This window comes from Nonomuraea sp. JJY05, assembly GCF_043496855.1.
GTDB lineage: Bacteria > Actinomycetota > Actinomycetes > Streptosporangiales > Streptosporangiaceae > Nonomuraea.
On record NZ_JBIEIS010000068.1, the window covers coordinates 1 to 56,565 of the forward strand.

Annotated in this window: 54 protein-coding genes and 5 pseudogenes (1 of these 59 only partly in view); 25 read left to right on the forward strand and 34 right to left on the reverse strand. The window is 68.5% G+C overall.

From position 1 onward, the window contains the following. Positions 1-1,281: 1,281 nt before the first annotated feature. The 4 genes and pseudogenes from ACFKCF_RS56540 to ACFKCF_RS56555 form a co-directional block, all read left to right on the forward strand. Positions 1,282-1,764 (forward strand): annotated as a pseudogene (locus ACFKCF_RS56540) (cellulose binding domain-containing protein); the annotation flags it as partial. Between the two features lie 14 nt (positions 1,765-1,778). Beyond that, a complete protein-coding gene (locus ACFKCF_RS56545; protein WP_394505218.1) occupies positions 1,779-1,907 on the forward strand; it encodes a hypothetical protein in 129 nt (42 codons plus the stop codon). Positions 1,908-1,936: 29 nt separating this feature from the next. Continuing rightward, complete coding sequence (locus tag ACFKCF_RS56550) at positions 1,937-3,679, forward strand: carbohydrate-binding protein (protein ID WP_394505128.1); 1,743 nt, start codon at positions 1,937-1,939, stop codon at positions 3,677-3,679. 23 nt (positions 3,680-3,702) lie between these two features. After that, positions 3,703-5,985 carry a family 43 glycosylhydrolase gene (locus ACFKCF_RS56555; RefSeq protein WP_394505130.1) on the forward strand — a complete coding sequence of 761 codons (2,283 nt, stop codon included), beginning with the start codon at positions 3,703-3,705 and terminating at the stop codon, positions 5,983-5,985. A 671-nt stretch (positions 5,986-6,656) separates the two neighbouring features. Here the strand turns inward: ACFKCF_RS56555 and ACFKCF_RS56560 are convergent. Together ACFKCF_RS56560 and ACFKCF_RS56565 are read right to left on the reverse strand one after the other, a co-directional pair. Then, positions 6,657-6,962, reverse strand: a complete 306-nt coding sequence (locus ACFKCF_RS56560) for a hypothetical protein (protein ID WP_394505132.1) — start codon at positions 6,960-6,962, stop codon at positions 6,657-6,659. Positions 6,963-7,090: 128 nt separating this feature from the next. Then, positions 7,091-7,279, reverse strand: coding sequence for a hypothetical protein (locus ACFKCF_RS56565; protein WP_394505134.1), 189 nt, complete (start codon positions 7,277-7,279; stop codon positions 7,091-7,093). Between the two features lie 158 nt (positions 7,280-7,437). Between ACFKCF_RS56565 and ACFKCF_RS56570 the strand changes: the two genes are divergently transcribed. The 8 genes and pseudogenes from ACFKCF_RS56570 to pafA all read left to right on the forward strand — a co-directional run bounded on the left by ACFKCF_RS56570 (position 7,438) and on the right by pafA (position 18,472). Continuing rightward, on the forward strand, positions 7,438-8,751 hold the full coding sequence (locus tag ACFKCF_RS56570) for an RICIN domain-containing protein (protein WP_394505135.1): 1,314 nt from the start codon (positions 7,438-7,440) through the stop codon (positions 8,749-8,751). Positions 8,752-9,438: 687 nt separating this feature from the next. Continuing rightward, positions 9,439-9,627 (forward strand): annotated as a pseudogene (locus tag ACFKCF_RS56575) (transposase); the annotation flags it as partial. 792 nt (positions 9,628-10,419) lie between these two features. Then, positions 10,420-10,914 (forward strand): SRPBCC domain-containing protein, encoded by a 495-nt coding sequence (locus ACFKCF_RS56580; protein ID WP_394505137.1) that lies wholly within the window; start codon positions 10,420-10,422, stop codon positions 10,912-10,914. Between the two features lie 30 nt (positions 10,915-10,944). Next, positions 10,945-11,307, forward strand: coding sequence for a hypothetical protein (locus ACFKCF_RS56585; protein ID WP_394505138.1), 363 nt, complete (start codon positions 10,945-10,947; stop codon positions 11,305-11,307). A gap of 218 nt (positions 11,308-11,525) precedes the next feature. Continuing rightward, positions 11,526-12,344, forward strand: a complete 819-nt coding sequence (locus ACFKCF_RS56590) for a GNAT family N-acetyltransferase (RefSeq protein WP_394505139.1) — start codon at positions 11,526-11,528, stop codon at positions 12,342-12,344. 1,205 nt (positions 12,345-13,549) lie between these two features. Beyond that, the gene (locus ACFKCF_RS56595; RefSeq protein WP_394505141.1) at positions 13,550-14,998 is read left to right on the forward strand and encodes a glycoside hydrolase family 43 protein; all 1,449 of its coding nucleotides are present in this window, start codon (positions 13,550-13,552) and stop codon (positions 14,996-14,998) included. Positions 14,999-15,236: 238 nt separating this feature from the next. Continuing rightward, entirely contained in the window at positions 15,237-16,670 is a 1,434-nt protein-coding gene (locus tag ACFKCF_RS56600; RefSeq protein ID WP_394505142.1) for an RICIN domain-containing protein, read from the forward strand. Positions 16,671-17,113: 443 nt separating this feature from the next. Then, positions 17,114-18,472 (forward strand): Pup--protein ligase, encoded by a 1,359-nt coding sequence (pafA, locus tag ACFKCF_RS56605; RefSeq protein WP_394505144.1) that lies wholly within the window; start codon positions 17,114-17,116, stop codon positions 18,470-18,472. 87 nt (positions 18,473-18,559) lie between these two features. Here the strand turns inward: pafA and ACFKCF_RS56610 are convergent, their stop codons facing one another. From ACFKCF_RS56610 to ACFKCF_RS56640, 7 genes are all read right to left on the reverse strand, one after another. Beyond that, complete coding sequence (locus ACFKCF_RS56610) at positions 18,560-18,907, reverse strand: hypothetical protein (RefSeq protein ID WP_394505146.1); 348 nt, start codon at positions 18,905-18,907, stop codon at positions 18,560-18,562. 261 nt (positions 18,908-19,168) lie between these two features. Then, positions 19,169-19,684: a hypothetical protein gene (locus ACFKCF_RS56615; RefSeq protein WP_394505147.1), complete on the reverse strand. Its 516-nt coding sequence runs from the start codon at positions 19,682-19,684 to the stop codon at positions 19,169-19,171. Next, the gene (locus ACFKCF_RS56620) at positions 19,674-20,102 is read right to left on the reverse strand and encodes a MarR family winged helix-turn-helix transcriptional regulator (protein WP_394505148.1); all 429 of its coding nucleotides are present in this window, start codon (positions 20,100-20,102) and stop codon (positions 19,674-19,676) included. The genes ACFKCF_RS56615 and ACFKCF_RS56620 overlap by 11 nt, the downstream gene beginning before the upstream one ends. A gap of 327 nt (positions 20,103-20,429) precedes the next feature. Continuing rightward, positions 20,430-20,828 (reverse strand): VOC family protein, encoded by a 399-nt coding sequence (locus ACFKCF_RS56625; RefSeq protein WP_394505150.1) that lies wholly within the window; start codon positions 20,826-20,828, stop codon positions 20,430-20,432. Beyond that, positions 20,825-21,628 (reverse strand): metalloregulator ArsR/SmtB family transcription factor, encoded by an 804-nt coding sequence (locus tag ACFKCF_RS56630; protein WP_394505152.1) that lies wholly within the window; start codon positions 21,626-21,628, stop codon positions 20,825-20,827. The genes ACFKCF_RS56625 and ACFKCF_RS56630 overlap by 4 nt, the downstream gene beginning before the upstream one ends. A 118-nt stretch (positions 21,629-21,746) precedes the next feature. Next, on the reverse strand, positions 21,747-21,962 hold the full coding sequence (locus ACFKCF_RS56635; RefSeq protein WP_394505154.1) for a DUF3703 domain-containing protein: 216 nt from the start codon (positions 21,960-21,962) through the stop codon (positions 21,747-21,749). A 237-nt stretch (positions 21,963-22,199) separates the two neighbouring features. Then, on the reverse strand, positions 22,200-23,381 hold the full coding sequence (locus ACFKCF_RS56640) for a cytochrome P450 (protein ID WP_394505156.1): 1,182 nt from the start codon (positions 23,379-23,381) through the stop codon (positions 22,200-22,202). 87 nt (positions 23,382-23,468) lie between these two features. On the opposite strand from ACFKCF_RS56640, the gene ACFKCF_RS56645 reads away from it, so the two are divergent. Further along, positions 23,469-24,074, forward strand: coding sequence for a TetR/AcrR family transcriptional regulator (locus ACFKCF_RS56645; protein ID WP_394505157.1), 606 nt, complete (start codon positions 23,469-23,471; stop codon positions 24,072-24,074). 228 nt (positions 24,075-24,302) lie between these two features. Here the strand turns inward: ACFKCF_RS56645 and ACFKCF_RS56650 are convergent, their stop codons facing one another. The 3 genes from ACFKCF_RS56650 to ACFKCF_RS56660 form a co-directional block, all read right to left on the reverse strand. Further along, the gene (locus tag ACFKCF_RS56650; RefSeq protein ID WP_394505159.1) at positions 24,303-24,719 is read right to left on the reverse strand and encodes a DUF6223 family protein; all 417 of its coding nucleotides are present in this window, start codon (positions 24,717-24,719) and stop codon (positions 24,303-24,305) included. A 167-nt stretch (positions 24,720-24,886) separates the two neighbouring features. Then, positions 24,887-25,546 carry a sulfotransferase family protein gene (locus tag ACFKCF_RS56655; protein ID WP_394505161.1) on the reverse strand — a complete coding sequence of 220 codons (660 nt, stop codon included), beginning with the start codon at positions 25,544-25,546 and terminating at the stop codon, positions 24,887-24,889. A 249-nt stretch (positions 25,547-25,795) separates the two neighbouring features. Continuing rightward, positions 25,796-26,197, reverse strand: a complete 402-nt coding sequence (locus ACFKCF_RS56660) for a DUF6223 family protein (RefSeq protein ID WP_394505162.1) — start codon at positions 26,195-26,197, stop codon at positions 25,796-25,798. Positions 26,198-26,470: 273 nt separating this feature from the next. Here ACFKCF_RS56660 and ACFKCF_RS56665 point away from each other — a divergent pair, with 273 nt between their 5' ends. From ACFKCF_RS56665 to ACFKCF_RS56675, 3 genes are all read left to right on the forward strand, one after another. Further along, entirely contained in the window at positions 26,471-27,724 is a 1,254-nt protein-coding gene (locus ACFKCF_RS56665) for a sensor histidine kinase (protein WP_394505164.1), read from the forward strand. Further along, positions 27,721-28,404 (forward strand): response regulator, encoded by a 684-nt coding sequence (locus ACFKCF_RS56670; RefSeq protein WP_394505165.1) that lies wholly within the window; start codon positions 27,721-27,723, stop codon positions 28,402-28,404. Before ACFKCF_RS56665 ends, ACFKCF_RS56670 begins: the two co-directional genes overlap by 4 nt. A gap of 261 nt (positions 28,405-28,665) precedes the next feature. Beyond that, positions 28,666-29,274 (forward strand): 2-phosphosulfolactate phosphatase, encoded by a 609-nt coding sequence (locus ACFKCF_RS56675; protein ID WP_394505214.1) that lies wholly within the window; start codon positions 28,666-28,668, stop codon positions 29,272-29,274. 116 nt (positions 29,275-29,390) lie between these two features. Here ACFKCF_RS56675 and ccsB read toward each other — a convergent pair whose 3' ends face one another. Both ccsB and ACFKCF_RS56685 read right to left on the reverse strand, forming a co-directional pair. Next, positions 29,391-30,080, reverse strand: a complete 690-nt coding sequence (gene ccsB, locus ACFKCF_RS56680; RefSeq protein ID WP_394505167.1) for a c-type cytochrome biogenesis protein CcsB — start codon at positions 30,078-30,080, stop codon at positions 29,391-29,393. Between the two features lie 43 nt (positions 30,081-30,123). Continuing rightward, the gene (locus ACFKCF_RS56685) at positions 30,124-30,282 is read right to left on the reverse strand and encodes a hypothetical protein (protein ID WP_394505169.1); all 159 of its coding nucleotides are present in this window, start codon (positions 30,280-30,282) and stop codon (positions 30,124-30,126) included. A 203-nt stretch (positions 30,283-30,485) separates the two neighbouring features. Here ACFKCF_RS56685 and ACFKCF_RS56690 point away from each other — a divergent pair. The 4 genes and pseudogenes from ACFKCF_RS56690 to ACFKCF_RS56705 form a co-directional block, all read left to right on the forward strand. Further along, positions 30,486-30,842 (forward strand): annotated as a pseudogene (locus ACFKCF_RS56690) (MFS transporter); the annotation flags it as partial. Between the two features lie 122 nt (positions 30,843-30,964). After that, on the forward strand, positions 30,965-31,714 hold the full coding sequence (locus tag ACFKCF_RS56695; protein WP_394505170.1) for an MFS transporter: 750 nt from the start codon (positions 30,965-30,967) through the stop codon (positions 31,712-31,714). Continuing rightward, complete coding sequence (locus ACFKCF_RS56700; protein ID WP_394505172.1) at positions 31,698-32,075, forward strand: BlaI/MecI/CopY family transcriptional regulator; 378 nt, start codon at positions 31,698-31,700, stop codon at positions 32,073-32,075. The genes ACFKCF_RS56695 and ACFKCF_RS56700 overlap by 17 nt, the downstream gene beginning before the upstream one ends. Then, a complete protein-coding gene (locus tag ACFKCF_RS56705) occupies positions 32,072-32,983 on the forward strand; it encodes a M56 family metallopeptidase (protein ID WP_394505174.1) in 912 nt (303 codons plus the stop codon). The genes ACFKCF_RS56700 and ACFKCF_RS56705 overlap by 4 nt, the downstream gene beginning before the upstream one ends. 8 nt (positions 32,984-32,991) lie before the next feature. Here ACFKCF_RS56705 and ACFKCF_RS56710 read toward each other — a convergent pair whose 3' ends face one another. Next, complete coding sequence (locus ACFKCF_RS56710) at positions 32,992-33,639, reverse strand: class I SAM-dependent methyltransferase (RefSeq protein ID WP_394505176.1); 648 nt, start codon at positions 33,637-33,639, stop codon at positions 32,992-32,994. Positions 33,640-33,755: 116 nt separating this feature from the next. On the opposite strand from ACFKCF_RS56710, the gene ACFKCF_RS56715 reads away from it, so the two are divergent. Next, positions 33,756-34,313, forward strand: a complete 558-nt coding sequence (locus ACFKCF_RS56715) for a TetR/AcrR family transcriptional regulator (RefSeq protein ID WP_394505178.1) — start codon at positions 33,756-33,758, stop codon at positions 34,311-34,313. Here ACFKCF_RS56715 and ACFKCF_RS56720 read toward each other — a convergent pair. From ACFKCF_RS56720 to ACFKCF_RS56755, 8 genes and pseudogenes are all read right to left on the reverse strand, one after another. Further along, positions 34,245-34,658, reverse strand: a complete 414-nt coding sequence (locus tag ACFKCF_RS56720; protein WP_394505220.1) for a hypothetical protein — start codon at positions 34,656-34,658, stop codon at positions 34,245-34,247. The genes ACFKCF_RS56715 and ACFKCF_RS56720 overlap by 69 nt on opposite strands. After that, positions 34,647-34,806, reverse strand: a pseudogene (locus tag ACFKCF_RS56725) (ISL3 family transposase); the annotation flags it as partial. The gene ACFKCF_RS56720 and the pseudogene ACFKCF_RS56725, both read right to left, overlap by 12 nt. Positions 34,807-34,894: 88 nt before the next feature. Beyond that, a complete protein-coding gene (locus tag ACFKCF_RS56730) occupies positions 34,895-37,069 on the reverse strand; it encodes a beta-glucosidase family protein (protein ID WP_394505180.1) in 2,175 nt (724 codons plus the stop codon). Then, on the reverse strand, positions 37,070-39,529 hold the full coding sequence (locus ACFKCF_RS56735; RefSeq protein WP_394505182.1) for a glycoside hydrolase family 78 protein: 2,460 nt from the start codon (positions 39,527-39,529) through the stop codon (positions 37,070-37,072). A gap of 18 nt (positions 39,530-39,547) precedes the next feature. Then, entirely contained in the window at positions 39,548-40,831 is a 1,284-nt protein-coding gene (locus ACFKCF_RS56740) for an MFS transporter (protein WP_394505183.1), read from the reverse strand. Positions 40,832-40,929: 98 nt separating this feature from the next. Beyond that, positions 40,930-41,697, reverse strand: a pseudogene (locus tag ACFKCF_RS56745) (SDR family NAD(P)-dependent oxidoreductase). Positions 41,698-41,833: 136 nt separating this feature from the next. Then, positions 41,834-42,829 carry a LacI family DNA-binding transcriptional regulator gene (locus ACFKCF_RS56750; RefSeq protein ID WP_394505185.1) on the reverse strand — a complete coding sequence of 332 codons (996 nt, stop codon included), beginning with the start codon at positions 42,827-42,829 and terminating at the stop codon, positions 41,834-41,836. 170 nt (positions 42,830-42,999) lie between these two features. After that, positions 43,000-43,947 carry a hypothetical protein gene (locus ACFKCF_RS56755; protein WP_394505187.1) on the reverse strand — a complete coding sequence of 316 codons (948 nt, stop codon included), beginning with the start codon at positions 43,945-43,947 and terminating at the stop codon, positions 43,000-43,002. Between the two features lie 85 nt (positions 43,948-44,032). Between ACFKCF_RS56755 and ACFKCF_RS56760 the strand changes: the two genes are divergently transcribed. Further along, a complete protein-coding gene (locus ACFKCF_RS56760; protein ID WP_394505189.1) occupies positions 44,033-44,611 on the forward strand; it encodes a TetR/AcrR family transcriptional regulator in 579 nt (192 codons plus the stop codon). A gap of 18 nt (positions 44,612-44,629) precedes the next feature. Here the strand turns inward: ACFKCF_RS56760 and ACFKCF_RS56765 are convergent, their stop codons facing one another. Next, a complete protein-coding gene (locus tag ACFKCF_RS56765) occupies positions 44,630-45,214 on the reverse strand; it encodes a DUF2218 domain-containing protein (RefSeq protein ID WP_394505191.1) in 585 nt (194 codons plus the stop codon). Positions 45,215-45,247: 33 nt separating this feature from the next. Further along, on the reverse strand, positions 45,248-45,847 hold the full coding sequence (locus tag ACFKCF_RS56770) for a class I SAM-dependent methyltransferase (protein WP_394505192.1): 600 nt from the start codon (positions 45,845-45,847) through the stop codon (positions 45,248-45,250). 112 nt (positions 45,848-45,959) lie between these two features. Here ACFKCF_RS56770 and ACFKCF_RS56775 point away from each other — a divergent pair, with 112 nt between their 5' ends. The 3 genes from ACFKCF_RS56775 to ACFKCF_RS56785 all read left to right on the forward strand — a co-directional run bounded on the left by ACFKCF_RS56775 (position 45,960) and on the right by ACFKCF_RS56785 (position 48,062). Further along, positions 45,960-46,433: an alpha/beta fold hydrolase gene (locus tag ACFKCF_RS56775; RefSeq protein ID WP_394505216.1), complete on the forward strand. Its 474-nt coding sequence runs from the start codon at positions 45,960-45,962 to the stop codon at positions 46,431-46,433. Between the two features lie 86 nt (positions 46,434-46,519). Continuing rightward, positions 46,520-47,851, forward strand: coding sequence for an alpha/beta hydrolase family protein (locus ACFKCF_RS56780; RefSeq protein ID WP_394505194.1), 1,332 nt, complete (start codon positions 46,520-46,522; stop codon positions 47,849-47,851). 88 nt (positions 47,852-47,939) lie between these two features. Next, positions 47,940-48,062 (forward strand): hypothetical protein, encoded by a 123-nt coding sequence (locus tag ACFKCF_RS56785; protein WP_394505196.1) that lies wholly within the window; start codon positions 47,940-47,942, stop codon positions 48,060-48,062. A gap of 310 nt (positions 48,063-48,372) precedes the next feature. On the opposite strand, the gene ACFKCF_RS56790 is transcribed toward ACFKCF_RS56785, so the two are convergent. The 9 genes from ACFKCF_RS56790 to ACFKCF_RS56830 all read right to left on the reverse strand — a co-directional run. Further along, the gene (locus ACFKCF_RS56790; RefSeq protein WP_394505197.1) at positions 48,373-48,990 is read right to left on the reverse strand and encodes a 2OG-Fe(II) oxygenase; all 618 of its coding nucleotides are present in this window, start codon (positions 48,988-48,990) and stop codon (positions 48,373-48,375) included. 63 nt (positions 48,991-49,053) lie between these two features. Next, positions 49,054-50,091 carry a ribosome small subunit-dependent GTPase A gene (gene rsgA, locus ACFKCF_RS56795; RefSeq protein WP_394505199.1) on the reverse strand — a complete coding sequence of 346 codons (1,038 nt, stop codon included), beginning with the start codon at positions 50,089-50,091 and terminating at the stop codon, positions 49,054-49,056. After that, the gene (locus tag ACFKCF_RS56800) at positions 50,084-51,382 is read right to left on the reverse strand and encodes an MFS transporter (RefSeq protein ID WP_394505201.1); all 1,299 of its coding nucleotides are present in this window, start codon (positions 51,380-51,382) and stop codon (positions 50,084-50,086) included. The genes rsgA and ACFKCF_RS56800 overlap by 8 nt, the downstream gene beginning before the upstream one ends. Then, complete coding sequence (locus tag ACFKCF_RS56805; RefSeq protein ID WP_394505202.1) at positions 51,379-52,590, reverse strand: arginase family protein; 1,212 nt, start codon at positions 52,588-52,590, stop codon at positions 51,379-51,381. Before ACFKCF_RS56805 ends, ACFKCF_RS56800 begins: the two co-directional genes overlap by 4 nt. A 6-nt stretch (positions 52,591-52,596) precedes the next feature. Continuing rightward, on the reverse strand, positions 52,597-53,697 hold the full coding sequence (locus tag ACFKCF_RS56810) for a JmjC domain-containing protein (RefSeq protein ID WP_394505204.1): 1,101 nt from the start codon (positions 53,695-53,697) through the stop codon (positions 52,597-52,599). After that, a complete protein-coding gene (locus ACFKCF_RS56815) occupies positions 53,694-54,896 on the reverse strand; it encodes a hypothetical protein (RefSeq protein ID WP_394505205.1) in 1,203 nt (400 codons plus the stop codon). The genes ACFKCF_RS56810 and ACFKCF_RS56815 overlap by 4 nt, the downstream gene beginning before the upstream one ends. Before the next feature lie 218 nt (positions 54,897-55,114). Then, positions 55,115-55,294: a hypothetical protein gene (locus ACFKCF_RS56820; protein ID WP_394505207.1), complete on the reverse strand. Its 180-nt coding sequence runs from the start codon at positions 55,292-55,294 to the stop codon at positions 55,115-55,117. A 131-nt stretch (positions 55,295-55,425) separates the two neighbouring features. Then, complete coding sequence (locus tag ACFKCF_RS56825) at positions 55,426-55,608, reverse strand: hypothetical protein (protein WP_394505209.1); 183 nt, start codon at positions 55,606-55,608, stop codon at positions 55,426-55,428. A 112-nt stretch (positions 55,609-55,720) separates the two neighbouring features. Then, positions 55,721-56,565 carry the 3' portion of an ABC transporter permease gene (locus tag ACFKCF_RS56830; protein WP_394505210.1) on the reverse strand. The gene runs 19 nt beyond the window's last position, so the window shows 845 of its 864 coding nt (coding positions 20-864); the start codon falls outside the window, past its right edge; it ends in the stop codon at positions 55,721-55,723.

Genomic DNA, 56,565 nt, shown 5'->3' on the forward strand with positions numbered 1-56,565 from the left:
GCGCACCAGCTCCACCATCTGCCGGCGAAACTCCGGCGGATAGTTGTTCGGCACAGCAGACTCCTTCTTCCGGGAACCAGGGTTCCCCAGAGATCAGGTGTCCACCAAACCGGGCCAACTCCAGAGCCGTCTGGGTGGCGCCACACAGGGTTGCGCCAACGATGCCCCTGGCGCGTCATCCGCTCCACTTCGCCTTCGTCGATCTCGATGCCGAGCCCGGGACGCGTCGCGACGCAGCAGCGCTTCAGGATTTGACGGGTCCTGGTGGGGCGCATGGCCGACTCTGTGAAGATTCGGCACCCGTCCCGCTGCCGCATGCGCCGGGGAACGGCGCGACGAGCATGCTGCCGTCGATCAGGCCGGGAAGACCTTGACCATGGCGGCCCCCTGCTGCCATGCGTGCAGGATCTCGAGAGGGGTGAACGCCCCTGGCGGTACGGGGACGCCGAGCCGACGCCCCTCCTCGATCACCTCGGGCAGTATCCGGCCTGGAACGCTGAGCCCCCGCACGGCTGCGGCCTGTCCGTGGAATCGATCAGTACTATGACTCCCTGCGGGAAGTACTACTAGTTGCGCGCTAGAGGCAGGACTACGTGTAGGTCTACGTGAAAGTTTCAGGTGCGACCCGCTCGCCGACCCGGAAGGTCCATTGATGTTCGGGGTCGGGCGGGGGGCCGGACATTGAGGCCTTGACGGTCCGATGTTCACTCTCTTACTCTCGCAGTCGTTATATCGATTTAACACTCCGACACCCCCAGGAGCTTCTCGATGAATCCCGCCTGATTAGCTCTCTCGATCGCGGCTGCCCAGTGTCCGCCCTTCCGGCCGCCCCTGCGCCTGCCTGGGCCGTGGATTGGCCGGGAACACGTCGATCATGGTCAGGTCGCCACGACAATCGCCGAAAGTCTCTCTGGGCTGGGATTTCGCTGGACCGGAGAGACGTACCGAAACCGACTTCCGTATCTATCGCGAAGCCCGCCCGATCGTCGCGGTAACCGACAGCCCGAACTGCCTCGCCGCCGCCGGTCCGCCCGGCTGCAGATTCCCCGCCACTCCGAAGAGCATGTGGGAGCGCTCCCACGCGTATCTGGGATGAATCGTTTCATCTCGAACCCTTCCTACGGCCGCTACGCATTGGTGGTCCCAAAGGGACCCTCCAACGCCACAGGGCCTGTTCTTCCTGCCTTCCCCCGTGGAGGCAGCCGCCGGCCCCCGCGCAGGATCCACGCCGGGAGTGGATGAGCCCTCGCAACATCCCCCGAACGAGGAGTCAAGATGTTGATGCGAAGACGTACCTTCCTGCGGTTGAGCGCCGCCGGGGGAGTGTCCCCGTTCGGCGCCTGGCAGGCGAACGCAGCCCAGATCGGTACGCGAGCCTCGCCGACCACGCCGTTCGCCTGCTGTTCATGCACGGCGACCAGCACGACACCACCAGCATCACCTCCGCCCGCCGGGCCTAAGCCGAGCTGCCCGCGCCAAGGGCCACAGCAACTACTTCGGCGACAGCCGTACCCGCAACACCTTCCTGGCCCGGATGCGCTGGAGTCTGTACGGCGATGCGGGCCGCCCGCACGACGTCCGCCACCACCAGCTGGGAGTTCTTCCCGGGCTCGGCGACCGCTCCGCCCTCCGGGGGGATCGATCAGCGCCACCTACCGGACCGGCAACAGCTCGGCCGGTGGCTTCCAGGCCGAGGTGACCGTGAAGGCGGGTAGCGCGCCGATCGACGGGTGGACCGTCCGGTGGACTCTGGCCGGTGGCCAGGCCATCAGCCAGCTGTGGGACGGCACGCTGAGCACCAGCGGCACAGCCACAACGGCTCGCTGGCCGCCAACGTCTCGACCAGGTTCGGCTTCATCGCGTCGGGCGCGCCGTCGGCGCCCTCGCTGACCATGACCACCCCGTAGCGGATGTTTCCAACCCCTGACGGAGTCCCATGATGAAACACCGGAGGACGGCGGCGCACGCCGCCTTGGTCGCGACCGTCGTGGTGTGCCCCACCGCGCTCGTCGCGACGTCGGCGACGGCCGGCCACGCGGCTGCCGGAGCCGTCTACTACGTCGCACCGAACGGCAGCGACAGCGCCGCGGGAACACAGGCCGCGCCATTTGCCTCGATCGCCCGTGCGCAGGCCGCTGCCCAGCCCGGAGACACGGTCTACCTCCGAGGCGGCACCTACGCCTATACCAGGGCGAACAGCACCTGCTCAAGCCAGACCGCCAGAGTCGACGCGATCACCCTGAACAAGAGCGGCAGTCCCGACAACTTGATCCGCTACTGGGCCTACCCCGGGGAGAAGCCGGTCTTCGACTTCTCCCGCATGACGGACAACTGCCGGATCAAGGGATTCAGCGTCACAGGCAGCTACATCCACCTCAACGGGCTGGAAGCCAGAGGCGTGCCGCAGAACAACAACCTGAATGCCGAATCCTGGGGGATCTGGGTCTCGGGCAGCAACAACATCTTCGAGACGATCAACACGCATCACCACATGGGAACCGGCCTGTTCATCAATGGCGGGGGCGGCAACCTGGTTCTCAACTCCGATGCGCATGACAACTACGATGCGAACAGCTCGGACGGACCCGGCGAAAACGCCGACGGTTTCGGCGCCCACTACACACCGACCGGCCGTCCCGCGAACGTGTTCCGGGGCTGCCGCGCATGGTGGAACGCCGATGACGGTTACGACCTCATCTCCACCTACTCACCCGTGACCATCGAAAACTCCTGGTCCTGGCGCAACGGGTACCTGCCGGGGACGACGACGCCTTCAGGCAACGGCGTCGGCTTCAAGATGGGCGGCTTCGGCGCCGAATACGACGCCGGCGCCGTGAAGCACACCGTCCGCTTCTCGGTGGCCTTCCTCAACAAGGCAGCCGGCTTCTACTCGAATCACCACCCGGTAGCCAACGACTACTTCAACAACACCAGCTACGGAAACCACCCCGACTTCAACATGCTGGGAATCGACTCGAGCGGCGCCGCCGTCGGCCGGGGCAACCTGCGCAACAACATCGCCTACACGGGCACGCTGACGTCGAACATGGCCGGCACCAGCTCCGCATACAACTCCTGGGACCTCGGCCTCACCTTGTCCGACTCCCAGTTCCAGAGCGTGTCGACCTCCGGCTGGGATGCGCCTCGCCAGGCCGACGGCAGCCTGCCCACGCTGCCCCACCTCCGCCTTGCCGCGAACAGCACCCTGATCGACAAAGGCGTCAACGTCGGCCTGCCCTACACCGGGCAGGCTCCCGATCTCGGCGCCTTCGAGCGGCCCGGGGACACGCCGACGGGTCAGCGTTACGAGGCGGAGACCGCGCCGGCGGTGTGTCAGGGCACGATCGACACGAATTGGGCTGGTTTCTCCGGTAGCGGTTTCTGCAACGGCACCAATGCGGCCGGCGCCTATGCCCAGTTCACGGTGAACGCGTCGGCGGGTGGTACGGCGACGCTCGGGGTCCGGTTCGCCAACGGTGGCAGCGCTGCCAGGGCCGCCAACCTGGTGATCAACGGGTCCACGGTGTCGGCAGTGTCGTTCGAATCCACCGGCGCCTGGACGACATGGGCCACCAAGACCGTGACGGTCCCGCTGAATGCCGGCAGCAACACCATCCGATGGGATCCGACCACGGCAGCAGGACTGCCCAACCTCGACTACCTCGACGCCAGCGCGTAGAACGACGAACGAAAGGCAGCACCATGATCGGTACCTTACGTAGAACCGGGCTCGTCGCCGCGGCATGGCTGGTCATGTCGGTGGCGGCAGCCGGTGTCACCCCGGCGGCGGCCGAACCCCCGGCGGCTCCCGACGCGCACCACTCTGCCGCGGACTACACCGCCAGTTCGTGGGCGGCTTACACTTCGGCCAGGGACACGCTCACCCAACGTGGAGCCGACGCCGCTGGCCGCGAGAGACTCCAGCAGGCCGCTGATGGCCTGGTCATGGTTCGTGGCCTGAAGAATCTGGTCGCCGACTACAAGACCCGCGCCGCGAGCAAGTACACGGGCGGCTCCTGGGCGCCCTTCGCCGAGGCACTGGCCAAGGCGGACGGTGTCGCCGCCGACGCGTCGGCAACCACGTCGGAAGTCGCCGCCGCCAAGACGGCGCTGGTGACCGCCGCCGGCAACCTCGTCGCTGCCGACGAGGGGACGTTCCAAACCATCACCAACGATGTCTTCTGGAACGACACGAGCGGCAACCCCATCTATTCGCAGGGTGGAGGCGTCTTCAAGTTCGGCGACACCTATTACTGGTACGGCGTGCATTACACCGGCGCCGAGCTCTACCGAGCCAATCCGACCAGGAAGTACGACGGCGACGTCTCGTTCGTCTCCATCCCCGTTTACTCGTCGAAGGACCTGGTGAACTGGAAGTTCGAGAACAATGTCGCCACCCGATCGACGGGCCTGGCCAACGGGGCCAGCCTCGGCCAGGCCGGTTGGGTGGGACGGCTTGGCGTCTCCTACAACGAAACCACCGGCAAGTACGTGCTCGTCGTCCAGGTATATCTCCCGTCGCTCGGCGGGGACGGCAACGGGGTGCTGTTCCTGCGGGGCGACTCGCCGACCGACACCTTCGACTACGCCTACTACCAGAACCAGGTCGTCAACTCGCCGACGACGGGTACCGGAGACCAGACCGTCTTCACCGACGACGACGGCAGGGATTACCTGATCTTCTCCAACCGGTCAGGGCGTTCCCGCGCCTTTGTCGGCAAGCTGCGCGAGTCAGATTCGCTGCGGGTGGAGCCGGCGGTGCAGATCGGCCTCAACTCCTCGGGCCGCGAGGGCAACGCCATGTTCAAGCTCGACGGCAAGTACTACCACGCGGCGTCGGACCTGCACGGCTGGAACGCCTCGGTCGCACACGTCATCGAGTCGACCTCCAGCAACATTCAGGGCACCTACACGAGCGAGTACACGATGGCCGGTACCGAGATGGACTACAGCCACGTGACACAGACCGGATTCTTCGTCACCGTGAAGGGCACCAAGCAGACCACCGTCATTTTCGCCGGCGACCGCTGGGCCGACTTCGCCTGGAACGGCATCGGCTACAACCAGTGGATGCCGGTGACCAAGTCCGGGTCGCGGCCGCAGTTGAGCCCGGTGAGCCAGTGGCAGTTCAACGCCACGACCGGCGAATGGCGTGTCGGGCAGAACAACAACTACATCCTCAACCCCGATTTCCAGGCCGACCGCGTCACCGTCTCGACCCTGACCGGGTGGACCAACACCGGCGGGAGCGTGACCAACGTCAGCCCCGGCGCGAACGGCAGCCGCTTCGCGCTGCAGCTTGGCTCTGGATCGGCTGGCGTGCGGCAACAGATCACCGTGCCGGCCGGCACCTACACGCTGTCCGCGTACGCCAAGACCGCCGGCTCGGTCAGCGGCGCCCAAGTGTCGGTCGCCGACGCCAGCGGCGCCACGCGCACTCTCAACATCCCATCGTCGAGCGGCTGGACCCGTCGCGAACTCGCCGGTATCCCGCTGGCCGCCGGCACCGCCACCGTCACCGTCCGGACCAGCGGCGGAACCCTTACTGTCGACGGCCTCGGACTCGTCAGGACCTCCGGGGACACGCCGACGGGTCAGCGTTACGAGGCGGAGACCGCGCCGGCGGTGTGTCAGGGCACGATCGACACGAATTGGGCTGGTTTCTCCGGTAGCGGTTTCTGCAACGGCACCAATGCGGCCGGCGCCTATGCCCAGTTCACGGTGAACGCGTCGGCGGGTGGTACGGCGACGCTCGGGGTCCGGTTCGCCAACGGTGGCAGCGCTGCCAGGGCCGCCAACCTGGTGATCAACGGGTCCACGGTGTCGGCAGTGTCGTTCGAATCCACCGGCGCCTGGACGACATGGGCCACCAAGACCGTGACGGTCCCGCTGAACGCCGGCAGCAACACCATCCGGTTGGATCCGACCGAGACAGCCGGCCTCCCCAACGTCGATTACCTCGACATCGGCGCCGCGGCTGCCTGACTACTACTCACTACGGTGCGGCAGAAAGATGTGCACGGTAGGTGCTGAGCACTACAAGTAATCGTGTGCCACCGGGCCTTCTCCTGAGAGCCGGTCTGGTACGCGGTGCGCGGCACGGCTGGGATCCAGCGAATGCGGCCAGTAGTGGTCCCAGCTGGACAAACATAGCCGTCTACCGCAGGACTGCCCACCTCAGCCCCGCATCCGGTGGATGCCGGAACACCGGATGCGGGGGCTGCACCCGAACGCCGTCGTGGCCGTCATCGCCTCACTCCTGGAAAGCAGACATCACCTCCGCCTGTGAAATCTGAGGAGACACATCACATGGCAGACGAGGCTCCCCAATACAGTTCCTCTCGGTCAGATGACCGCGTGCCTGGCCCACCTGGCTCTGCGAGGCTCGTTGTCCTCATGCTCCTCACCCTCCTGGCGGGCCTGCTGGCGATGCCGCTCGCGGCACCGGCCGGGGCGGCGACGGACGACGGCTCCACCTGGACGCGCGTGGCCGACCGGACGGCGAGCACGGCCACCGCGCAGGTGCGGAGCGACACGTTCGCCGCGACCGCGCGCTACGTGCGGATCACGGTGACCGGGCTCGTGGCCTCCACGTGGGCGAGCATCGCCGACGTCAAGGTCTTCGGCACCAACACCGGCACCTCGCCGATCACCTGTCACTTCGACGTGACGGTGGTCCTGGGTGACGCGAACGCCGCGGGGATGACCGGAGCGCAGGCGGAAGCCCGCCGTACGGTGCTGCCCGCCGTGTCCACGGCGGCGGGATCGTACGCGAGGAATTCGTTCACGTTGAACGTGCGCCAGCCGACCGGGCAGGGCGGCACCGGAACGCCCGGGCTTGACCTGGTGCTCTCAGGGACGGCACCGAAGCTGAACGGGATCGGGCTGGCCGCGGCGAGCGGGCCGGTGCTGTACCTGGCGGGCGACTCGACCGTCTGCGACCAGCCGGCCGCGCCGTACACCGGAGCAGTGGGACGTCACCGCGCGGCCCTACTACCGCAACTGGCACGGCAGCCATGTCGACCATGGCTGACGTGGTCTCCGACCTGCGGTCACGGTACGGCAAGCCGGTCATCCTCGCCGAGACCGCCTACCCGTTCACCAGGGCCGACTTCGCCGCCGTGCAGAACGCCGCCCGCAACGCCGGTGCGAGCGGGATCTTCTCCTGGGAGCCCACCTGGTACGCCGTGCCCGGCAACGGCTGGAACCCGGCCGACATCGACAACTCCGGCAACGCCTGGGAGAACCAGGCCGTCTTCGACCAGAACGGCCGCCTCAACCCAACATCGGCTGGCTCCCCTGACAACGCGCACAACGCTCCTGTCGCCCCTCGCGGGTGGCAGGAGCACCCACACCCGCTTCGCGCCGCGCGTCCAGCCGACCTGCCGACCGGACGCACCCAACCGAACTCCCCTCCATACACCCAAGGAGTCATCCATGACCATGCAACGGCGGACATTTCTCAGCGTGAGCGCGGCCGGAGCGGCGGGCCTCGGCCTGTCCCTGCTCGGCGCGGGGCAGGCGCTCGCCGGCGTCGGGCCGCTGGACACGGCGCCGACCACGCCGTTCGCGGTCGGCGTGCGCCGGTATGACTGGACCCGCGGCAGCCGCCCGTGCACCACCTATGTCTACTATCCCGCCACCGGCACCCCCGGTGGCAACCCGGTCACGAACGCCCCGGTCGCGAACGGTGTCTTCCCCGTCTACAACTTCACCCACGGCTACGGCAGCAGCCCGCAGAACTCCCTGTTCATCATCCGGGCCCTTGCCGCGGCGGGCTTCATCGTTCCCGCCCCGTATTTCAACCACAACTTCAACGACGTCAACAACGGCAACACCTCCAAGGACGTCTCGCAGATCCTCACCCAGACCCTCGCCCTCAACTCGAGCGGACCGCTGGCCGGACACATCAACACCGGCATCGGCGTCGGAGTGTCAGGCCACTCCCTGGGCGGCATGACCACCCACGGCCTGCTGACCGCCTGGCCCGACAGCCGGATCATCTCCGCCAACCCGCAGTCCTGCGTAGACATGGGCAACCCCGCCGCCTCGGTCTCGGCCAAAGTCCTGTTCGTCCACGGTGACCGCGACTCGACCACGTCGTACTCCTCGGCCCGGCAGGCATACACGGAGATGACCTGGCCCAAGGCGTTCCTCACCTTCGTCGGCGGCAGCCACACCAGCTTCTGGAGCGACAACCGCTTCCCGAACACCGTCGTCGACTGGGCCCGCTGGACCATGTACGGCGACACAGCCGCCCGCGACCGCCTCCCGGCCGACGCAGCCGGGCCCAACACCAGGTGGGAAGCCCAGCTGGGTGACTCGCCCGGCGGCCCGGCCGCCTACACCCTGGTGGCCCAGCACAGCGGCAAGGCCGCCGACATCAACGAGGCCTCCACCGCCGCCGGCGCACGGCTCATCCAGTGGACCACCAACAGCCGCCCCAACCAGCAGTTCGAGTTCGCCGACTCCGGCGACGGCCACGTCCGCGTCAAGGCCCGGCACAGCGGACTGTTCCTCCAGCCCACGGGCACCGCGGCCGGCACGGACATCGTCCAACAGACCGACACCGGCGCCACCGGCCAGCAGTGGCGCGTGGTCGACCACGGCGGTGACGTCATCAGCCTCGTCAACAGGGACTCCGGCCTGGCCATGGACGTCTGGGAACACTCCACCGCCGACGGCGCCCGCATCGCCCAATACACCTACGACGGCAGCCCCAACCAACGCTTCGCCCGGCGCCGCGTCTGACACGAGACCTGTCGGGGCACCGCTCGGGCAACAGGGCGAGCGGTGCCCCGACATGGCGCCGACCACCCCTCACAACCCCGCTGGACAGGTTCAATGCGCCGGCCTTTCCACGATCGGACTTCACCGCGACCTCCTCACGGACGTCGCACCACATTCGTCCTCGCTGGCGCACTGATCGCGAGCGGCGCCGCCGCACGTCAGGAAACCGTCGGCGAACGCGGCCGTGACCCGACCCGGCGGCGTACTACCAGGTCGTCTCGACCAGGTCGCCGTTGCCCATGGAACCGTGGATCTTGTCGATGGCGAAGGTGCCCTGCCTGGCCTCCATCATGGCGCCGAGCATCTGGCCGCTGCGGTCCGGGGCCGCATCGGCAAGGTCATCGCCGTCGCCGGCACCGCCGACTGACAGTGAACGCGCTTTAGTGATCGTCTTGGAGCTGCTGGAAGTCTTCCTCCCGCACCTGGCCGGCATCTGTATCGAGCGGGTGTTCCGCTCCGGTAAGCCGGCACGTGGTTTGGGTGACGTACCCGACCGTCGTGGTAGCCGGGCATCACACGCCTGGCTCGGGGAAGCGCGGAAGGCGGACATGCCACTGGGTTGGCTGCGGTAGCAGTCGCCCATGCCATGGGCGCTGGAGCCTGTCTCGAAGTGTGATCAAGGGCGTGTCGTAGCCAGGTCGGCCGTCGCAGTGGATCAAGCGCCAGCTCATCGACGGGATCCGCTGGCGGGTGCGGGTCGGCGCGACGTGGCGGGATGTGCCGGAGTGCTACGGCTCTTGGCGGGCGGTCTACAGCCTGTCTCGCCGCTGGCAGCGCGCGGCATCTGGCAGCAGGTTCTCACCCGTTTGCAGACTCTGGCCGATGCCGTCGGCTTGATCGGCCGGCAGGCCGGAGTGGACTCCACGATCTGCCGGGCCCATCAGCACGCGGCAGGCGCATCCCGACGCGGCGAGCTGCGGGCCGAGCCGCCCTGCGGGGTGCGGGCCGAGCCTGCCGATCACGCTCTCGGGCGTTCCGCGGTGGTCTGTCGACCAAGCTGCACCTGGCGTGTGAGCAGGGGCAGCGGCTCCTGGCGCTGGTGCTGACGGCTGGGCAGCGCGGCGACGCGCCGCAGTTCCCCGCTGTCATGGCCGCGATCCGGGTGCTCCGGCCGGCCCAGGACACGGCCCGAGATCGTCCGCGCTGACAAGGCGTACTCCTCCCGGGCGATCCGTGCGCATCTGCGTTCACGCGGGATCGGCTGCACGATTCCCGAGCCGGCCGATCGTGTGGCCACCCGCCGACGGCGGGGCAGTCGTGGCAGCCACGGTCTCCGGCGCTCAGCGGCGTAGGGGGAAGGATCCTGCGACTCCGATGCCGAGGACTTCCCGAAGCTCCGCGGCGCCGAGCCGGACAGCCGCTGCCTTGCTTGGAGCACGTCTTGCCACGATCGACCGGGCCCGGACCCGTTCTGGGCCGCCCTTCAGCGCCCGGAGGTGGGAACTGTCGACAACTCATCCGGCACGATCCACGGCGGCTGTGTGCCCTCACGCCGTGATCAACTCAGAGACGATCAGCACTATTCCTAGATCATTTTGTTAGAGGTTCTTGGTGACATCTGTATCTGTTTGTCCTGGCCGCCGGGGGTGCAGGGTTGGGTTTCATCACCCACTTGATAGGGAGCACATCATGACACTGGTCAACGAGAGCGTGCGTATCACGCGTACCTACTCGACCACCCCCGAGCACGTCTGGCGGCTGTGGACCACCCCCGAGGGCATCGCCTCCTGGTGGTCGCCTGACGGCTTCACCATCGAGGTCGGCAAGCTCGACCTGCGGCCCGGCGGCGACCTCATCTACACGATGACCGCCACGGCGCCGGAGCAGATCGCGTTCATGGAAAGCCATGGGATGCCGCTGAGCACCCAATCCCGCAAGAAGTTCGTCGAGGTGTCGGAGCCGGGCCGGCTCTCCTACACCTCGCTCGCCGACTTCATCCCCGGCGTGGACCCGTACGACTTCCTCACCGTGGTCGAGCTCGAGACCGTCGAGGACGGCGTACGCGTCACGATGACGGCGGACGCGATGCACGACAAGGAATGGACCGAGCGGCTGGCCGCCGGCCGCGCCAACGAGCTCGACAACCTCGGGCGCGTGATCGACGCCGACGAGGCAGGCTCGTAGGCATGGCCAAGTAGGCATGGCCAAGTAGGCATGGCCAAGTTCGTGGCCCGCGCCGTCATGTCCCTCGACGGCCACGACTCGGCCTCGGACGGTAACCCGCTGGTGCTGCCGATCGACGCCGCGTTCGAAGCCTGCAAGCTGGGGCGGATCCGGGCAGCGGGCTCGCTGCTGCTCGGTGCGGCGCCGTACTGGATGTTCATGGGGTTCCGGCCCCCCAGGCCGACAAACTCTTCGGCGACGGCGGTGCACCGGGAGTCCGGTGAGATCTACGGACGGATCGCGGTCGACGTCGTCTCCGACCCCCTTACGGCCACTGACGTCGCCCCATGGGCGGAACAGATGGCCATCGTCCGGCGTGTCGACGGGGAGGCGCGGTCACTGTCGTATCGATGACCTGGTTGCCAGTCTGCCCCTGGGGGCGCTGTATCGCTGTGGTTGGGGCGGGGGAAGAGGAGTTGTTGAGGGCGCGGTTGAGCGGGAGGGTTAGGGCGCCCAGTAGTTGGGCCAGAACCGCAGACCGGAGCGCAGGCCATCCCTGTGATCTCGACTCCGTACAGGCTCTGATGCTTCCCGGGCTGTGCCGGGGTGGCCGACAGAGTAGGTTCTCGCCCGTGAGTGATATTCGACTTCTCGGTCCCGAGGAACTGCCCCTGTGCCAGCGGCTCGAGAGCGACCGCGAGTGGTCCACCGACGAGGCCAAATGGCGGCTGATGTTCGAGACGGGTGAGGTCTACGCCATCGACGCTGCCGACGGCGACGGCCTGGCCGGGTGCGTCGTGGTGACCCGCTACGGCGACTCGCTGGCCGGCGTCGGCATGATGTTGGTCGCCAGCAGGTACGGCAGGCAGGGGCTCGGCACGCGGCTGATGGAGCACGCCCTGGAGGCCGCCGGAGACCGCATCGTGGAGCTGACCGCGACCCGGTTCGGGCGCCCTGTCTACGAGCGGCTGGGCTTCCGGCCCACGGGCAGCCTGACGATCACTATGGGCCCGATGGAGGGGGCGGCGTGGTCGTCAGGAGTCCGCGTGGCGACACCGGACGACCACGCCGCGCTCCTCGACCTGGACGCCGAGGTCACCGGGGCCGACCGGAGCAAGGCGCTGACCGCCCTGCTGGCCACGGCCGAGCGCACGATCGTCACCGACGGCGGCTTCGCCGTGGCCTGGAACGCCGGCCCCCACTGTGTCATCGGGCCCGTCGTCGCGCCCTCGGAGGAAGCCGCCCGCGAACTCATCCTGGCCGCCGCCCACGGCGCCGACCGCGACGTGCGGATCGACCTGCTGGACGCCTACCCGGGCCTGCGCCCGTGGCTCACTGGGCTGGGGCCCACCGAGGGACCCGCGGCCCTGCCGACGATGGTCTACGGCGCCCACCGACACCCGGGCGACCGCGGGCGATACGTCGCGCCCATCCTCATCTCGATGGGCTGACCGGCCATCAGGTCGGCCGCCGCCCGGGCGAAGGCGCGGACCCGCGCGGTCCGGCCTCCGGCCGGCTCGCCGACCCTGCCGCCCGGATCCGTGCGCGACACGGCCGGGATGGTCCTTGGCGGGCTCCGGCTACTCCTCCGCCCGGACACCGTCCTTCGCCGGCACCGCGATCTGGCCAGCGCGGGTGTCGGCCGGGTCGGCTCCGAGGCGGCGGGCTATCACGGGGCGGAGGAGTTCGTGCCCGCGTCGGCCGCCGGGCCGAAAAGGGCCTCTTCCTCGGGGTGGAAGTAGCGGAAGAAGGCGCTGTGGGAGATCTCGGCGGCCTGCTTCTACCCGGGCAACGTCGTGACGAACTTCGCCTCCGACACCACTGGCCCTGTTATAGGCGTGGCTGAGCGATACGTCGATGTGGGTGACAGGTGATCAATGCCGACGGCAAAGCGCCGGTGCAACGTCGAGGCGCCCAGCATTTGAGTGATCACGTCAGATTGGTCCATTGTCCGCGCTGGTGCACGGAAAGCGTATTCCCCCTTTTCCCGGCCGCCTCTTGACAAGTCAGAAGGTTACGTAAACGCTCTGCGGCAAGACGCCTCAAACGTCGCGCGCAATCCGGTCGTCCCAGTTCCCACAGGGGGATCCTGTCTCAGGCTCTTCGTGGGACTCACAGCTCTTTGTTAACGCTAACAAACGTTTATGCCGCGGATTCCGGAGGGTGGTCCCGTGTCCCTGCGCCCAAAGCTCACCCCGCCAGTCGTGGTCCTGTTGAGCTCGGTCGCCGCCGGCACGGCCGCACCGCCGGCCTCAGCGTCCGCACCAGTCCGGCGACGGCTACGCCATCCACTTGGTGGTCAGCTCCGGCGCGGCCACCGGATGGAGCCCCGATCAAGCGAGGTACGCCACGGCCGCCGGCGTCTCCGGCCCGTGGACCGCGTGGACCGACGTAGGCGACGCGCCCGCCTGCATCCAGCCGGTGCAGGGCACCTCGACGACAAGTCTCTACATGGGCGACCGGTGGGCGCGCGCGGGGCGGCCGCGTGAACGGCGCCGTCGTACCGGACCACGGCGCGGCACAGCGGCACATGCCGGGACGTGTCCGGCGCCTCGACCGCCGACGGAGCCGACACCCGCAGTACACCTGCGGTCGCGGCACCAACCAGCAGTGGACCCGCACCTCCTCCTGACCCCACCGCACCCTCGGAGCGACCATGACACACCTCTTACGGCGAACGGCGCTGATCGGCCTGGCCGGCGCCCTGCTGCTCGCCCTCGGCCTCACCGTTCTCGAACGCTCTGCCAAGGCCGCCGCCGCCTACACCGCCTATCTGATGGCGCACTTCACCGGCGAGAGCGCCAACGGCGAGCAGATCTACTTCGCCACCAGCACCGACGGCCTGCACTGGACCGATCTCAACAGTTCGCTGCCGGTGCTTACCTCCAGCATCGGCGAACTCGGCGTCCGCGACCCCGCCATCGTCCGTGCGCCGTCCGGCGACCGGTTCTATCTGATCGCCACCGACCTGCGTATCGCCGCCGGCAAGGGCTGGGACGTCGCCCAGCACGATGGCAGCACCTCGCTCGTCGTATGGGAGTCACCTGACCTCGTCACCTGGTCGGCGCCGCGCCTGGTGAACGTCGCCGGGACCATACCCGACGCCGGCTGCGCGTGGGCGCCCGAGGCGATCTACGACCCGGCGAGCGGTGACTACGTCGTCTACTGGGCGACGATCTCGCCGCGGAACGGTGTCGACAAAGCCCGCATCTACTACTCCCGCACCCGCGACTTCCGCACGTTCACCGCCGCGCAACTCTACATCGACCGGCCGGGCACCCAGGGCATCATCGACACGCAGATCCTGGAGATCCCGGGCAGCGTTGGCGGCTACCGCTACATCCGCGCGTCCGGCGACGGTCAGATCACGATCGAGGGCAGCAACCAGATCCTCACCGGCTGGACCCGGCTCGGCGACATCTCCCACCTCGGCTACACGGGCGCGCAGGTCGAAGGCCCGATCCTGCACCAGTACAACGGCCGCGACGAGTGGGGCCTGTGGGTCGACCAGTACGCCGCGGGCCGCGGCTACCTTCCGCTGACCACGACCAATCTCGCCGCTCCCAGCGGCTACCGCGTCCGCGTCGCCTCGGAATACGCGCTCGGCGCCAGTCGCAAACGGCACGGTTCGATCATTGGCATCACCCAGGCGGAGCTCACCGCGCTGCAGGCCAAGTGGGGCGGTCCCGCCTCGGCCGGTACCCGGCGCCTGCAGTCGGTCAACTTCCCCGACCGCTACCTGCGGCACAGCAACTTCGATGTCCGTATCGACCCGAACGTGAGCCCGCTCGCCGACTCGCAGTGGCGTATCGTGCCGGGCCTGGCCGACCCGGCGGGGGTGTCGCTTGAGTCGTCGAACTTCCCCGGCTGGTACCTGCGGCACTACGACTACGACTTCGTTCTGGCCAAGTATGACGGCACCGCCACCTTCCGCGGGGACGCGACCTTCCGCCGGGTGGCGGGCCTGGCCGACTCCTCGGCGGCGTCGTTCCAGTCGTACAACTTCCCGGACCGGTACATCCGCCATTCCAACTACCTGCTTCGCCTGGATCCGATCAGCACGGCCACCGGTCGCGCGGACGCCACCTTCCGGATCACCAGCTGATTCCTCCGGTGGCAGGGAGCGTCGCACAGCGATCGGTGCAGCCCGGGCCGGGGGCCGCCGGCCCTGCTCCTGGAGCAGCACGATGCGGCCCGGACGTACGTCAGCAACATGATCTTCACAGACCCAGGAACTCAGATCTAGTGATGGGAATTTCATGACACCGACCACGTCTGACGCTTACTCGTCTGGACCGTCGCGGAGCACCCGGTCGTTGCGCCGGTCGCTGGTCCCTCTTCTGGTGACCGCGCTCGCCGCAGTGGCGGCCCTCGTCATTCCCGCGCCGCCGGCCAATGCCGCCACCAGCCAATTCCGAGGCATGAACTGGGCCGTGCTGGGTGACAACTTCAGCACCGGTACGCTCGTCGTGCAGGGCCTGAGCCAGTCCGACAGCAACGCGACGGTACGGGCCAAGGCCGACGCCCTCTACGACGACATGGCCTCCACCATGGGGGTCAACACCGTCCGGCTGCCTATCAACACTCACACTGTGGCCAACACGACCTGGTGGAACGCCTACCGCGGAGCCATTGACGCCGCCACCGCTCGTGGCTTCAAGGTCATCCTCGCCTATTGGGAGGACGGCGCCGCCTCCGGCGGCAAGATCACGAACCTCGCCGCTTGGAACACGATGTGGTCCAGCGTGACCAACACGTACGGCTCGAACAGCAACGTCTACTTCGAGCCGATGAACGAGCCGCACGGCTACACCTCGGCCGAGTGGCGCGACGTCGCCGCCAACTGGCTGGCCTACCACTATTCGGCACCGGCGAACCGGGTGCTCATCAGCGGCACCGGCTACAGCCAGGACCTGCGGGACGTCTGCAACGACAGCCGCTTCAACTCGACGCTGCTGTCCTTCCACCATTACGCCTTCTTCTACGGCGCGATGACCTACGACGCCTTCCGAACCCACATTCAGACGCGTCTGGGCAACTGCGCCTCCCGCGCGGTCGCGACCGAGTTCGGCGCACCGATGTCTACCGGCCTCAACTACGGCGACGCCAACAGCACCGACAACTTCGTGCGCCATATCCGCGCCATGGCCCAAGTCATGCGCGACAACCAGATGGGCGGCACCTACTGGCCCGCCCTCGGCGGCAAGCCGGGCAACATCGGCTACGACTGGTACTCGATGTACGCCCTGAGCGGCAGCGGCACCAATCTCAACCTGACCGTCCGCAACGCCTCCGGCGCTGACCGGATCCGATATGGCTGGGGCGACACCATCGGCGGTCCCACCCCTCCGCCGACGGTCTACACGATAAACGCGCGCCACAGCGGCAAGGCCATGGACGTCCAGCAACCGAACACCGACAACGGTGCGCGCGTCGGCCAGTACACGTACGGCGGCAACGCGTGGCAGCAGTGGCAGTTCCAGGACGCCGGCAGCGGCTACTGGCGCATCGTCAGCCGCCACAGCGGAAAGTGCCTTGATGTGGTGAGCGCTTCGACCGCCGACGGTGCCGAGCTCATCCAGTACACCTGCGGCACGGGCACCAACCAGCAGTTCCAGATGGTCGCCAACGGCAGCTACTTCCAGCTCCGGGCACGACACAGCAGCAAATGCGTGGACGTACCGTCCGCATCGACCGCGGACGGCGTGATCCTCAAGCAGTATCCGTGCAACACCGGCACCAATCAGCAGTGGTCGCGCACGGCCGTCTCGACGTGACCGCGGACCCGCGGTGGGGGGTGCTGCAGCCCCCGCTGGAAGGCGAGGTCACCGATCGCCTCGGCTCATCGAGCAGAAGCAGACATCAGCAGCCCTGCTGAGGGCCGCTGTGGCATAGGACCGTCTCCACGGTTTGAGGGGATTGACGTGCAGGAGGTCGATCGACGATCGCCAACCTGGGCGCTGCGGCCGGCCCTGCGTCAACCGATGCAGCTCGCGGAGGGGATGGCTTGGCACGCTGGGATGTGATCCCCGCCGGTGTGGGAAGGATCATCGTCCTTGATCGTCCGGCAAGGGCCGCGGCGTGCTCCAGCCAGACTCCATTGCAAGCCGGCCTCGTGGCGCATGTGTTGTCGGTTTTCCGGGTACCCACACATCGATCCCCGGCCGGGTCCGGCGAAAGAAGATCTCCCCGTCGCGGGCCGGGAGAATGGTGTGAGGTAGTGGATCGACGCATCTTCGGTCTGGAGAACGAGTACGGTGTCACGTGCACGTTCCGGGGTCAACGCAGGCTGTCTCCGGACGAGGTGGCGCGCTACCTGTTCCGGCGGGTGGTGTCCTGGGGCCGGTCGAGCAACGTGTTCCTGCCCAACGGCGCCCGCCTGTATCTGGACGTGGGAAGCCATCCCGAGTACGCCACCCCCGAGTGCGACAACGTCGTGGAGCTGGTCACCCATGACAAGGCCGGGGAGCGGATCCTGGAGGGGCTGCTGGTCGACGCCGAGAAGCGGCTCCGCGAGGAGGGCATCGCCGGCGACATCTACCTGTTCAAGAACAACACCGACTCGGCCGGCAACTCCTACGGCTGCCATGAGAACTACTGTGTGGGCCGGCAAGGGGAGTTCGGGCGGCTGGCCGATGTACTGATCCCGTTCCTGGTCACCCGGCAGATCATCTGCGGCGCGGGGAAGGTGCTGCAGACCCCGCGGGGCGCGGTCTACTGCTTGTCGCAGCGCGCCGAGCACATCTGGGAGGGGGTGTCGTCGGCGACGACCCGGTCCCGGCCGATCATCAACACCCGTGACGAGCCGCACGGCGACGCCGAGCGGTTCCGCCGCCTGCACGTCATCGTCGGCGACTCGAACATGAGCGAGACCACGATGTTGCTCAAGGTCGGCGCGACCGATCTGGTGCTGCGCATGGTGGAGGCCGGGATCGTGATGCGCGACATGAGCCTGGAGAACCCGATTCGGGCGATCCGCGAGGTCTCGCACGACATGACCGGGCGGCGGCGGGTCCGGCTGGCCAACGGGCGTGAGGCGTCGTCGCTGGAGATCCAGCAGGAGTACCTGGGCAAGGCCAAGGACTTCGTGGATCGGCGGGGCGGCGACGTGATCGCGCGGAGGGTGCTGGAGCTGTGGGAGCGCACCCTGCGGGCGGTGGAGACCGGCGACCTGGACACGGTGTCCCGGGAGATCGACTGGGTCACCAAGTACCAGCTCATCGAGCGGTACCGGAAGAAGTACGACCTGCCGCTGTCCTCGCCCCGGGTGGCCCAGCTCGACCTTGCCTACCACGACGTGCACCGTAAGCGCGGGCTGTTCTACCTGCTGCAGCGGCGCGGCGCGGTGGAGCGGGTGGCCTCCGACATCAAGATCTTCGAGGCCAAGTCGGTGCCGCCGCAGACGACCAGGGCGCGGCTGCGCGGCGAGTTCATCCGCAGGGCGCAGGAGAAGCGGCGCGACTTCACCGTCGACTGGGTGCACCTGAAGCTCAACGACCAGGCGCAGCGCACCGTGCTGTGCAAGGACCCGTTCCGCAGCGTCGACGAGAGGGTGGACAAACTCATCGCCAGCATGTGACCGGGTGGGGCCGGCAGCGCGCGCAACTCCTCACGCGTGATGTGATCCATCACTTTCCTTCCCTGGCGGGCTTGCAGTACGTCCTCGTCATGCGGACGCCGCCGCGCCCACGCGGGCCTGTAGCGCGTCCAATACCTCGGTCTGTTCCGGCGGCACCCCCACCACCAGCGCCAGGCTGCCGTCGGAGATGGTGAGGGTGAAGGTGAAGAACGAGCAGCAACCATTCTCCCGTGCCATCAGTTCGGCGGCGCGGGCGGCGATGTCGGGGGTGAAGACGAGCTCCAGGCGTAGCCGGGTGCGTTCCGGCCGAGACAGAGCCTGCACCGCCTCGGCGAACAAGGCGTCGAGTTCGGCCACCCGCAGCGGCTGCTCGGGGGTGGGCAGGGTGCAGGCTGAGGGCACCCATTCCTGGTCAAGGGCGATGTTCTGAGTCATGCCTCGACGGTAAGCCTGTACCTGGGTACCGAATGCAAGCCTCCGAAGGACCTTCGTGCGTTTTGGCCGACGGGACTCCGATGCACCGGCGGGTAATCGACTGTGTGGCGAAGAGAGTTGACCGGGTCGACGATGAAGTGCCGGCCCTTGCCCGTACGGCGTCCTTTGGAGGCGCCGGGGCGGGTGACATTTGAACCATACCTGGGCATGGTATGCGCAGAATAGGTGGATCCGGTGGAAAGAGGAGTCTGGGGTGTGAGGTCAGCTGTGTTCGGCGTGCTGGCCGTGGTCGGTGACCTGGGCGTCGAACCAGGCGTGCAGCGCGTTGACCAGAGCCGGGTCGGTGGAGGTGTAGGTGATCCGGGCACCCGCGGGCACCTCGGTGTAGCGGATGTCGATGCGGCTGTGGCCTTGTTCGAGGTCGCGCAGGCCCGGCATCTCGCCGCCGTGGATGGAGGCGGGGTCACCGTAGTCGCCCTTGCTGAAGCCCGCCGCCTCGGCGGTCAGGTGCTCGCGGATCAGCTTGACCTGCTGGGCGTCGGCCGCATCGTCCGAGGTGACCGTCTGCGTGCCGCCGGTGGCGGCCTTGGCGAACCGGTGCGTGGTGCGCTCCAGATCGAACGGCATCACCTTCCGGCTCCTGGCCGCGATCTCCGCCTGCCGGGCGGCCAGCGCCTGCTGATCGCCCCGGTTGATGAGAACGTACGCCGTCGCAGCGACGACAACGGCCGCGAGCGCGGCGACGAGTGCCTGCACGCGATGGTTCCTAAGTTTCATCGATGGCCTCCGTGAGGATGGTCAGGGCGCGCAACACGTCAGCGCGTTCGCCCTCGGGAACACGGTCCAAAATGGCGGAGAACCGCTTCGCCCTGGCCTTGGCCAGCTGCTCCGCGGCGTTCACTCCTTGCGGGGTGAGCTGGACGAGCACGCCCCGCCCGTCGTCCGGGGCAGGGGTGCGCTCGGCCCAGCCGCGGTTGATGAGCTGGGTGACCAGGCGGCTGGTGCTGCTCTTCTCCAGGCGGAGCCGGTGCGCCAGGTCGCTCTGCCGCAAAGCGCCGTCCCGGGCAAGCTCGCCCAGTGCGTGAGCCTCCGATACCGGGATGGGCTGCCCGCAAGGGGTCTGGTCGGGTTGATGAAGACCAAAGGCTCGGACGAACCGCGCCACGGTCTCCAGCAACTGCATCTCCTCCGACATGGTTCGACTATACAACTAAAATCGTTGTAGCTTGCAACCAGATGGCGGGCGTGGGGAGCCGAGCAGGCGGGACGGACGGGTGGTTCGGATGTGGCACAGGCGATGGCGGTCCCGGCCGGGAGGGCAAAGGCAGGGACTCCTCGGTGCGCGGCATCTGCCGGGTGCCCGACGGCGAGGCTGTCATGGCGGCGGTGGTGAGCGAGTTCGTCTGCGGTCGGGCAAGCATGTGGACGGGGCCGAGCACGAGGTCAGCGGGCGAGCCGGTCGGTGGCCCGCCGGCCCACCCATGGAGCACGAGGCCGAGGGGCCGTCGCGTAGAGGCGTTGCTCAGGGGGTGGGCCCGGGCCGACTGGCGGACTGGAACAGTTCGATCAGGTTGCCGGCGGGGTCGGCGAGCAGGATCTGGCGTCCGCCGGGGCCGGAGACCACGTCGCTGTGGAATGACAGGCCTGCGTCGCGCAGCCGGGCGATCTCGGTGTCCAGGTCGTCGACGACCAGGTGGATGCGGTTGCGGCCGGCGCCGGCGGCCTGGTCGGGGGTGGCGCGGGCGCCGGAGCTGGTGGGCCCGGACAGCAACAACCGCAGCGGCCCGCGTACCACGTCGGCGAAAGCGGGCGCCGCGCTGAAGTTCAGGGTGAAGCCGAGATGGGTGGTGTAGAAGTCGATGGCCGCTCGGACGTCGTCGACGATGTAACGGACGCTAGCGACCTGGTCGGCTGCTGTCATGGCTGGACCTCCCGGTGCGGGGTGGGCAGAAGGACGGGTTGCAGGTATCGGATGCGGGTGTCGATCTCCGCGGCGGCGCGGTCGAAGGCGGGACAGCTGTCCCGGGCCGTGGTGTCGCCGTTGGCGGCGGCGGGGTCGGGGATGCTCCAGTGCAGGCGTTGCGAGTGATCGTCGAAGTCGCGGCGGACCTCGCGGACCTTGTCGCACAGGCTGATCACATAGTCGAAGGGGCGGCCGGTCATCGTGTCCAGATGCCGTGGACGCTGGTCGGCGATGTCGATGCCGTACTGCCGGCGCAGCACCCGCACGGCGTCGGGGTGCAGGTGCGCTTTGGGGTGACTGCCGGCGCTGGTCACCTCGGCGCGGTTGCCGACGCGGTGGCGCAGCAGGGCCTCGGCGATGGGTGAACGGGCGCTGTTACCGGTGCACATGAACAGCACGGAAGGCACCGCTGATGTTTCGGCCGCGGTTGTTCCTGCCGCTTTCGCGGGCTCGGTGGGGAGCAGCCGCAGCGCGGGGTGCAGCGCGGCACCGGCGGCGGCCAGTGCCTGCGCACAGCTCTCCAGGTCCAGGTGGTAGTAGCTGTCGCGGCCGTCGAAGCTGCTGCGGCGGGCCTCGACCAGCCCGGCCGAGCGCAGCAGCCGCAGATGGTAGGAGATGAGGTTCTGCGGCTGGCCGAGCAGGGCGACGAGCTCCCGTACGCGCAGGTCGCTGCGCGCCAGTTCGCTCAGGAGCCGCCAGCGCACCTCATGGGCGGCCAACTGGACGAATGTGGGCGGAACGGTTTGACCGGGCACCATGCTTCGGATAATACATCAAACCCATTTGATGGAATTTCGATGGGTGTGCTGACCACCAAGGATCGTCCGACGAAGGTCAGCAAGGCGGAGCGGGCGGGGTTCATCACAGGCCGCAGCGTCAGTTGACGGCCTGTAGCAGGAGGGCCAGGTCCTCGGGGATGAGCATGGGTGGGGTGAGCCCGACGGTGGCACGGCCGGTGTTGCCGTCGGGGTAGCGGCCGGGCGCGCGGTGGCGGTGCGGGCGGCGCGCATCTCGAAGCGGTAGGCGGTGCGTATGCGAGTGGGCGTCGGGCGGCCGATCATAGGGAAATTCTCCGAGGTAGGCGAGCAGCACCCCTGCGCCTGCTCGCGCAACCGCTGTTCCGGCCCCGCCGCCACCACCCGTGCCACCTCGGCCGGGTAATGCGCGAAGTTGCCGCCGTGCCCGGCGCCGACCTCGACCACCTCATCGGTCAGGCCCGCCGGCAGCGATCGGCGGCGTTCGGTCATGCCGCCTTCGTCCATGGCGGCGGCCATCTTGGGATACCTCCGGCCGAAGATCGGCCGCCGTACGTTCGTCTCGCCATGGTGGTCACCAGGTGACGGGCAGGGCGGTGAGGCCGCCGGTGAGCACGTTCGGGTTGAAGGTCAGCTCCTCCACCGCGCAGCCGAGCTTCAGGGTGGGGAAGCGGGCGACGAGCTGGGAGAAGACGGCCTGCAGCTCGATGCGGGCCAGTGGCGCGCCGATGCAGTAGCGGGCGCCGTGGCCGAAGGTCAGGTGCGGTGCCGGCGGCCGGTCGAGGTCGAATCGGTCGGGGTCGGCGAAGACGGCGACGTCGTGGTTGGCCGCGCCGGTGTCCAGCAGCACCAGGTCCCCTTCCCGTACGTGGACTCCGGCGATCACCAGGTCGATGCGGGCGTAGCGGGGGATACCGCTGCCACCTAGACCAGGCGCGCGCAGAATCTCTTCCACGGCGGCGTCGATCCGGGACGGGTCGTCCACGAGGGCCGCCCACTGGCCGGGAGTGGTCAACAGCCACAGCGCGCCGTTGCCGATCACGGTGACCGTGGTCTCGTGCCCGGCGAACAGCAGCGTCATGCCCATCGCGGCGGCATCGTCGTCGCTGACGCCGTCGGTGGCGGCCAGCCGGGAGATCACATCGGCGTCCACTTCCCCTGCGGCGCGCTTGCGGGCCACCAGTTGCTGCCCGTAGCTGAACAGCTCGGCCAGCCCCTGCTCGGAGCGGGCCCGGTCGGTGATGTCGGCGGCTGCCTGCGTCCAGGCGCGAAACTGTGCCCGGTCCTCGAACGGGACGCCGAGCAACTCGCAGATGACCGCGATCGGTAGCGGCAGGGCGAGTGCGGCGTGCAGGTCGGCGGGCGGACCGGCGGCGGCCATCTCGTCCAGCAGGTTCGCCGCGAGCGTCTCGACGCGGCCGCGCAGCGCGCGCATGCGCTTGGGCGAGAAGTGCGGCTGCAGCAGCGAGCGCATCCGCCGGTGGTCGGCCTGTTCGGTGTCGAAGTCGCCCAGCGGGCCGCCGAACAGCGCTGACTCGCCGGTGCGGGAGGCGCGGTCGGGCTCGCGGTGGGCGCGGCCGAGCCGGTCGTCATCCAGCAGAGCGCGTACCTGCTCATATCCGGTCACCAGCCAGGCCGGGTCGCCGACGGCGGTGCGGATGGCGTGGATCGGGCCTTGGGCCTGCAGCCGGCGCAGCCGCGGCGCCGGCTGCATCGGGCCGGGCTGCTGGAACGGCAGTCGGACGGGTTCGGACACGACTCCCCCAGGAGGTAGACGCAGATTTGTATACTTCAATGTCTAAAAAGCTACATGTATACTTCTGCTTCTACAAGTGGAGGTGGGATGAGCACTCCCGACGCAGGCGACACCGGCCCTGAGGCTGTCCCGGCTTCCCCGGTGCGGCGGCTGCGGCGCGCCGAGCGGCGTGAGCAGATCCTGGACGCCGCCACCCGCGCCTTCGCCCGCGCCGGCTACGCCGCCACCGGCCTTGACGACATCGCCGCCGAGGCCGAGCTGACCCGGGCGATGCTGTATCGGCACTTCGACTCCAAGGCCGACCTGTACCGAGCCGTGCTCGACCGGGCGTGCGTGCGACTGGCCGAGGCCACCGGCACCGACGACTTCGACGAACGCGCCCTCCCTGCCCTCGTGCGCGCTGCCACCGCCGACCCCGACGGCTTCAGGCTGCTGTTCCGCTACGCGGCCCGAGAGCCCGACTTCCGCGAGCTGATCGACTCCATGACCGCCGCCTCCCGCGAGGTCGCCCGCCGCAACCTGGCCAGGAGGATCGCCGCGGGCCCTTGGCTGGACTGGGCCGCGAACCTGATCCCCACCCTGACGATCGAGGCCGTCATCGCCTGGCTGGATGCCGGCCAGCCCGACCCGGACCAGGCCGCTCGGCGCATCGAGCAGGCCGTACACGGTGTCATGGCCGCCGCCCAACCTTGAGCCGTCCAGCAGCAGGAAAGCGTTTCACGATCATCCCGTCTGAGATGGGTCACGGCATCGGCCCTCCCGCTCGCTCTGGGACGTCAGTCCTGGTCACCGGAGTCAAACGGCGCTCAGCTCGTGCGTCGGCGGGCCGGACGGCCTGGAAGGGAGAGGTTCTCTCGGCAAGGTGGTGGGCGCGATGAACCGACCGATGCCGGCGGGAATCGTGACCGGCTCGGTGCCGGGTCAGGCGGTGCGGCGGGAGCGGGCCAGAGCCAGCCCACCGAGGACCATGGCGATCGGTCCGACCACCAGGTCCACATAGCCCCCGACTATTCCGTAGCCGGTGCCGGGACCACCATCGGCGGCGGCCACGACCAGCCCCCCGATGACCGTGCAGGACAGCCCCGCCACCAGCGCCACGATGGCCCCTCGTCTCCCGGTGCCGGCGCCGATACGACCGGCGGAGCGGGCCAGAGCCAACCCGCCGATGACGACGCCGGCCAGCCCCAGCAGCGCGGCCACCGCGGACCAGAGGCGGCCGGAGGTCAAGGTGTAAGCACCGACGGGCTGGACCAAAACGTGCGCGGCTGCCGGTGTGGCGAGCCACACCATTCCGAGCAGGGTAGCTGCGGCGGTGGCCAGCAAGTGACGGACAGACATGAGGATTCTTTCTCTCGAATGACGGGCGTCGGCAGCGCGGTGGATCGCCTATGCCGGCCGAGGGCCGGTGACGAGCGCGAGCGCCTGGGAGGGGTTTCACGGAATCGCATGTGCGACCTCCGCGCCCCTCCGCAGGACGGTCCTGTGGAAAGGCGCGGTGATGCCGTTCAGTCGTGCGTGCCGGAAAGGAAAGCCGGGTCGATGCTGCCATCGGTCAACAGTTGTCGCAGCGCGCGCTGCATGGTCTCGGAGTCGTTGAGGTGCGGGAACGGCTCGCCGGCGGGAGCGTCGACGCCCAGGAACCGGCAGAGCGGCTCCCAGCCCTCGCGGACGTCGAACACCAGGAGGCGATCCGCGGGCAAACTCTGCTGGACAAGGGCCACGTGACGGTGGAACGCCGCTACCGCGATCTCTTCGTCGGGCATGCCTCGCTGGAAGTCCCAGGTGTCGCCGAAGGTGGACTCTCCGATGAGATCGAGAACCGGGCGGAGCCTCTCCATCGTCCTGAGTATCGCGGCCCCCGCTTCAGGCAGATCCGGCGGCACGTCCCGGCGGGTGGCGATCAGAGCCTGCATGCTGACATACCAGCGACGCGGATCGCGGACGGTCAGGACGACCTTCGCGTCCGGGTAGACCTCCGCCTGCTCGCGCCAGAAGAAGCTGGCCGGCCAGTCCTGGGTGGATCCGTAGCCGTCGAGCACGCTGTCCCAGTCCAGCGGCAGGCCGGAGGCGGCGGGCAGCCACCGGTCGACGTGGTGGGGATTGCTCCCGATTTCGGCCATGTGATAGCAGGGCCCGAATCCCAGCCTTTCCAGCGCGGTCTTCATCGATCTGGTTCCGGTACGCGGGAATCCCGCGCCGATCACGTGTAACACGTCAGCCTCCTGCTGTTGCAGCCGCGGCGTTCACCTTTCGGCAGCCATTGATCGCGGCCTTGGCGTAGGTGTCGGACAAGCAGGGCAGCCGCACCTGCCCGCACCTACATGCGTACAAGATCACGAGAAGCGGCCCCCGTAACGGTGATCGAGGTGTGTGCGGCCATCGGAGCCTCGATCGTGCGCTTGTGTTCGCTGAGGTCAGCCGCTCAGCTCGGTGCGGCGGGAGCGGGCCAGAGCCAGCCCGCCGAGGACCGCACCGACCAGCCCGAGCACCAGGGCCACGGCCGCTCCGAACACTCCGTTGCCGGTGCCGAGACCACCGTCGGCGACAGCCAGTTTCACCGCGCCATTGAGCCCGCCGATCAGCCCCGCAACCAGGGCCACGATGGCTCCCCTCCGCCCGCCGTTGCCGAAACGACGGACAGAGCGCATCGCCAGCCAGCCGATGACCACGCCGCCCAGCGCCACCACTGCGGCCACGCTGGCCCAGATTCGCGCAGGGGTCCCGAGGAACGTATCGACACCCTGGCCCGCGCATTCTGCCGGCGACGTACAGACTGGCGAGGCCGCCTGCGCGGCAAGCACCAACAGGACGGACATTGAGCATCCTTTCGGTCGAATGACGGGCGACGGCAGCGTGCGCAGCGTGGTGACTCGGCCCATGCCGGTCGAGGTCCCGGTGACGAGCGAACGCCTGGGAGGGGTTTCTCGGGATCGATCATCGCGCCGTCGAGGCGGCCACGGCCTCCGACAGCGGATGGCAGCCTCTACGCAGTTCTGCGTAGACGACTCGTGCCTCGGTACGCCCGTCGTCGTAGGCGGCCGCGCGTCTGGGCGGAGTGTTCTCACGGGCGGGGACCGTAGGATCGCGGCATGGAACGCCGCGTGATGTCGTTGCGCCTGCCGGTGCCGGCGCAGGAGGTGTTGCTCGCGCTCTTCATCACCGTGATGCAGGTTCAGGGCACGATGGTCCGCAATGCCGGAGAGGCGGTGCAGCGTCCCCTTACCGACCTCGGAAACCTGGGATATGTCCTGCTGATCGTGAGTGGCCTGGTCGTCGCCGTCCGCCGCCGGTGGCCGGTGCCGGTGTTCGTCACCGCCGCGCTCGCCAGCTTGGTGTACTACCTCCTGGACTTCCCGGACGGGCCCGGCTGGCTCGGGCTCTTCGTCGCCCTCTACACCCTCGCCGCCTACGGTGACGGGCGCCGGTCGCTGATGATCGCCGGTGTGGGCACCTCGGTGCTCGCCGTCGTCTGGCTGGTCGCCGCGGCCGACATCGAGCCACGCGCCGCCATCGGCTGGGTGTACTTCCGGATCGGCGCGTCGGTCATGAGCGCGGCCCTTGGCGAGTCCGTCCGGTCCCGACAGGTCATCGCGGCCGAAGCCCAGGAGCGCGCCGAGTTGGCTGAACGGACTCGCGAGGAGGAAGCGCGGGCGCGGGTGGGCGCCGAACGGCTCCGGATCGCGCGCGAGGTCCACGACACCGTCGCGCACGCCATAGCGATCATCAACGTCCAGTCCGGTGTCACCGCGCACGTGCTCGACAAGCGGCCGCAAATGGCACGCGAGGCGCTACGCGCCATTGAGCAGACCAGTTCCCGGGCGCTGCGGGAGATGCGGGCCATCCTCGGGGTACTCCGTGACGACGACGGTGACGGCGACGGGCGGGTGCCGTACCCCGGACTGGGGCAGATCGACGAACTGGCCGCCAAGGCACGTGAGGCGGGACTCGACATCAAGGTCGAGGAGACCTCGCCCACGGCGCCGTTGCCCAGCGCGGTGGGAAGTGCCGCCTACCGAATCGTTCAGGAATCGATCACCAACGTGGTCCGCCACGTCGGTCCGACGCAAGTGACGGTAGCGCTGAACCCCGGGATCGAGGCCTTGGAGATCCGCGTGACCGATGAGGGCCGCCGTGCCGCCCCAGATGATGACTCCGCGGATCCGCGCCTACCGGCCCGGCATCCGAGCGGTACGGGCAGCTCGGCCAAGCCGGGCCGCGGGATCGTCGGTATGCGCGAGCGCTGTCAACTGCTGGGCGGAGAACTCGACGCCGGGCCCATTCCAGGCGGCGGTTTCGAAGTCAGGGCACGGCTGCCCCTCGCGCCGACCGGGTCGCGCCCATGAACGCGGCGGCCGCCCCACCGATCAAGGTGCTGCTCGCCGACGACGAGGGTCTCGTGCGATCCGGGTTCAAGGTCCTGCTCGACCTCGAGGACGACATCACTGTGGTGGGGGAAGCCACCAACGGCGCCGAAGCCGTCGAACGGGCCCGCGCCACCCGCCCCGACGTCGTCCTCATGGACATCCGCATGCCCAAGGTGGACGGGATCCAAGCCACCGCCCAGATCGCCGGGACGCACGGGTTGGAGCAGGTCCGTGTCCTCATCCTCACCACCTACGACACCGACGAGTACGTCTTCGACGCCTTGCAGGCCGGTGCCAGCGGCTTCCTGCTCAAAGACGCCGGGCCGGCCGAGCTCCTGCATGCCGTCCGGGTGGTCGCCGCCGGAGACGCGCTGCTCGCGCCGCGGATCACCCGACGCCTTATCGGCCAGTTCACCGCGCGACGAACAGCTGCCCGGGCCGCGGAGGACCGGCTCGCGGTGCTGACCGAGCGCGAGCGCGAAGTGCTGGCCCTGGTGGGGCAGGGCCTGAGCAACCACGAGATCGGTGCCGCGTTGTTTCTCAGCCCGGCGACCGCGCGTACCCATGTCAGCCGCGCGATGGCGAAACTGGGCGCGCGCGACCGTGCGCAACTGGTCGTCATCGCTTACCGAACAGGACTGGTCAGCCCTGCGATGTAAGGCACGGCCACGCCGCGTTCGCGCAGCGACCGGACGTAGATGATCATGTCTTGTAGCCGCGGGCCACTTTCGCGACGCAGGCAGCCGGAGGTGTTGTGTTCCGAGACCGTCGACATGATGCGTATCACTGTCTGGAGGCTTCGGGTCGGGTATGCGCGATCATGAGTGGATGGACGCTCGTTTCCTTGGTATCACTGATCTGGCCGAAGCCCCGTCCGTGGCGGTCGTGGTCGACGTCATGCGTGCTTTCACCGTGGCTGCCTGGGCCTTTGCCCGGGGGCGGAAAAGATCGTTCTTGCTGAGTCGCTGGACGAGGCCCTGGCGCTCAAGGCGCGCCATCGGGATTGGGTGGCGCTCAAAGACGGTCCGCCCGCGCCCGGGTTCGACACCGTCAACTCGCCGGGCCTGCTGCGGTCTCTTGACCTTGGCGGACGGACCGTTGTGCAGAAAACCACGGCAGGGACGGTCGGCGCCCTTGCGGTCAAGGAGGCGTCGCTGGTGCTGTGTGCCAGCTTCGTGGTGGCGGAGGCAACGGCTCGGCTCTTGCGGACGCACAGGAGTGACAGCGTCACGTTCGTGGTCACTGGCGAAGATGGGCAGGCCGATGAAGATCTGGCGTGTGCTCAATACATCGCTCGGAGGGTCACTGAGGCTGGGACGGATGCTGCTGAGTTCCTCCGCCGCGCTGCCGAGTCGCGCGCCGCTGTCGAGCTGGCGGAGGGGTTGCGTCAAGGAGTCCATCCTGATGACGTTGCGCTCTGTCTTGAGGTCGACCGGTTCCCCTTTGCCATGATGGCGACCTTGGAAGGCTCGCTCATGGTCCTGCGTCCACGCGCGATGCCTTCGCTGGTTGGCGAGGACCCGGTCTGATCGCTGGTGAGGTCTGCTTTCGGCATGCGCGAGCGAGCGCCCTGCCGGGTGGCGGTCTCAGCTGCATGTCCCGATGGCGGTGGTCGACCCGATCGACGCCGAGATCATCGATGCGCTCATAGGCCGGAGTACGAGTGCAACGATGTGAACAGCAGGTTGACCCCGACCAGGTTGAAGATCAGGCAGGCGTAGGCGGCGATGGCGATGGTCGCGGTGCGCTTGGAGTTCCAGCCCTTGGTGGCGCGGGCGTGCAGGTAGGCGGCGTAGACGACCCAGGTGATGAAGGCCCAGACCTCTTTGGGGTCCCAGCCCCAGTAGCGGCCCCAGGCGCTATCGGCCCAGATGGCGCCGGCGATGACGGCGAAGGTCCAGACCGGGAAGGCGAAGGAGTGCAGGCCGCGGGCCAGCTTGTCGAGCTGGGCGGAGCCCAGACCGTGGACGGTGCCGCGGTGCTCGGCGCGCAGGAACAAGGTCGAGGCGATCGCGCCGAGAGTGAACGCGCCGGAGGCGGCGACCGCCGAGGTGACGTGGATGGCCAGCCAGGCCGAACGTAACGCGGGGATCAGAGGCCCGGCCTGGGTGTAGAGGCCGGTCATGGCCGAGCCGAGGGTGGCGGCGACGCCGGCCGCGACGTAGAGGCCGAGCACCCTAGCCTCGCGGCGCAGGCGGATGAGCACAAGGTACGACACCGCCGCGGCCAAGGCGCAGGCGGTGATGAACTCATACATGCTGCTCAGCGGTACCGCCCCGATGGCCGCGCCGCGCAGCGCCACCGCGGTGGCGTGCAGCGCGATGGCGGTCAGCATGATGGTGCTTGCCGGGCGGGTGCCGGAAGGCGCGTTGGTGGATTCAAGGGCGGCCGGCGGTGGTGACGAGCACCCGGCTGGGGTGCCGGGCCGGTGAGCGGCCGAACGCCTGCGCGGCGGCGAACGCCGGCACGGCGACGACGTATCCGACGAGCGCCACGAACATGAGCGCGTCGCTCGCTCCTGCGAACCACTGATCCATCGATGATCTCCACCCTCCAGCGTTTCCGCCGGTCGGAGTGGTCATGGCGTTGGCTGAACGCAGTCGCTGGGGGTCGGCGGTGCTGGTACTGGCCGCCTTTTCCATAGCTGTGATGACGGGTCGGTTGCTGCAGGTCTGGCAGGAGCAGCCATGAGGTGGCCATGCCATGGCTGCGGGAACGTCGCTGTGGTGGGGGAGGCGTGATGCGGCGTTCTGCGCAGCTGGTCGTCTCGGCCGTGGTGTTCGTGGATCTGCTGGGGTTCACGGTCATCCTGCCCGCGCTGCCGTTCTTCGCGACCCGGCTGGGTGCGGGCGGCGCCGCTTTCGGCTTGGTGATGAGCGCGTACTCCATCGCTCAGGCGGTGTGCGCGCCGCTGCTGGGACGGCTGTCCGATCGGTATGGCAGGCGGCGGCTGGTGCTGCTGGCGCTGGCCGGTTCGGCGGCGTCGCTGGCGCTGACCGGGGCGGCGAGCTCGCTGGTGATGCTGTTGGCGTGCCGGGTGCTGGCGGGGGCGTGCAGCGGGAGCATCTCTGTCGCCCAGGCGTATCTGGCCGACGCGGTGCCGGCCGAGCGGCGGACCGGCGCGATGGCGCACATGGGGGCGGCCATCGGCCTGGCGTTTCGTCGTCGGCCCGGCGCTCGGCGCGCTACTGGCGCCGTGGGGGTTCGCCGCCTGCGCCTATGGCGCCGCCGCTCTGGCCGCGGCCAATCTGCTGGCCGCGGCCCTGTGGCTGCCCGAACCCCCCCCGCCCGCGCCCCACCGCTCGCACACCTGGACAGGCTCACCCGCCTGGCACCGGTACGAACCGCACCTCGCCCGCCACGGAGACGGCGGTGTACGGGCGCGGTGTGGCACTGCTGGCCGGGGCCGGATTCCTGGCGATGGCGGCGTTCGTCGGGATGGAGACGACGCTGGCTTTCGTGGGGCAGGCCCGGTACGGCTGGGATGCCGGGACCGTCGGCCTGGTGCCGGCGGCTGCCGGCCTGGCCATGGCAGGGGTACAGGCCGGGCTGGTCGCACGACTGTCGCGCCGGTGGGGCGAGGCCCGCGTCGCCGCGCTCGGCGCGGCGGTGATGGCCGCATGCCTGCCGGTGATCCCGCTGGCGCCCGGGCCGTGGCCGGTAGTAGCCGTTTGCCTGCTGTCGGCGGGCCACGGGCTGCTCACCCCTACCCTGGCCAGTTTGCTCGCGGCGGCCGGGCCTGACGGGTGGCGCGGGGCGCGGTTGGGCATCGGCCAGTCCGCCGCGGCCGGCGGGCGGATCTTCGGCCCGGCCGCCGCTGGGCTATTGTTCGACCTCGGGGCGGTGCTGCCGTACCTGGCGGGGGCGGTCATGGCCGGGCTCGCGCTGACCGCGACGCTGGCCCTGCCTGCCACCCGTGACAGGGAACGGCCGGTGACAGTGGAGGAGACGCGTGAACAGCCTGGGTGATCTCGAACGCCGCATCATGGACGTGCTGTGGGACAGCGAGCCCTGGCTGACCGTGCGCGAGGTGGTCACCCGTCTCAGCGATCGCGACCTGGCCTACACCACCGTGATGACGGTGATGAACCGGCTGACCGGCAAGGACTTCCTGCTGCGCGAGCGCACCGAGGACGGCCGGACCTGGCGGTACCGGCCGGCCGCCGGGCGTGAGGCGTACGTGGCCGAGCTGATGTTGTCGGCTCTGTCGGAGACCGGCGACCGGATCGCCGCGCTGAGCCACTTCGCCCGCTCGGTCACCGTCGAGGAGGCCGAGGCGCTGCGCGAGGCGCTGCCTGACGAGGCGGGCCCATACCGGGAGCGGCCGTGACCTATGCCGCGCACCACCTCATCACGCTGGCCCTGGCCCGGGCCGCTGCGGCAGCGATGGCGCACGCCCACTGGAGTGCTCGCGCACCGCGCACCGCCGTGCTGATCTGGCAGGCGGTCGCGCTGTCGGCGGTCGCCTCGCTGATCGGCGCCGCCCTGGCCGTGGGGCTGGCGCCGTACCGGCTGGGCATCGTGCCCGCGCTGGCCCGCTTCGGCGCCGACCTGACCCGCGGGGAGCTGCCCGCGGGCCTGTCAGCCGGGCACCTGGTGGCCGTCGCGATGGGCCTGGGCCTGACCGCCTGGGTGCTGGTCGCGTTCGCGCTGACCTGCCGCGCGCTGGCCAGGCTGCGAGTACGGCAGCGGACCTTGCTGCGGCTGGTCGCCCGCACCGATCCGGGCGCGTACGAGGCGCTGGTAGTCGAGCATCCCGCGGTGGCCGCGTACTGCGTGCCGGGCAGGCAGCCGGCGATCGTGGTCAGCACCGGCGCGCTCGGCCTGCTGCGCCCCGACGAGCTGGCCGCCGTGCTGGCCCACGAGCGCGCGCACGCCCGCGAACGGCACGACCTCGTGCTCCTGCCGTTCGCCGTGCTGGAGCGCGCCTTTCCGTGGAGCCGCGCCGTAGGTGTCATGCGGCGGCGGGTGGCGACGCTGGTGGAGATGCGCGCCGACGACCGCGCCGCCCGGACACACGGTCACGCCACCCTTTCGGCGGCGCTGCGCCGCTTCCGTGCCAGCGAGCGCCTGCCGTCACCGGCGGGCACCCTCGGCGCCGGCGCGGAGGACATCGACGCCCGCCTCGACCGGCTGGCCGCGCCCGTCAGGACCCCGCTCGCGCTGCGTGCCCTGCTGCTGGCGATCGCCCTGACCGTGGTCAGCACGCCGTTGAGCCTGTTCCTCCTGCCCATGTGACCCCGGTGTCATGGCCGCGTGGCGCGGACGTAGTAGAGCAGGTACGGCAGGTCGCCTTCGGACTCCACATGGAACCCGGCGTCGGGGATCAGGGGGCCGAGCAGGTCGCGCGGGTCGTGTCGCATGGCCGGCCCGGACAGCGCGCCGATGACGTGCCTGGCCAGAGGGTTGGCCGGTGGGCGGAACTCGGCGATGAGCAGCCGGCCGCCAGGCCGGAGCACCCGGAACATCTCGCGCAGCGCCTCCGGCCGCGCGTCGGCGGGGATGTGGTGCACGGCCAGGCTGGAGATCACCAGGTCGAACGAGCCGTCGGGGAACGGCAGGTCCTGGCCTTCGGCCTGCACGTAGGTGCAGTTTCCTGAGGCATGCCGGGTGGCGTACTCGATCATCGCGGGGGAGGGGTCGACGCCCGTGACGTGGCCGCTGGGCGCGACGACCGGGGCGAGGATGCGGCTGAGGTAGCCGGTGCCGCAGCCGACGTCCAGAATGCGATCGCCCGCTCGCGGCTTGGCGGCCGTGGCCACGCGGGTGAAGGCGGCGCGGCGGCTCCCCGCGAAGGCGATCGAGGCGAAGATCTCGTAAGCGCGCGGACGATCGATGGTGCCGCCCGCGTCGGCGCGCTCCTCGTGTCTGTGTAGCAGCTTTCCCAACCCCATGGCGTTCCCTCCTCTTTGCTGAACAACCTGTTCGGTTATGAATCATGTGTTCATAATGGAGCCTCGTCAACGACCAGATCGGCCGTGGTGTGCGGTTCTGAACAGTGGGTGAGGAAGTGTCCGGAGACAGGCGGGTGCGGCGGACGCGGCGGATGGTCCAGGAAGCGCTCGTGGCGCTGATCCTGGAGAAGGGCTACGACGCGGTGACCGTCACCGACATCATCGACCGTGCGGACGTGGGCCGCTCCACCTTCTACTCGCACTTCGTGGACAAGCAGGACGTGCTGTTCAGCAATCTCGACGAGCTGGGCTTCCTTCATCCCGCGCCGCCTGCCCGAGCCGGGGAGCTTTTCACGTTCAGCCTGCCGATGTTCGAGCACGTGCGCGAGCGGTGGCCGCTGGTCCAAGCGCTGCTGGGCCGGCGCGGCGGCGTGGGCCTGGTGCACGCCCGCGGCGAGCAGTTGCTGACCGCCGTCGTCAGGGACGAGTTGGTGGCCGCGGGCGCGCGGGTGTCCGCCTCGCTCGATCTGCTGGTCGTGTGTGTGGTCGGCGCGTTCATGGGGCTGCTGCGGGCGTGGGTGGACGGCGAGACCACCGCTTCGCCTTCAGAGCTGGACGCCGCCTTCCGGGCGGCGGTCGAGCCCGGCGTGCGGGCGGCGCTGGGTCAGGAGTAGCTCAGGACGAGGGGTACCGCCAGGAAGGCGAGGACCGCCCGTCCAGAACGCGCCCGCACCCGGGGCGCCCGCGACCGAGCCGAACACGGCCACCAGGGCAGGCACCACGGGCTGGGCTCCCCCCCAGGGTGATCCTTGGAAGGCGATCCAGCGCGGCCGTTCGGGCTCGGGAGCGAAGTCGGCCACGAGGGCCTGCCGGCGTCCGAGCAGCAACCCGTTGGCGGCCGTGGACGTGAGGTAGGCCGCCGCGGTCAGCCACGCCTGGTCGGTGAGCGCCATGGCCAGGGCGAGCAGGCCGAGCAGCACGGTGCCGCCGCCGAGCACGATCTTGTAACGCTCGAGCAACCCGGGCACCTGCTCACGAAACGTCTGCCGAGGGCATCCTCCACGCCGGGCACGGCACCACTGCATTGCGAGTACGAGCCATGACCCGAACGAGGTCGTCCTCGTCCTTCACTTCCTCGATGACCAGGGCAGACAGTCCCGCAAACACCACACCGGCAAGATCGTTGATCTTCAGCACGGCCCGGCTGGCAGCTGATCACCCAGCGCCATCACCGACTACGGGCCGGAGCCGTCATCTAGACGGACCCGATGTCGGCGGTGGTCAGGGCTGGGGTTTGCTTACTGAGCTCGATCATCTCATGGACCTTCTCGGAGGGGATCTGAACGCCGAGCGGGCTGATGAACTGGTACATCGGCAGGGATTCGATCATGCGGAGCATGTCGGCATGTTCGGCGGCCTGCTGCCGCTGTTGTTCCGTCATGCTCGACTCGATGTGTCGCTTGAGCACCGGCCCGACGACGGGATGGCTGAACCAGTCGCCGACGCTGGAGTTCAGGCTCAGCTCCTTGGCGATCACTTCGCCGAGGAGCGTCACGGTCTGTTCGACGACGATCGTCGCGGCGTTCTCGCCGATCTGGATGGTGTAGTCGCCGGGCGCGACCAGCCAGCGGCCTTCGGCGACGTCGTAGTAGGCGAAAGCATGGGCGTCCAGGGCGAATTCCACGGTGGTGGACTGGCCGGGGTCGAGGGCGACTTTGGCGAAGGCACGCAGCTCGCGGGCGGGGCGGCGGACGGGGCCCGCGGTGGTGGCCACGTACAGCTGGACGACCTGCTTGCCAGGGCGGCAGCCGGTGTTGGTGACCGTCACGGCCGCGGTGGCGGTGTCGTCGCCGGTGACGGTCACGGCCAGGTCACTCGTCGCGAAGGTGGTGTAGGTCAGCCCGTGGCCGAAGGGGTAGCGGACTGCCCGCTCGGCGCTTTCGTAGTAACGGTAGCCGACCATGACGCCTTCGCCGTAACGGACGTGGTCCTGCTCGCCGGGGAAGTTGAGGTAGGCGGGCGTGTCCTGCAAGCGCACAGGGATGGTCTCGGCCAGGCGCCCGGACGGGCCGACCACACCGAAAAGCAGGTCGGCGATCGCGCCGCCGCCGGCCTGACCGAGCAGGAAGCCCTCCAGGATGGCGTCCACGTCATCGTGCCAGCCTTCCAGGGAGACCACGCCGCCGTTGGACAGCACCACGACGGTACGGCGGGCCGCTGCCGCGGTGGCGCGAATCAACTGCACCTGCTCGTCGGCGAGCTCGATGCCGGCCCGGTCGTAGCCTTCGGACTCCTCGGTCTCGGCCAGGCCGGTGAAGACGATCGCCAGGTCGGCGCCCGCGGGGTCGGTGGTGACGATCCGATCCTGGGCCAGTTTCCTGATCTCCGCCAGGGGGCTGTCCAGGCGGGTGGGGTGGACGTGCGAGCTGCCGCCGCCCTGGAAGCGCGCCTCGGTCGCGAAGGGGCCGACCACCGCGATCGTGCGTACCTCCGACCCGATCGGCAGGACGTCGTCGGCGTTCTTCAGCAGCACCGCGCACTCGGCGGCCAGCTCGCGGGCGAGGGCGTGGTGATCGGCGGCGTCGAAGTCGGCGGGTTCGGGCCGGAACCGGTCCAGGAGGGCACGCAGGCGTGCGAGGCTCCGGTCGACCGTCTCCTCGTCCACCTCGCCATCCCGCACGGCTTGCACGATGACGGCGTCGTTGCCGGGATTGCCGGGCATCTCCAGATCCAGCCCGGCTTCCAGTGCCGCCACCCGATCGTTGACGGCGCCCCAGTCGGAGACGACGACGCCGTCGTAGCCCCACTCATCGCGCAACACGGTGGTCAGCAGCCAGGGGTGCTGGCTGGCGTAGATGCCGTTGAGCTTGTTGTAGGCGGCCATCACCGTCGCCGGTGCGGCTTGCCGGACGACGCGTTCGAAAGCGGGCAGGTAGATCTCACGCAGGGTGCGCTCGTCGACGTCGGCGCTGATGCGCATCCGGCCGGTCTCCTGATTGTTGGCCGCGAAATGCTTGACCGATGCGCCCACCCCTTGGGCCTGCAGCGCCTGGACGTGGGCTGTGGCGAGCACACCGGTCAATAGCGGGTCTTCGGAGTAGTACTCGAAGTTGCGCCCACACAGCGGGGAGCGCTTGATGTTCACGCCGGGTCCCAGGCTCACGGTCACGCCGAGCGCGCGGGCCTCCCTCGCGAGAGCGGCGGCCAGCCTGGCCGCGACCTGGGGATCCCAGCTGGAGCCGACGGCCACGGCGGGCGGGAAGCAGGTGGCCGGCACGCTGTCGTTGATGCCGATGTGGTCGGCATCGCCTTGTTGCATCCGGATGCCGTGCGGGCCGTCGGCGAGCACGATCGAGCGCGCTCCGGCGATCGGCTTGGTGCTCCAGAAGTCACGGCCGGACAGCAGGGACGCTTTCTGGGTGAGGTCCATTCAGGCGGTTCCTTCCACGGCGGTGCGCAGATCGTTCTTCAGTTCGTCGGAGGCGCCGGGGATGAACTCCAGCACGGTGGTAAGGGTGAAGGCGGCGGCTTCGGGGGCGTCGCCGTCCAGGGGGATGCCGGGGAAATGCTTGGCGAATACGTCCGTCAGGGATCGCCAGACCGCTGGGTCGGCGGCGAGCGTCTTCAGCGGCGTGTCCATCGTGTACGGCTCGCGTGAGCCGTAGCCGTCGGGCAGGGCATACTCCCAGGTGTGGGTGCCGCCGCCGACTTCCAGCATCTGGTCGCCGAAGGGCAGGTCCACGATGGCCCGGGTGCCTTCGGGAAGGGTCACCTCGACCGTCATGTGGCGGCCGGTGATGCGCCAGGCGACGCGGACACGGCCGTGCACGGTGTCGTGGACGAGGGTGGCGTGCGTCAGCCCGCCGCCGGGCTGCGGGGCGATGCGCATGCGGCGGTAGCCGGGCTCGGCCGGGCTCAGGCCACCCACGGTGCGGTGCAGCCAGTCGGCGACCGCGCCGAGGGCGTAGTGGTTGAGCGAGGTCATGCCGGAGGGGTTGAGCGTCCCGTCCGGGCGGATGGCGTCCCACCGTTCCCAGATGGTGGTGGCGCCCATGGTGACCGGGTAGAGAAAGGATGGGCAGCCGGTCTCCATCAGCAGCAGATAGGCCTCCTGAAGGTGGCCGGTCTGGGTGAGCGCGGGCAAAACCAGCGGAGTGCCTGCGAAGCCGGTGGAGATCTTGTATCCGGCCTTGGCGACGAGTTCGGCGAGCCGGTCCCCGGCGCGCTGCTGCTGGGCCGCGTCCAGGAGACCTAGGGAGATGGCCAAAGCGTAGGCGGTGGCGCTCTCGCCGGTCAGGCGCCCGTTGGGGCTGACGTACTCGCGACGGAAGGCCTCGCGTACCCGGTCGGCCAGGGCGGTGAAGTGCGCGGCGTCGTCGTCTCGGCCCAGGAGTTGCGCGGTCTGCGCCATCTCCCGGGTGGTCTTGGCCAGGTAGGCGCAGGCGACCAGGTGCCGGTCGGTCTTGCCGCCGGCGGGATTGTCCATTGGAGCGTCGGGGTCCAGCCAGTCGCCGAACTGAAAGCCGCTGCTCCACAGCAGGTTTTCATCCAGCCGAGCTTCGACGTCGCGGACGAAGGCGGCCATGGAGTCGTAGCTGCGGCGCAGGATGTCGGCGTCGCCGTACTGCTCGTAAAGACTCCAGGGAAGGCTGACTGCCACGTCGCTCCACAGCGCGGTCGGAGAGGAGGGCGTGGACAGCACATCCGGGACGACCCAGGGCACGTAGCCCTTCTCGCGTTGCTCGACGGCCAGGTCGGCCAGCCAGGAGCCCAGCACGCCGCGCACGTCGTACAGGAAGGCGGCGGTGGGGGCGAAGGCGTTGATGTCGCCGGTCCAGCCCAGCCGTTCGTCTCGCTGGGGGCAGTCGGTGGGCACGCCGACGAAGTTGCCCCGCATGGACCAGACGGAGTTGGCGTGCAGGCGGTTGAGTAGTTCGCTGGAGGTCTCCAGCCAGCCGGTGCGCGTCATGTCGCTGTGTACGACGACCGCTTTGACCTCGTCGAACGGACCGTCGATCTCGGCGTAGCGGAAGCCGTGGAAGGTGAAGCGCGGCTCCCACACCTCCTGGACGCCGCCGCGCAGGATGTAGCGGTCACGCGCCTGGGCGGTACGCAGCGTCTCGACGTCGAGTTCGCCGCCGGTGAGGGTTTCGGCGTGACGCATGGTCACGATCTGCCCGGCCTGGCCCGTGGTGGTCAGCCGCACCCATCCGGAGAGGTTCTGCCCGAAGTCGACGATCGTCTTGCCGGACGGGCTGGTGATGACCGCCACCGGAGCCAACTCCTCGACTCGGCGGATGGGCGGCGCCGTCGGGGTGAACAGGGCCTCCAGGTCCCAGTCGAAGCGTTCCACAGCAGACCAGGCGCTGTCATCGAAGCCGGGGCTGTTCCAGCCTGCGGGCTCCAGCCGGGCGTCGTAGGTCTCACCGTCGTACAGGCTGTGGGCGAGTACGGCTCCGGTCGCGCTGGTGAAGCGCTCATCGGTGCCGATCGTCTCGACCCGCTCGTCGAAGGTCAGCTCCAGCTGCATGAACAGCGCCGGCCGGTCGGTGTAATGATGGCGTCTGCCCTCGTAGCCCACCCGCCCGGCCGCCCAGCCCTCGCCGACGATCGCGCCCAGGACGTTCGCGCCGGTCTGGATGCGGTCGGTCACGTCGTAGCTGCTGACCGGGAGACGATGCCGGTAGGAGGTCCAGCCGGGAGCCAGCACCTCGTCGCCCACACGTTCGCCATTGAGGTAGGGATCTACGATGCCCAGGGCGGTCACATGCAGCACGGCGTGGTCGGGCCGGCGCTCGGCGGTGAATTCACCCCGGAAGTACGGCGCGGGCCCGCCGGGCTCGATGCGGAACGTGGGGGAGATGAAGGACGCCTGCCAGGCGTGGGACACGGTGGAACTCCTCAGCGGTCAACGGACGGACTTGATGCGCAGCACGATCAGGCCGCCTGCCACCGTGAAGGCGGCCGCGACCAGGTACAGCAGGCTGTAGTTCTTCTCTGCGCCGGTGCTCATGGCGAGGAAGACGGGGGCGGCGAGAGGTGCGAGCGCCTGCGGAAGAGAGGTCGCAAAGCCGAAGACGCCCATGAAGCGGCCCGCGTTGGTTTCCCGCTCGGGCAGCACGTCCAGGGCCAGGGCCTGGTCCACGGCGGAGAACATGCCCAGCCCAACCGAGCACACCAGCGATCCGGCCAACAGCAGCGGAATGCTGGAGGACACGGCCATCATCGCGCTGCCGAGGGCGTAGACGCAGCCGCTGGTGAGCACGAAGACGCGGCGGCGGCGCAGCTTGTCGGACAGGAATCCGCCCCCCAGCGCGCCCGCCGAGGTCGCCAGGACCCCGATGCCGGACAGGACGCCGACGGTGGCGGCGACCTGATCAACCGTCACGTTCAGGCGCGAAGCGAAGAAGAAGGCCGTGAAGGTGGTGTTGAGGGTGAGGCCGAAGTAGAAGAAGAATCGGCCCAGCCAGTTCCAGGAGAAGTCGGGGTAGCGGCGCGGGTTGATGACGTACTTGAGCGCCAGCGACCGCGCGGTCAGCGGTTCCGGGACGGGCATGTCCCGGCTGTCCGGCTCACCGGCCAGCCAGGCGAACAGCGAGAGCAACACCACGCCGACGGCGCCCGGCGCCAGGAACAGCAGCAGTGGGTCACCGGCCAGACCGCCCGCCGCGACGACGCCCACCACTGGCGCGATCAGAGTGGCAAACCCGCACAGTCCGGCCACCTTGCCGCGTTGCTCCTCCGGCAGCCGGTCGGCTTGCGAGTTCATCAGCCCACCCAGCGCCTGCCCCCAACCGAGCTGGGCCAGCACCCAGCCGAGACCAAGCAGCACAACGCTGGGAGCCAGGGCCATGATCAGCAGCGAGACGATGCCCAGCAGCATCCCGACGATGATGAACGGCCTGCGCCGGCCCAGCCGTGTGCGCGTGCGGTCGCTGAGCGTACCGAGCAGCGGCCCGGTCAACACCGGCACGGCGGCGCCGGCACCCGTGATATAGCCCAGGTACTCCTCATGTCCGGGGGCCAACTGGGAGACCTTGATGGACAGGGAGATGGCCACGGGGGTGATGAAGGCCAGGAAGACGCCGAACTGGGCCAGCACCATCAGCCAGATGTAGCCGGCGCTGACTTTCGGCATGGTGCCGGCCGTGACCGCCGCGGTCGGTGGCGAAGCGGAGGAGTTGAAGCTCATGTGAGGCTCCTGGAGAGCGGGGGGTGAACATGGCGTGCAGCGCTCGGTCGGGGGAGGGGATATATTGCCGCACAGGGTGCTGACACGTGTAAGTTGAGTTACTGGTGAGCGCCGCCGTCGACGCGGATCTCCGAGCCGGTGATGAACGAACCGTCGTCGGATATCAGCATCGCCACCACCCCGGCGACCTTGTCCGGTCCCGGGATGCCTCCGGGCAGGGCAGGGGTGAGCTTGAGGAACAGGTCCCAGTCGGTGTCGGCGGGCACAAGCTCGGCAATGTTGGTGGTGATGCCGCTGCTGATGCCGCCAGGAACCACGTTGACCGCGCGCAGTCCCTGCTTGCCGTACTCCTAGGCGATGCTGTGGGTGAAGGAGAAGACGCCGCCCTTGCTGGCCGAGTACGCGGCCATGAACGGATGGGCGTAAAAGGCGGCGGTGGAGCTGAAGTTCACCACAACGCCTCGGCCGGATGCCAGCAGGGCGGGAAGCGCGGCCCGGGTCATCAGGAAGGTGCCGGTCAAATTAACCGCGATGATCCGGTTCCACAGTTCCAGTGAGCAGTCATGGGTGTGCGCGCCACGCAGGATGGCCGCCGCGTTGACCAGCGCATCCAGCCCGCCCAGGACGTCGACCGCAGCCGGGACCACGGCGGCGACGGAGTCTTCACTGGAGATGTCCAGCGTCATGATGGTCAGTCTGTCCGCAGTGCCGTCCCGCTCGGCCAGATCAAGCGTCTGCTTCAGGCCGTCGGCGGCAACGTCGGCGGCAATCACCCGGGCACCCTCGGCCAGCAACCGCAGCGCGGTGGCCTGAGCGATGCCCGAGGCCGCTCCGGTGATGAGGACACGGCGATCCGTGAGACGCATCAGGGTTCCTCCCCTTGTCTCATACGTGCAGCGGGGAACAACAAGCACCTTCACTGACACGTGTAACTTGGCTGGGTGAGACCGTAACACCCCGGTTGCTCCCCGGCAAGACTCTCGTAATCAGGACAAACCGCCGTCAGGCGGACACGCGCACGACCACCCGGTCACCTGCACCGGCGGTCTCGCCGAACGGCTCCCCGGCGAGCCTGGCGATCAGCAGCGCGGCCAGCGCGCGGCCGTGGGCATGGGCGTCGATGGCGACCGTGGTCAGCGGCGGAGCGGTGAGCTTGGCCATGGGGCTGTCGTCGGCTCCGACGACGGCCAGGTCCGTCGGCGCGGCCAGCCCCAGCGTACGCATCCCGGCCAGCACCGCCATAGCGACCTCGTCGTTGTAGGCGCAGATCGCCGTAGGGGCGCCAGCCTGCGCCCGCCAGTGCGCCACGGCCTCGCCGGCCGCCGCGGGGTCCAGCGGGACGGTCCGGGCCGTGGGCGGCTGCAGGTCATGCTCGGCGCAGGCGGCAGTGACCTGCTGCAGCCGGGCCGATGCGATATCACGCAGCCGGGGGTGGTCTGGCAGCGCGAAGCCCAGGCGGGTGTGACCATGTTCGATCAAATAGGCGGCCTGGAGCCGGCCAGGGGAGCCCAGCCAGGACAGCGCCTGCGAGCTGTCCGATTCAGGACTGGGGAAGACGACGTCCACCCCAGTGTGGCGCAGCTGCGCGACCGCCTCGGCTGTGAAGGGCACGACCCCGGCCACGGCAGCAGGGGAGATCGTCGCGCACAACTGGGCGACGGGCACTGGATGGGCTGCGGCCGTGTGATGGGTGAGCAGCGTCAAGCCGGCTTCAGCCAAGGCGTCGGTGGCCGCCTCCACCATATCGATCATGGACGGGCCTTGGGGCCAGTCGGGCAGCACCATCACCACTACGTCGCTACGGCCGCTGCGCAGAGCCCGCGCCGGGCCACTGGGGTTATAACCCAGCCGCCGCGCGGCCGCCAGCACCCGCTGCCGAGTGTGCTCGGGGATGGACTGGCCAGGCGCGTCATTGAGCACGTAGCTGACCGTGGCCCGCGACAGTCCCGCTTCTCGGGCCACGTCGACGCTGGTCACCCGGCGGCGAGGACTGCCCACGTCTGGCTCGCCTCCTACCGGGCACCAACCGTTACACGTGCAAGTCCCGATCATAGCTTGATCGGTGACCTGGCTGCGATGGAAGCCTTCTGTCAGGGCTGCCGCCGTGCCCGGGCGACTGACCGGGCATCGGCGGGGATCGGCCTGCGCGGGTGCGGGAGACAAACGCCTCATGCTGGACCGGCCACGGCTTCGCCTGGCCAAGGGTCTCGCCGACAGGCCGGGTGGGGCCCGCCGAGGCCGGTGCCTCGCCATGGCGGCGCGTTCTCGTTCGATGTCCACTGGGTGCCACCAACGGCTCCCTGCATGTTGTGGATGATCAGGGGCGGGGGTGCCCGATCACGGTCGTGGCAGGTGAGGCGGAACCTGGCCGGGGTGGGCGACGGCGCCGCTCCGGTCGGCGCTCGGTCGGCAGGGTGCTCGTATCCGGGCAGGACGTGGGCGGCGTGGGAGTTGCCCGCCGCCACGCCGGACAACAGCAGCAGGCCGGCGATGTTGATCAGGAAGATGCCGCGCCGGAAAACCAGGTCGGTCAGCGCCCCGGAGAGCACCAGGCCCGAGGTTCCGCCCAGGGCTGCGATGCCGCCCCAGATGCCCAGCGCCTTGGCTCGCTCTTCCGGCCCGGATACAGCAATGTGATCATCGACATCGCGCCAGGGCTGACCATCGCAGCGCCCGGGCCCTGCACGAACCGCCCGATCGCGAGCCGTCACGGCTCCTGCGCGAGTCCGCAGGCCAGGCTGGCGACCCCCCAACAGCGCCACCCCGATGAGGAAGATGCGGCGACGGCCCAGCAGATCCGCCATCCGGCCGCACGGCAGCAGCAAACCGCCGAAGGCCAGGAAGGAGGCGCACGCCCCGGCGCGACCTGCTGAGCCGTTGACTTTGATGCTCTTCACGGTGAGCTGGGAAGACGACGCCTGACAACGCTCGGAGTGCCGAGGGTTACAGCGATCAGCCGGCCGTTCGGCCGCGATGAACGCGTCGCACGCGGCGCACAGCACGCCGTCGTCCACCGCCAGGCGGCTCAGGTAAATGGTCGACCGCCGTGTCGCTGCATGGGAACCTGCTTTGTCGCTATCGGAGAGCGATGAGACGTGGCTGTCAATCGCAGCCATGTTGCATGGTTGATCATCGATTCGAGACAAGGTGTCTACAGTTTCGGCACGATGTGGCCCTCATGTCGCCTCGTACACTAGCTGGGTGCCCAGACTGTGGAACGAGACGATCGAGGCGCACCGCCGTACCGTGCATGACGCGATCCTGGACGCCACGGTGGAGCTGGTGGGCGAGCGGGGGCTGCTGGCGGTGACGATGTCGCAGATCGCCGAGAAGACCGGCATCGGCCGGGCCACGCTCTACAAGTACTTCCCCGACGTCGAGACGATCCTGGTGGCCTGGCACGGCCGCCAGATCGCCGGGCATCTGGAGCACCTCGCGCGGGCGGGGGAGCGTGAAGGTGATGCCGGGCAGCGGCTCGAGGCCATGCTGGAGACGTACGCGTTCATCCATCAGCAGATGGCAGGGCACGGTTTCGGCCCCGACCTCGTCGCGCTCTTGCACCGGTCGCACGACGTCGGCCACGCCCGGCACCAGCTGCACGCCGCGCTCCGCGACGCGCTGGCCGATGCCGTGCGGACCGGTGTCGTACGTGACGACGTGGCGGCGGACGAGCTCGCCACGTTCTGCCTCCACGCGCTGCAGGCGGCTGCCGACCTTCCGTCGAAAGCCGCTGTTCAGAGGCTCGTCGCACTCACCCTGGCCGGATTGCGAGCCCGCTGAGCCGACGCCCGCTCGGTCTCAGCGGGCTTTGGCGGCTGAGCGGCGGCGGCGCCAGAGGTGGGTCGCTACGAGGGCAATCTTCATCAGGACGGCCACCAGGACGACGTCCGCACCCAGTCCCGCCCATTGCGGGATCGCCAGAATGCCTGCTGCCAGGCCCACGTGCACGCCGACCGCCAGGACGGCGGCCAACGTAAGACCGAGCACGGTGTGCCGGCCTCGACGCGGCGTGGCCTTCGCGGCGGGTGCAGTTTCCGCGGTCGTATCCATACGGTTCCACTCCACCCCCAGGCTGTCCCGCCTGCCCATCCGGGTGAGGTTCCTGGTGAGGATGGTCTGGAGGCGCTGCAGCCCGTCCTCGTCCTCGGCCTCGATCCGTAGCGTCAGGGCCTCGGGGGTGGCTTCCAGGACGCAGGATCCCCTGTCGACGGTGATGGTTCCGCGGGTTTCCGACCACTCGGCCTGAATGTTCTTAGGCCTTTCGCTGCCCAGGTGCGGGCTGCGGGTGGGGAGGCCGTGGCCCATCTGGGTGGCGTGGCGGCACAACTGGACGAGGTATCGGCTGGCCCGTTCGGTCGTGACGCGGGCTTCGGCGGTCGGCATCGGAGGTCCTTCCGGGGATTTCGTGAGGCGGGGTCAGATTCTGGTGAGCGCGGCGAGCCAGGCCAGGACGCCGTCGGGGATGAGGGTGTTGTCGATGGCGGCGGCCGTGATCGAGTCGAGCTTCCACCCGTCGGCGAACGCGGCCGCGATCTCCTCCCGCGTGACGCGTCGCGGCCCGTATTCGCCCGCGCCGGGCTGCCGGTCGCTGAAGCACAGCAGGAAGAGCCGACCGCCCGGCTTCGTCGCCGCACGCAGGCTGTCCACGTAGGCGGCCCGTTCGTCGTCGCCGAAGACGTGGAACACCAGGGAGTCGAGCACGGTGTCGAAGGACTCCCCGAGCTCGGCCAGTCGCAGCGCGTCGCGGTGAAGGAACCGCGCGGTGAGCCCGCGCTCGGATGCCTTGGCCTGCGCCGCGCTGATCGCTCTGGGGGCGAGGTCTATGCCGGTGGTGTCGAGGCCGAGCGCGGCGCACATGAGCGTGTGCTCGCCGGTGCCGCAGCCGACGTCCAGCACCCGGCCCTGGATGGCGCCGGCCTGAGCGAGGGCGAGGAACGCCGATTGCGGACGGCCGATGTCCCACGGAAGCGGGCCGCTGTAGAGATCTTCCTGCGGACCGTGTGGCGTTCGTGTCATACAGCTTCCTCTCTGTCTCGATGCTGAACAAAGCGTATTTGATAAATACATTATGTATCGTAAAGCCCGGCAAGGACGCCAGCCCATGAGGAGCACCAAGCAGATGAGCACGATGGAAGTCCCAGGAGCCCGTCTCTACTACGAGACCCACGGGAGCGGCCCTCTCCTGCTCCTGATCCCTGGCGCACCCGGCGTGGCCGACGTTTATCGAGCCGTCACCCAACACCTGACCGCCCACTTCACCGTCGCCGTCTACGACCGCCGCGGCTTCTCCCGCAGCCTCCTCGAGGGCTCACAGGACTATGGCCGCCGCCTGGAAACCGACGCCGACGACGCTCACCGTCTGATCGAGCACCTCGGCGCAGAGCCGGCGATTGTCTTCGGCGCCAGTTCCGGAGCCGTGGTCGGACTGGAACTCCTCGCCCGCCACCCCTCCGCGATCCGCACTCTCATCCCGTACGAACCGCCCGCGATGCGGCACTCATCCGGGCACTCTGAGTCCGAGACCGGCGTGCCGGTGTGCCGCAGTTCGGTGAGGTCTTATCTGCCGGAGTTGCGATGGCCGCGTTGTTCGCGATGGCCCTGATCCGGCAGCTCGCCTTCTTCTGCGAGGTTTCTCGGAGTATGAACGAATCATCAACCCTGAGCAGGTCGCCTCGGAGGTGACGGCAGATGCGTCGTCGGAGCCTGGTCCTGTCCGTCATGGCGTTATCCGCCGTGCTGCTCGCCTCCACCGCAGCGGACGCGGCGCCCGTTGATCACGTGCGGGACGACCAGCCGTTGCCTGGCTACACGATCGACAACCCGCCGCTGGAACCCCTGATCGTGGCCGGGCGGCCGAGCCGGGTCCTGCAGGGAGTGCAGGGGCATGCGGCGTTCGACATCGAGGTACCGCCGCGATGGAATGGTGGTCTGCTGATGTGGGCCCACGGGTTCCGCGGCGAAACCCGGGTGCTCACCGTGGATCCGCCCGGGTACGGGCTGCGGAGGCGGCTGCTGGATCAGGGCTATGCGTGGGCCGCGTCCTCGTACTACGCCAACGACTATGACGTGCGGGCCGGTGTGCTGAGCACGCGCGGCCTTGCCGATCACTTCAGGCGCGTGGTCGGCAAGCCACATCGGACGTTCCTGGCCGGGGTGTCCATGGGCGGTCACGTCACGGTCCGCTCACTGGAGCAGTATCCGGGCTACTACGACGCGGCCATGCCGCTTTGCGGGGTGCTCGGCGACCACGAGTTGTTCGACTTCTTCCTCGACTTCCACCTTGTCGCGCAGGATCTCGCGGACGTGCCCGCCTACCCGTTCCCGGCTGACTACGCGACGGCGGCCGTACCGAAGATTCAGCAACGGCTGGGGCTGGCCGGCCCGGGGCCGGTGAATGAGCTCGGGGAGCAGTTCCGCGCCATCGTTGTCAACCTCGGCGGAGGCGAGCGCCCAGGGGCCCGTGCCGCCTTCACCTATTGGAAGGACTTCCTGTTCGGGCTCGCAGGACCGGCCGGGAAAGGCACGCTGGCGCAGGAGCCGGGCAGAATGGCGACGAACCTCGACACCAGGTACCGCCCGGACTCGCCGGTGAACGTCGACGCGAGCGTGCAGCGGGTGCCTCCCGAGGATCCGGTGGCGCGTAGGACGTACCGGTTGACCGCCGTGCCTGCGGTTTCCGGCAGGATCGATGTGCCCGTGCTCTCGCTGCACAACCTGGGCGACAATTTCGTGCCCTTCTCCATGGAGCAGTACTACCGGGCCGACGTGTCCCGTCACGGGCGCGGCGGGTGGCTGGTGCAGCGGGCGATCCGAGCGGTGGGGCACTGTGAGTTCAGCGACGCCGAGGTCGGGACCGCCTGGGACGATCTGGTCCGATGGGAACGCGGCGGTCCGCGACCTGCCGGGGATGACGTGATCGACGCGGCCACGGTCTCGAACCCCGACTACGGATGCCGATTCACTGACCCGGACGCCTGGTCCACCGGCACTCGCTCGCTGTTCGCCGCCTGCCCGGCGTAGGAGGAAACGGAAACATCCGGCCATCGGTCCCTGGGCGCGGCGCGATAGCTCAATGCGTTGGTAGCCATCTGCTGCGCGCTCGCGCTGGGTGCTGCGGATCGGCGGCCGGTATGCCGTCCCGGTGGGCGGGTTGCGGGCGTTGCTGGGTTATCGCGACGAGGAGCGTCGCACCCACCACGAGGATGAGCACGAGGAAGGGATGATCGAGTAGTGGCGAAGTACTCCACGAATATCGACGTACGGCTTGAACTGCATGGATGAGGTTTTCGGCAGGCTCGGCATCAACCGCAAGAACGGCTGAACAAAGAAACCCGCCGCCGCGCCGACGCGGTCGGCACCTTCCTCGACCGGGCCGCGATCCGACTGATCGCCGGCGACACATCGGCCTCCAGCCCACTCCCGCAGACACTTACCGCCTAACAGCGGCTGCGACTGTCACGACATGTTGTTGTCGCGGACAGGAGGCGCCCGGCCGGCGGGTGCATGCCCGTCCCCGGGCGCGTAGCAGAATTCAAAGCGCGTCACGGGGCCAGAAAACCGGTGATAGAGCGCCGGAGACTGTCCCCTGCGCTCGCCTCCACCTTTCTTACCCTGTGGAACGTACCGGCCACCATCACCACAAGCCGGTTCGGTCGTGGCGCGATGGACGTGGCCAGCACGGGAGCATTCATCAGGTCCTTGGGGACGTCGAAGTCGACACACGGCACCTCGTCAACCGAGCAGTCGAACAGCTCCAGCTCACCGCCCCACGTCGCTCGCCACTCACTCGACAAGTAAAGCGTGTACGCCGCGCCACGGCCTTTCCCGTCGTCGTGCCAACCCAGTCCGGACCCTCGCCCGTATCTCCAGAACCTGAAATGATCGCTGTCCATCGCCGCTACGCCCAGAGCTTCCAGGCCCTTCCGAATGGCCGACTTCACCTTTTCGACATGGCCTTCGCCGACTTTTACCGAGGCGAAAGACGAATCAGTGTGGAACGCTACTCCGTCGAATATCGGATCGATCGAGCTGAAGGAGGGCCGATGCTTCACGGACCGCTCTTCATCCATCCAGGCGACGAAGGCGTCCTGCGGCAAAGCATTATCGATCACCACGAATCGTCGCCCTTGCGCGACGGTCCGTTCGCTATGAACTGTCACGCGTGCTCATCCTTGTCCGTGACGACTTTTTCTGGCAGTTCGGGCACGGGACACGTCAGTGATTCAGCCACGCTCGCGCCTCCTTATCTCCTTGGACACGGCCTTCCACTTCGCCTTCTCGGCTGCTCTTGCGAGCGGATCATGCTTTCGCGCCTCGTGTGCCAGCTGTCGATGAATGGCATCCCATGCGTCCAGACGGCGCTTCGGTATCCGCCCACTCGCCACCGCCTGCCGCACCGCGCAACCGGGCTCGTGCTCGTGCGAGCAATCAGAGAAACGACATCGTCGGGCCAGTTCGGTGATCTCGGTGAAGACATCGGTGATCGCCTCTCGACCGGCAGACAGGTCGAGCGCACGGATCCCGGGAAGATCGATCAGGACACCACGGCCCGCAAGAGGATGTAGCCGTCGCGTGGTCGTCGTGTGGCGACCTTCCCCGTCTCGTGCGACGGCGGCGACACGTTCGTCGCGATCTCCAAGGACGTTCAGCAGCGACGTCTTCCCGACTCCGCTGGCACCGAGCAGCGTCGCCGTCGCCCCCGGCGCCACGAGCTCTCGCAGGCGCTCCACTCCGTCGCCCGTGACCGAGCTCGTGGCCACAACCTCGACCCCCGGCACAAGGGACCTCGCCTCGCTGATCGCTTCCGGGACATCGATGCAGGCGTCGCACTTGGTAAGGGCGAGGACCGGGCGACCGCCACTGTCCCAGGCCATGACAGTCAGACGCTCGACCATTCTCTGGTTGAGTCCTCGATCGACTGGCACCGTCACCACAACGGTGTCCACATTCGCGGCAAGGGTCTGGATACCTCTTCCGCTTGGACTGGGGCGCGTCAACGATGTCCGGCGCGGCAGGACCTCCACGACTTCGTCGCCCGACATCGCTGTCCAGTCACCGGCGACAGGAGTGACGGCGAGCGAGCCGCCAAGCCTGACGCCACCGTGACGAACCCAGCCGACCTCGCTGTCCAGGTCGACGACGCAGGCCTCCGCGATGCTTCCGTGCACGGCGGCGATCCGCGCCGGCATCGTGTCCCGGCGCGGCCAGGCGACGCCGGCCGGCCAGCCGAGCGCCGCGAGCCCGTACGTCCAGTCAGACATTGCGGCCTGCCATGTCGCCGGTGGAGTCCTTGATGTGAGGATCCCGCAGTCCTGAACGCGGGACCGCCCAGACAAGCACCGCACCCGCTGTGGCCAGGATGACCACCGCCAGCCCGGCCAGGTACGCCGTTCGACCCACCAGATTCGCGAGTGGCAGCGCGATCACGAAGCCCAGCGGGACCATCGCGGTGGTCATGGTCGTCTCGAATGATCCGACCCGCGAGAGCATCGCCTTCGGGACCGTGAGCTGCACCAGGGTGTCGAAGACGACGCCGGCGACCCCTGAAGCGAGGCCCGCCAGGAACAGGGCGCCCGCGACCACCATCATGTGCCGGCCGTACGCGAGAGCAAGCAGCTGCACCGGCATCGAGAGAACCAACAGGCCGATGGTGAGCACGCCACGCCATTCGACGCGCACATGCCCGCTGACCAGCGCTCCCAGCAGCCCACCCGCGGCCAGGAAAGTCATGATGACGCCCCACTGCTCGATGCTTCCGAACCTGTCCTGCACGGTGATCGGTCCGAGCACGCTCACCGAAGCCAACCCGATCTGGACCGGGACCCAGACGAGGATCGCGCCCAGGACCAGTGGCAGACGGGGCATGATGCGCACCGCGTCGAGGAATCGCACGGGTTCCTTCCTGCCGTCGCCGGCCTCGTCCTCGACACCTGCGGGCTCCGGATCACCACGAACCGACATCAGCCGCCTCAGCCAAGCGAGTGAGATCAAGGAGACGACGAAGGTGGCGGCGTCGAAGAAGAGCGCCAGCGGAACACCTCCCACCACCACCAGCAGCGACGCGAGCGCGGGCCCGACCAACCTTCCGGTGTCCCCGGCGACGTCAAGCCAGGAATTGGCCTTCTGGAGCTGGGTGGAGTGCACCAGGTCAGGGAGCAGCCCGACCGCGCCCGGCGTGAAGAAGGCTGCTGCCGCACCATAAACCGCGGCGGATGCCACGAGGTGCCATAGCTGCGCGTGCCCGGTCGCGAACGTGACCGCCGGAAACAGTTGGGCGGCGAGGCGAACCACATCCGCCCCGAACATGACGGGCAACCGCCCGATTCGATCGGGGAGGCTACCTCCGTGAGCGATGAAGACGAATCTCGAAATCCACAGGGCCAGGAGCACCATCGGAATGCCCCGGCCGTCAGGCGCAACGGCCAGGGCGGCGAACGCGAAGGTGACCGAGACGACACCATCCCCCAGCCGTGAGACCGCCTGCCCCGCCAGGTAGACCCGGTACAGAGACGACGACAGGGGCGAACCGGATACGGCGTGGCCGTCAGTCATGCGCCTCCTCCAACGACTGTGTTCATTCCGGGCTGCCCGCCATGGTCGGCCAGAGCTCGCCCGGCCTCCGCGAGCTGCACTGCCTCCACGAGATCAGCCAGACGGGTGGCCGCCGGGTGACGACCGGTCGGAGAGGGGCACGCCTCCACCATGTCGCCCGCGACCAACCGGCCGGAGTCGATGACATTCCGAACCAGAGCCGTCAGAGTTTCCGGGTCAAGACCTCCGCACGAGGGATAGACCACGTCCGGAGCGTACGTCGGGTCCAGCACATCGATGTCCACCGTGAGGTGGATGGGCCGACCGTCACAGAATCGTGCGATCTTCTCCACCACACGTGGCGTACGGGCCTCGTCGGCCGTCAGGTAGGAAACCCGTTCCTCCTCAGGGTTTGCGGCCATGTCGATATGGGGGTCGACTCCGCGAACCCCGATGGTGAGCCACTCCAGACGGGGGTGCTCGGCGAGCACCCAGCTGACGAAGTTCCCGCAATCCGCTGTGACTGAATTCCCGATCGGGCGTCTGTCGGCGTGCGCGTCGAAGTGAACGACGCGCAGCGTCGGGTGCTCGTCGGCGACGGCACTGATGGTCGGATAGCTGACCGAGTGGTCTCCGCCGATCACCATGGGCCGGTGACCCTGTGCCAGGACGGTGCGGACAAGGGCTCGCAGCCGCTCATGGGCCACCGCTCCCGTGTCGGTCCGTGGATCGACCAGGAGGTCGCCATGATCTACGACACCGGACAACGCCTCGGCTGGTCTGGCCCGTAGCATCCACGACCATGCCGTCGGCTGGGCCAGGAGCTGGAACCGGCGCGAAAGGGCGTCGCGAACCACGGGGACCGCGTCCTTGGGCCGAGGGCCAGGGGGACCTCCCATGTCCAGTGGCGCTCCGATCAATCCCCATGCGGCTGCGCCGGCCTTGGCACCCGAGGGCAGGGACAACGTAGCCCCAGCTCTGCGCGCGAGTCCGTCGATCGCCGCAGCCGACGCGCCCGGCGGCACGATCAGCCGGACCTTGCGAAGAGCCTCCTCGGCCTCCTCCGTGAGCTGGACCGCCGGCGCGGCGTCACGACGTTCCCACAACTCCAGCAGGGGTGGCGTCAAGGCGAGCCGTACGCCCTCGGCCTGATTGACCAGCTCGGCGCCTTGGACCCGGAACGCCGGGTTGAGGACCCACGACGCCTCGGCCAGGTTCTGGCTCGTCATCGTGACTCACTCAGCCTGTTCGACCAGGAGAAGTCCGGCCCGGACCAGAGAGTCGAGCGCCGAGTCGATCTCAGCGTCGGTCAGAGGGATGCTCGCTGCGTCGCCACGCAGCGTCGCGCGCCCTGCCGACCACTCGTTCACCCAAGGAGCGAGCCGGCCATCGACTGTGAGCCGAACACCGAGACTCTCGATCGATACCAGCCCGTCCCGAATCTCGACCAGCGGAGGGAACCGCGCCGCCCACCTGAGACGGGTACCCGTGTACGGAACCTTCTCCACCGACCAGGGAAGCGACAGGCCCTCACGCCTTTCGAGCGACTGTGCGGAACGCACTTCCCGCGCCCGATGCACATCGGAGGCCAGAGCGGTCACGAGGGAATCGAGTTCGCCACCGTCATCGCGGGTCTCGTCGGTCTCGGCCCGGTTGGACCAGGCGTCCAGCGCGGTCCTCGCGAGGTCCTCGGGGGTGGACACGTGCACACCGAAGGTCCAATGCAGGCTCGGCCCTGTGCCGGTGGCTTCGTGGTCCCATCCCCGCGGGATATGCCACACATCACCGGCATGCATGTCCGCCTCTTCGACCAGCCTCGCGTCGGGCCCGGAGCCTTCCCAGATCCGCCAGCGCTTGCTGCCCTCAGCCTGAAAGATCACCGTGGCGTGGCCGTCCGCGTGGCGCCCGAATGCCGATCTCGTGGTCCAGCAGGCATAGCAGTTGACCCATGCCGGGTCGTCGGCGAAGTACTCGAACTCCTCCCGGAGGCGAGCAGGACCCACATGCATCCGGTCAGCTCTGTTGGCGACGAGAGTCGCGCCGGAGCGAAGGTACTCGATCATGGCGCCGTATCGCCAATTACGGTGAATGATGTCTCCACCGTCGATTCGCGTACTGATGTAGGTGCCGGGATAGGCGATCGGGTCCGAAGACAACCGGATCATCATCGGTTCGATCGTGGTCGTCTTCATGATGTGGTCGATGACGCCCCACCCGAGCGACGCCCGCCATGATCCCTGAGAGATCTGGCCGACCAACAATTCACGACCGAACGACTTGCGCCAGACGGATTCCCCGCCAAGCGCGTCAACGATGTTGTCCCAGGTCAGTGTCATGATGGTGTCCCAACGCTCCGAAGGACGCCCACGCGGATCAGTGCATGCACAGCGGCTTCCCGTTCTGGCGTGGTGGCCGCGTCCCGAAGCTCGTCAGCGCCGACGACGGCCCCGGGCTTCAGCAGATCGGCCAGACCACCCAGATCGACGGAGAGTTCCCGCCCCAAGGCGAAGACACTCTGGCCTGCCATGACGATCGGTAGGCGGGTGACTATGTAAGGTGGACCTTGATCACTCGTTCTGTCGGGGAAGCGCGGCGGCGAGCCATACCCGCAGGACCGGCGCAGCATCGCTCCCCGCTCCACGGCCCGCTCGACGCTGTCGTCCCTGAGAACCTCTCGGAAAGCGCCCAGCGCGCCTGCCACCGGATCTGAGGCTGCCCGCGTCCCCGAGTTGTGCCGCGCGCTTCGACGGCGCATCTGGTGGAACAACGCCTCCGACGCGGTCTGCTCAGGATCTTCTGGATATACGGTGAGCCCCAAGAACATCGATGGGCCGTCATTGCGGAAGAGGTGATACATCCCCGCAGGAATCAACAGGAAGTCACCGGGCGCAAGGCAGGCACTGTCGGCCGTCGGCAGCAGAGGCTCTGCGTCCAGTGTCCGTGGGCGCCCGTGGTTGAGGACCGAGAGTCTCGACTTGGGCCAGGTCCAAGCCGTTTTCGTCGCCGGGCCGAGGTTGAAGATGAAGGAAGGTTCCGGGTCGGTGTGCACGCCGAACGGGGTGGTGCCGGTGCCGGCCACGAAGCAGTACCAGTCCACGCCCCTTGTCAGCGGAACGCCGGCTGATTCGAGCGGAACGATGAAGCGTGTGTAAAGGAGTTCTGCGAGTTCGGCGTCCCAGGACTCCACTGCGTTGATCGCCAAGCAGATGTCGTCGTTACCGCCGCGATCCGAGAGCCACGAATGGAGCTCGGATCGTCCACCTCTTCCTGATCGCGCACGCGGTGACGACCCGGGAAACGCCCCCGACATCAGCCTTTCGGAGGCGTCATAGTCAAGGCAGGTCCCCCGGAACGCTCGCATGGTGGGCAGATCTCTGTCGTTGTCGTCCACTCTGGTGGTGGCAGCCCGAACAGCCTCGAGGATGAGATCTGCGATCACGTCCGGCCTGTGGATGAGACCAGGTATGTGCACGCGCTCAACGAATTCTGGCCCATTCCGCTCGCAGAGTTCCTGCCACACGCTCTCGTCCAGCAATTCTCAGACCTCCGGAAGTCACGGAACTCTCGACAAGTTGCCTATTTCGCCGGCGGGCGCAAGATCTCATTACTTCACCGCGGACCGGCGGAGATCTTGCGCCCTCGGCTCGGGAACACCGTGCCGATCAGGCGACGACAAGCTCAGCCGCTATTTCCGAAAGCCTGAGTTCCCATCAGCCGGTCCGACATAGCGGTGGCTTTGTCAAGTCGTGCGGTTCAGTGGCCGACGTCCCGTTCCGGCCGCATCCAGAGCTGCCGGCCCTGCAAGGCAGAAACCGACTCCTCCGACACGATGATGTCCGAGATGTCGACGAGAACCTGAGCCCGCCCGCCGTGTCGGGAGGGCCCATCAACCAGTTCATGGTTGTCGGAATCGTGATGTGATGCCGTCTCCATGATCCTCCTCTTCTCGTTGTCGTGGACCTCCGTACTCTTCGCCCAAGTGGGGCGACATTGACCAACTTTCGCTTATGGGACATGCGATGGCCCAGGTCATTGACCGGACATTCTCCGGACATTGGCGGCGATCAACTGTTCCCACGGCTGAGAAGGACGTCACCAATGGCGCCTGAAGAGGAGCCAGCGCGGCAGGATGACCGGTCGTGCTCCTTCGCCTGGGCCTGTCCGGCCGTCACGAACGCTTTCGCCGCGCTGCGATTGCTGCCGATGGGTGACCGGATCAGGACATCGAGATCCTCGCCCTGCGTCACCAGATCACCATTCTCGAACGGCAACTCGCCGCCGGCACCCGGGCGGGGTTCGTCCCCGAGCCCTCTCGGCACCGTCATCCGGGATCGACGAGGTCCGCCCTGCCTCCCATGTTCATTCTTGGACCTTTCCTCCGGTGATGCGGGAGATGACCAGGGCGATGAGGATGATCGCGCCGTTGAGAGCGCCGATCCACTGGGCGGGAACGCCCGCGAGGGTGAGCACGTTCTGGATCAGGCAGAGGAGCAGGACACCGGTGAAGGCTCCGAAGATCGTTCCCTTCCCGCCGTTCAGGCTGATGCCGCCGATGACGGCGGCGGCGAAGACCGTGAAGATGTAGCCGTTGCCCTGGGCGGAGGCGACAGAGGCCAGCCGGCCGGACAGCAGCAATCCGCTGCGCGCGGCGAGGGTGCTCGCCGTGACGATGACGATCCACAACACGCGGTCGGTGCGGATGCCGGCCGCCATCGCGGCGTTGACGTTGCCGCCGATGGCGTACAGCGACCGGCCGAAACCGGTGAAGCCGAGTACCACGATCCCGATCACGAACAGCGCCAGGCAGATCCAGATAGAGGCGGGGACTCCGAGCCATAGGGCCGTGCCGAGGTACATCATCGATTCGGGCAGCTGGAAGAACGTCTGCCCGCCGGAGATCCCGGTCAGGATGCCTCGCAGCACGATGAGCATGCCCAGCGTGACGATGAAGCCGTTCAGCCCGAACCGGATGATGAGCAGCGCGTTGACGGCGCCCACCAGCAGACCGACGGCGAGGGTGACGGGGACCGCCCAGCCGCCCGGAAGCAAGCCGAGACCGTGCCCCGTCCCGGCGGAGACGGTGAGCCAGGCGGCGACCCCGGGTGCCAGTCCCATGGTGGACTCGAGCGAGAGGTCCATCTTCTTGACGATCAGCACCATGGTCTGCGCGAGGACCTTCGACCCTGAGCACGTGCTCCCCGCCG

Excerpts from the sequence above, each read along its gene's own strand:
- ACFKCF_RS56550 (WP_394505128.1), top strand. The coding sequence starts at position 1,937 with ATGATGAAACACCGGAGGACGGCGGCGCACGCCGCCTTGGTCGCGACC.
- ACFKCF_RS56555 (WP_394505130.1), top strand. The coding sequence starts at position 3,703 with ATGATCGGTACCTTACGTAGAACCGGGCTCGTCGCCGCGGCATGGCTG.
- ACFKCF_RS56570 (WP_394505135.1), top strand. The coding sequence starts at position 7,438 with ATGACCATGCAACGGCGGACATTTCTCAGCGTGAGCGCGGCCGGAGCG.
- ACFKCF_RS56580 (WP_394505137.1), top strand. The coding sequence starts at position 10,420 with ATGACACTGGTCAACGAGAGCGTGCGTATCACGCGTACCTACTCGACC.
- ACFKCF_RS56585 (WP_394505138.1), top strand. The coding sequence starts at position 10,945 with ATGGCCAAGTTCGTGGCCCGCGCCGTCATGTCCCTCGACGGCCACGAC.
- ACFKCF_RS56595 (WP_394505141.1), top strand. The coding sequence starts at position 13,550 with ATGACACACCTCTTACGGCGAACGGCGCTGATCGGCCTGGCCGGCGCC.
- ACFKCF_RS56610 (WP_394505146.1), bottom strand. The coding sequence starts at position 18,907 with ATGACTCAGAACATCGCCCTTGACCAGGAATGGGTGCCCTCAGCCTGC.
- ACFKCF_RS56615 (WP_394505147.1), bottom strand. The coding sequence starts at position 19,684 with ATGAAACTTAGGAACCATCGCGTGCAGGCACTCGTCGCCGCGCTCGCG.
- ACFKCF_RS56620 (WP_394505148.1), bottom strand. The coding sequence starts at position 20,102 with ATGTCGGAGGAGATGCAGTTGCTGGAGACCGTGGCGCGGTTCGTCCGA.
- ACFKCF_RS56625 (WP_394505150.1), bottom strand. The coding sequence starts at position 20,828 with ATGACAGCAGCCGACCAGGTCGCTAGCGTCCGTTACATCGTCGACGAC.
- ACFKCF_RS56630 (WP_394505152.1), bottom strand. The coding sequence starts at position 21,628 with ATGGTGCCCGGTCAAACCGTTCCGCCCACATTCGTCCAGTTGGCCGCC.
- ACFKCF_RS56645 (WP_394505157.1), top strand. The coding sequence starts at position 23,469 with ATGAGCACTCCCGACGCAGGCGACACCGGCCCTGAGGCTGTCCCGGCT.
- ACFKCF_RS56650 (WP_394505159.1), bottom strand. The coding sequence starts at position 24,719 with ATGTCTGTCCGTCACTTGCTGGCCACCGCCGCAGCTACCCTGCTCGGA.
- ACFKCF_RS56655 (WP_394505161.1), bottom strand. The coding sequence starts at position 25,546 with ATGAAGACCGCGCTGGAAAGGCTGGGATTCGGGCCCTGCTATCACATG.
- ACFKCF_RS56660 (WP_394505162.1), bottom strand. The coding sequence starts at position 26,197 with ATGTCCGTCCTGTTGGTGCTTGCCGCGCAGGCGGCCTCGCCAGTCTGT.
- ACFKCF_RS56665 (WP_394505164.1), top strand. The coding sequence starts at position 26,471 with ATGGAACGCCGCGTGATGTCGTTGCGCCTGCCGGTGCCGGCGCAGGAG.
- ACFKCF_RS56670 (WP_394505165.1), top strand. The coding sequence starts at position 27,721 with ATGAACGCGGCGGCCGCCCCACCGATCAAGGTGCTGCTCGCCGACGAC.
- ccsB (WP_394505167.1), bottom strand. The coding sequence starts at position 30,080 with ATGCTGACCGCCATCGCGCTGCACGCCACCGCGGTGGCGCTGCGCGGC.
- ACFKCF_RS56685 (WP_394505169.1), bottom strand. The coding sequence starts at position 30,282 with ATGGATCAGTGGTTCGCAGGAGCGAGCGACGCGCTCATGTTCGTGGCG.
- ACFKCF_RS56695 (WP_394505170.1), top strand. The coding sequence starts at position 30,965 with ATGGCGCCGCCGCTCTGGCCGCGGCCAATCTGCTGGCCGCGGCCCTGT.
- ACFKCF_RS56710 (WP_394505176.1), bottom strand. The coding sequence starts at position 33,639 with ATGGGGTTGGGAAAGCTGCTACACAGACACGAGGAGCGCGCCGACGCG.
- ACFKCF_RS56730 (WP_394505180.1), bottom strand. The coding sequence starts at position 37,069 with ATGGACCTCACCCAGAAAGCGTCCCTGCTGTCCGGCCGTGACTTCTGG.
- ACFKCF_RS56740 (WP_394505183.1), bottom strand. The coding sequence starts at position 40,831 with ATGAGCTTCAACTCCTCCGCTTCGCCACCGACCGCGGCGGTCACGGCC.
- ACFKCF_RS56755 (WP_394505187.1), bottom strand. The coding sequence starts at position 43,947 with ATGGCTGCGATTGACAGCCACGTCTCATCGCTCTCCGATAGCGACAAA.
- ACFKCF_RS56765 (WP_394505191.1), bottom strand. The coding sequence starts at position 45,214 with ATGCCGACCGCCGAAGCCCGCGTCACGACCGAACGGGCCAGCCGATAC.
- ACFKCF_RS56770 (WP_394505192.1), bottom strand. The coding sequence starts at position 45,847 with ATGACACGAACGCCACACGGTCCGCAGGAAGATCTCTACAGCGGCCCG.
- ACFKCF_RS56775 (WP_394505216.1), top strand. The coding sequence starts at position 45,960 with ATGGAAGTCCCAGGAGCCCGTCTCTACTACGAGACCCACGGGAGCGGC.
- ACFKCF_RS56780 (WP_394505194.1), top strand. The coding sequence starts at position 46,520 with ATGCGTCGTCGGAGCCTGGTCCTGTCCGTCATGGCGTTATCCGCCGTG.
- rsgA (WP_394505199.1), bottom strand. The coding sequence starts at position 50,091 with ATGTCTGACTGGACGTACGGGCTCGCGGCGCTCGGCTGGCCGGCCGGC.
- ACFKCF_RS56800 (WP_394505201.1), bottom strand. The coding sequence starts at position 51,382 with ATGACTGACGGCCACGCCGTATCCGGTTCGCCCCTGTCGTCGTCTCTG.
- ACFKCF_RS56805 (WP_394505202.1), bottom strand. The coding sequence starts at position 52,590 with ATGACGAGCCAGAACCTGGCCGAGGCGTCGTGGGTCCTCAACCCGGCG.
- ACFKCF_RS56810 (WP_394505204.1), bottom strand. The coding sequence starts at position 53,697 with ATGACACTGACCTGGGACAACATCGTTGACGCGCTTGGCGGGGAATCC.
- ACFKCF_RS56820 (WP_394505207.1), bottom strand. The coding sequence starts at position 55,294 with ATGGAGACGGCATCACATCACGATTCCGACAACCATGAACTGGTTGAT.